23 protein-coding genes (1 of these 23 running past the window's edge) are annotated in these 42,073 nt (G+C 38.5%); 22 read left to right on the plus strand and 1 reads right to left on the minus strand.

From position 1 onward, the window contains the following. From E7276_RS04740 to E7276_RS04820, 17 genes are all read left to right on the plus strand, one after another. Positions 1-308, plus strand: the 3' portion of a protein-coding gene (locus tag E7276_RS04740) for an Mbov_0395 family pilin-like conjugal transfer protein (RefSeq protein ID WP_294214381.1). 16 nt of this gene lie to the left of the window's left edge; the window shows 308 of its 324 coding nt (coding positions 17-324); its start codon lies off the left edge, out of view; it ends in the stop codon at positions 306-308. A 40-nt stretch (positions 309-348) separates the two neighbouring features. Further along, positions 349-2,178, plus strand: a complete 1,830-nt coding sequence (locus E7276_RS04745) for a hypothetical protein (protein WP_294214384.1) — start codon at positions 349-351, stop codon at positions 2,176-2,178. Further along, positions 2,175-4,211, plus strand: a complete 2,037-nt coding sequence (locus E7276_RS04750; RefSeq protein ID WP_294214387.1) for a type IV secretory system conjugative DNA transfer family protein — start codon at positions 2,175-2,177, stop codon at positions 4,209-4,211. Before E7276_RS04745 ends, E7276_RS04750 begins: the two co-directional genes overlap by 4 nt. Positions 4,212-4,226: 15 nt before the next feature. After that, positions 4,227-5,168, plus strand: coding sequence for a hypothetical protein (locus tag E7276_RS04755; protein WP_294214390.1), 942 nt, complete (start codon positions 4,227-4,229; stop codon positions 5,166-5,168). Position 5,169: 1 nt separating this feature from the next. Next, positions 5,170-7,002: an Mbov_0396 family ICE element transmembrane protein gene (locus E7276_RS04760; protein ID WP_294214393.1), complete on the plus strand. Its 1,833-nt coding sequence runs from the start codon at positions 5,170-5,172 to the stop codon at positions 7,000-7,002. Between the two features lie 26 nt (positions 7,003-7,028). Further along, complete coding sequence (locus tag E7276_RS04765) at positions 7,029-10,979, plus strand: VirB4 family type IV secretion system protein (RefSeq protein ID WP_294214395.1); 3,951 nt, start codon at positions 7,029-7,031, stop codon at positions 10,977-10,979. A gap of 3 nt (positions 10,980-10,982) precedes the next feature. After that, positions 10,983-11,282, plus strand: coding sequence for an STAS domain-containing protein (locus E7276_RS04770; RefSeq protein ID WP_294214399.1), 300 nt, complete (start codon positions 10,983-10,985; stop codon positions 11,280-11,282). Positions 11,283-11,317: 35 nt separating this feature from the next. Next, positions 11,318-16,594, plus strand: coding sequence for a hypothetical protein (locus E7276_RS04775; RefSeq protein ID WP_294214402.1), 5,277 nt, complete (start codon positions 11,318-11,320; stop codon positions 16,592-16,594). Positions 16,595-16,612: 18 nt separating this feature from the next. Beyond that, a complete protein-coding gene (locus E7276_RS04780; RefSeq protein WP_294214404.1) occupies positions 16,613-17,359 on the plus strand; it encodes a hypothetical protein in 747 nt (248 codons plus the stop codon). A gap of 2 nt (positions 17,360-17,361) precedes the next feature. Next, positions 17,362-17,931: a hypothetical protein gene (locus tag E7276_RS04785; RefSeq protein ID WP_294214407.1), complete on the plus strand. Its 570-nt coding sequence runs from the start codon at positions 17,362-17,364 to the stop codon at positions 17,929-17,931. A gap of 39 nt (positions 17,932-17,970) precedes the next feature. Beyond that, positions 17,971-19,434: a hypothetical protein gene (locus E7276_RS04790; RefSeq protein ID WP_294214409.1), complete on the plus strand. Its 1,464-nt coding sequence runs from the start codon at positions 17,971-17,973 to the stop codon at positions 19,432-19,434. A gap of 35 nt (positions 19,435-19,469) precedes the next feature. Further along, positions 19,470-22,337 carry a hypothetical protein gene (locus E7276_RS04795; protein ID WP_294214411.1) on the plus strand — a complete coding sequence of 956 codons (2,868 nt, stop codon included), beginning with the start codon at positions 19,470-19,472 and terminating at the stop codon, positions 22,335-22,337. A 79-nt stretch (positions 22,338-22,416) separates the two neighbouring features. Then, the gene (locus E7276_RS04800; RefSeq protein ID WP_294214413.1) at positions 22,417-25,227 is read left to right on the plus strand and encodes a hypothetical protein; all 2,811 of its coding nucleotides are present in this window, start codon (positions 22,417-22,419) and stop codon (positions 25,225-25,227) included. Between the two features lie 12 nt (positions 25,228-25,239). Next, entirely contained in the window at positions 25,240-25,644 is a 405-nt protein-coding gene (locus tag E7276_RS04805; protein ID WP_294214418.1) for an ATP-binding protein, read from the plus strand. A 31-nt stretch (positions 25,645-25,675) separates the two neighbouring features. Then, complete coding sequence (locus tag E7276_RS04810; protein WP_294214420.1) at positions 25,676-28,093, plus strand: hypothetical protein; 2,418 nt, start codon at positions 25,676-25,678, stop codon at positions 28,091-28,093. A 14-nt stretch (positions 28,094-28,107) separates the two neighbouring features. After that, a complete protein-coding gene (locus tag E7276_RS04815) occupies positions 28,108-29,640 on the plus strand; it encodes a PP2C family protein-serine/threonine phosphatase (RefSeq protein WP_294214423.1) in 1,533 nt (510 codons plus the stop codon). A gap of 31 nt (positions 29,641-29,671) precedes the next feature. Continuing rightward, positions 29,672-31,213 carry a PP2C family protein-serine/threonine phosphatase gene (locus E7276_RS04820; protein ID WP_294214425.1) on the plus strand — a complete coding sequence of 514 codons (1,542 nt, stop codon included), beginning with the start codon at positions 29,672-29,674 and terminating at the stop codon, positions 31,211-31,213. Here E7276_RS04820 and E7276_RS04825 read toward each other — a convergent pair. Next, entirely contained in the window at positions 31,210-32,145 is a 936-nt protein-coding gene (locus E7276_RS04825; RefSeq protein ID WP_294214429.1) for a DUF1848 domain-containing protein, read from the minus strand. The two genes, E7276_RS04820 and E7276_RS04825, sit on opposite strands and share 4 nt — an antisense overlap. Before the next feature lie 1,290 nt (positions 32,146-33,435). On the opposite strand from E7276_RS04825, the gene E7276_RS04830 reads away from it, so the two are divergent. From E7276_RS04830 to E7276_RS04850, 5 genes are all read left to right on the plus strand, one after another. Continuing rightward, on the plus strand, positions 33,436-34,476 hold the full coding sequence (locus tag E7276_RS04830; RefSeq protein ID WP_294214431.1) for a S66 family peptidase: 1,041 nt from the start codon (positions 33,436-33,438) through the stop codon (positions 34,474-34,476). Between the two features lie 205 nt (positions 34,477-34,681). After that, positions 34,682-35,110: a DUF4190 domain-containing protein gene (locus E7276_RS04835; RefSeq protein WP_294214432.1), complete on the plus strand. Its 429-nt coding sequence runs from the start codon at positions 34,682-34,684 to the stop codon at positions 35,108-35,110. Positions 35,111-35,155: 45 nt separating this feature from the next. Beyond that, positions 35,156-38,314, plus strand: a complete 3,159-nt coding sequence (ileS, locus tag E7276_RS04840; protein WP_294214434.1) for an isoleucine--tRNA ligase — start codon at positions 35,156-35,158, stop codon at positions 38,312-38,314. A 204-nt stretch (positions 38,315-38,518) separates the two neighbouring features. Next, positions 38,519-40,975 (plus strand): glycogen/starch/alpha-glucan phosphorylase, encoded by a 2,457-nt coding sequence (locus E7276_RS04845; RefSeq protein ID WP_294214435.1) that lies wholly within the window; start codon positions 38,519-38,521, stop codon positions 40,973-40,975. Between the two features lie 15 nt (positions 40,976-40,990). Beyond that, positions 40,991-41,872: a CPBP family intramembrane glutamic endopeptidase gene (locus E7276_RS04850; protein ID WP_294214436.1), complete on the plus strand. Its 882-nt coding sequence runs from the start codon at positions 40,991-40,993 to the stop codon at positions 41,870-41,872. The last annotated feature ends 201 nt before the right edge of the window (positions 41,873-42,073 follow it).

Genomic DNA, 42,073 nt, shown 5'->3' on the forward strand with positions numbered 1-42,073 from the left:
TGAATAATATTATGATACTTGCTGATAAAGCCCCAGATTTAAAAGAAGTAACAGATCCAATTATAGCGTTTATTAATTCAGTGTTAACAGCTGCAATCCCATTAGTATCATCTGTAGGTGCTCTTTATTGCGTGCTTTTGGGCGTTAGATATGCAAGAGCAGAGGAGCCTCAGGATAGAGAAAAGGCAAAGCAGCATTTAAAGGGAGCCATTATTGGCTTCGTATTAATCTTCATACTAATCGTGGCATTAAGAATTGCTACACCTATTATGGTTGAATGGATGAATGCAAATTCTAATGCTAATTAATACTTAATGTTACATTTTGATTAGTACTTGGAGGAGAAAGATGAATTTTAAGTGGGGTTTAAAACGATTTTTAGGAATAACGATAATCCCGATTATGGTGGTGGCTGTATTTAATGGTACAGCCATCACTGTAGTTGCTACAGATTCTAACCAGCCAGCAGAGGAAACGCAGCCGGCAGACGGAACACAGCCGACCGACGGAACTCAGCCAACAGACGGAACTCAGCCAACAGACGGAACACAGCCGGCAGACACTACTCAACCTACAGGTGGAGATACAACCACAGATGCAGATGCTTCAGAGAGTGTGGAACAACCAGAGATTTTAAAGGATGTTTTTGGTGAAGTTGTTTTCTATCGCTGGGACCGAGTAAATGATTCGAATTATCCTCAAGATGCAGAATGGCATCCAGCAATGCTTGTATGGGCTAGAGATGAATTTGAAATTGATGATGGTTATATAGGTTGTCTGGCTCCTGATTGTATTTGGTTGGGACCAGAAGCATCTGCTGTTCCTGGTGCCACACACGTATTTCGTGAAGATGACGAAATTTATGATGATTTGTTTGATGACAGTGACATCATTAGTGAGGGGGAATCTTGTTACTTCCGTTTAACAGACAGAGCTGAAGGCATAGATGTTGGAAGTGATCCTCAAGTTCTAACCCATGAAAAAACCTTTTTCACAACTGATGACAGAGACGTTCTATATATAAAGTACGGAAAGACTGATAGTGATAATCATAATGAGAATGGTAGTGAAGCTCCAATATATATGATTAAATTGGCCAGAACCCCTGATGCACCACAGGATTATATATTAGAACCTGGTGGTCAGGGAAATGATAGCTGGATACATATGCATGGTGATGAGTATGGCTACGAGTGGACATTTGAATCCTTTGAATCAGAATTCCCAGGTGATGGAGACGATGATAGGATGTACAAGGTCAAATATAACAAACCACATGAGGATGACCCAAGACTTTCAGTAGGCGAAGGACAAAGATTTATGCATGTCAGATCAAAGGATTATGACTGGAATAAATATAAATGGTTTTTAGGTAAAAAACTTCGCTATTCTGCAATCAAAGGAGACCCAACAATAGGAGCAGGTCAGATTCTTTCTATTAGTGCAAGCGATTATGTCTCTGCTGAAGGAAGTCCTGAAAGCCAGAATGGTGTAATTCTTCAAGCCGGTCAGACCATTACTATTGAAAAAGGGGGAATCCTTTCTATTAGCGGTGATTTCATCAACAATGGAACTATTATCAATAACGGTGGAGTTATCCTGGTTGAAAATGGTGGCAGCATTTATCCTTTCCTTCAAGGGGATGATGCTAATGCAATGGGATGCGGCTCAATCAAATGTAATGGTGGAGATATTGTTATTGAAAGTGGTGGCGCGATTTATGGTGGCTTGAATTGTTCGTTGACAACAGACAATGTAAAAAGAGTTGCCCCATTCTGGATGGATAACAGTTCAACACTTATTAATTATGGATTGTTATGTTGTGGAGAACTCAGACTAGGGGATGCCGCCACTATTGAAAATCGTACTAATGCTCGTATATACACAGGTTTGATGCAACCACAATGGAAAACTATAGTTGATCAGCTTAGTGATAACAACCAAAAACTAATGTCAGGAGATACGTCTGATTTATTAAGTCTTGGATATTTCAAGAAAGAGGAAGAAGACGGTTATTATGGCGGAATCTTTTTGGTAAATGATGCAACTAATATGCAGAATGTCCCGTCAGTTTATGTAACCAGTGGGCAGGAAGATCATTTAAATAATCCGAGTGTAGATTGGCAGACGACTTATATTGATCAAGGTCTTATTTATTATGGATTGTTAGAATTATGAGAGAATTTTTTAGCAGACTTTTTAGTAAAGATGGAATACATAGGATAGTTTTTTTAAAAGTTGTTTGGTTTACTTTTCTGTTTATCATCATGGCAGAAGTGGTAGGCTTTGGTCTTCGTACGCTTGGGGACTACATTAATTCATACGGTTCTAGAAATCCATTTACTATTAATCTTTTATATCTAATAGATCCTAAAACATGGGTTATTGGAGCCCTGGGTGATGTTATTTTTGCCGTATTGTATTTGCTTTCTGGCAATAACATGAGTCGTTTTTTCAGGATGAACAAGGATTTGCTGGGAAAGGATGGGCATGCAGATGTAGTTAGAGGTTCTCTTGAAAACAGTCGATTCTTAACAGATGAAGAGCGTGATACATTCTTCCCGGGAGCTGACTACAATTCCCTTGGAAAAGTAGAAAAGGATGGAATTCCTGTTCGTGCAGTCTTAGATAAAAAAAATCATCTGCAAGTAAATTTCATGTCAGGTGCGCACTCATTAATCATCGGTGCAACTGGTAGTGGTAAAACAACAACATTCATCAATCCGATGATTCAGCTACTTGCAGCCACTAATTGTGGCAGCTCAATGATTATGACAGACCCTAAGGGAGAGCTATTCTCTCTTCATTCTCAGTATTTAAAGGATAGAGGCTACGAGGTTTTACTTCTTGATTTGAGAGATACATATTCTTCTAGCCGCTGGAATCCACTGGGAGATATATACGACATGTACCAGGATTATCTTCAGGCTGGCGCAGGCGTCATTGGACACCGAGATGATATGGGCGATTACCCAGATTTGAAACAGCCTGATGGTCCTGCAGAAAATGGCGAATTTTGGGTTGAGTGGGACGGCAAAGCATACGCAGACCCATCTCACTGTTTAGATGATGTAGTAGTCAAGAGACAGCAGATATACGATGAAATGTATGAGGATTTAAATGATCTAATATCAGTTATCTGTCCTATTGAAAACCAAAAGGATCCACTTTGGGAAAAGGGCGCTCGTTCTATTATTATGGCTACCTGCCTTGCAATGCTTGAGGATTCAGCAGATGAACGCCTTGGTATGACAAAAGAAAAGTTCAATTTCTTTAATATTAATAAGGCACTCACTAATTCAGATAACAATTTTGCAGCCCTAAAGGACTACTTCGAGGGCAGAAACAAAATGTCTCAGGCATATACATTGTCTAGACAGGTTCTATCCGCAGCTGAGCAGACAATGTCCAGCTACATGTCAATTACTTTTGACAAATTAAATATGTTTAATGATAGAGGTCTTTGTGGACTTACAAGTGCGACAGATGTTAATGCAGCATCATTTGCAGACAAGCCAACAGCACTTTTCATGAAGATACCAGATGAAAAGGATACAAGACATGGTCTTGCAGCAGTATTTATCCTTTGTATATACAAGGCACTTATCAAAGTAGCCTCAGCTAGAGAGGATTTATCCCTTCCTAGAAACGTATATTTCATTCTTGATGAGTTTGGTAATATGCCAAAAATCGAGAAGTTCGACAAGATGATTACCGTAGGTCGAAGCCGTAAAATATGGTTCAACATGGTTGTTCAGTCTTATTCTCAGCTATCCAATGTATATGGAAATGAGGTGGCTGACATTGTTAAATCCAACTGCGGTATGAAAATGTTCATCGGCTCTAATGATATTGGAACCTGTGAGGAATTTTCAAAGCTTTGTGGAAATATGACTGTAAAGACTACATCTACTTCTGCAAGTATAGGTTCTAGAGAAGGCGACATTAACCTGTCAGCCCAGACTCAGGTTAGACCTCTTATTTATCCATCTGAATTGCAGATGCTTAATAACAAGGTATCCACAGGAAATGCGATTATCGTAACCTTTGGTAATTACCCACTTAAAACTACCTATACTCCTAGTTACAAATGTCCATATTACAAAATAGGGCAGATGGATTTAGGAGAAATTAGATCTCATATGTTTAAGGCAGAGGAAGTTTATTACGACCTTGAAGCCAGAAATGAATTAATTCTTGGTCCGGCCTAAAGAAGGAGAGTTAGCATGACTTTTGTTGGATATGTAGCAATGGTTCCCCTAGTGGCATCGTTGTATGTAACACCAGAAGTAGATATGGATTATTCCGGAGAGGTAAACCCATTTAATGGGGCACCAATTGAGGAATCGCAAGCTGCACAGACACAGCTGGTGAAGTTGCCGGATGGCAGTACTTACGATAGGGATGCCCATACTTTTGCCTATACAGTCAGTGATTATCAGGAATCTGTTACCTGTACTGTTGCAAATGGCATGGCTACTACGGGGACTGTTTCCATTGTTATTCCGGATGATATGGCTGCGAAGCTGTACAGCTTTGGAAAAGAAGTCACCGATGTGGACTATTCCAATATCGATACACCAGGTAGCTATTCTCTGGTTGTGACAGGGGTGGAGTCGGAAAAACAGGTGCTATATTTTGATATTGTAAATGATAAAACAGGACGATTAACCTCCTACACTTTGCCAAATGGATTTTCAATTGTAAGCGTATCCATTGATGATGTTACTCAAGCTCCAAACTACAGCAGAATTATCGATATGCAAAAAGAAGGGCGCTACGAAATCTCCTATAAATGCACAGCAACAGGAATTACCTACAACCTGAATGTTGAAGTGGACCATACCCCGCCTGATGTACAGTTTGAGGGAGTAAGTGGCAGTATTGCTAGAGGTCCAGTAAAAATTGTTGGTCTGCAGGACGAGGACACTGTAAAAGTTATATTCAATGGTGAGAGTGTAAGTGCTCCATCTAATGGTGTCATTAGAACTGTTGGCAAATACACCGTGACAGTATTTGACGATGCCGAGAATTCTGTAACCAAGGAATTTACTATTCGAATGTATCTTAATGTACAAGGTGGAATTTTTATAGCATTGGCTGTGATTTTAATTGTTGCAGCAGGTGTTTATATGTATGTTTCAAGAAAGAAATTGAGAGTGAGATAGTATGAGTTTTAACCCACTTGATTGGATTAAAGAAGGAATTAATTATATCCTTTATAATTTCGTATACACACTTTTGTATTATCTGGAGGCGGCTATTTGCAAGGCCTTAGACTGGATGCAGTCGCTGATGGATGTTTTTACTGGTGTTGCACAGGTCACTTACACGCCCGATGGTGGTAAACCAGAGAAGGCATATCTGATTGATATCTTTTTCCATAATAATGCTATTACGGGTGTGTATTTAGGAATGGCTGCAATAGGTATTGCTTTGGCATTTACTTTTGCGCTAATTTCCGTTATTCGTAAGACCTTTGATATTAATGACAAGGTCAAAATGTCATTAGGGCAAATTATAACCAATCTGTTTAAGAGTATTCTTTTTATCATATGTTTGAATGCTGGTATGACGGTTATTATGAGCGGCACCAATACTCTGATGCAGCAGGTTGTATATGTATTTGACCATGCAGAGGATTTAGCAAAAGGTAGTAACCACATTGAGTATACAGATGAACAGTATGCTGCAATGGCAAGAATATTTAATACCATTGGTAACTATTCAATTAATCAATCCTACAAGAACAGATATAACATAAATGCCTGCTATAACGAGATTAGGGGTGATTTAAGCTATCTATCAGACCAGGGAGTATTTAATTTCTACTATGAAACAAAAGATGCAGATGGAAATATTATTAACACCTGGCAGTCCCTGTTACAGGAGGTAGCCAATGCTGCAGATTTTACCAAAGAAGTTCCAGTGGATTCTTATAACGAAGGTATAGCAAATTCCCTTTATCACGTGATGGAGGAAATGCGAAACAATCCTAATATTCCAGTTCTTCAGTCATACGATAGACTTGACGATCAAAAATACGAATCAGTGAACATTGGAACAACAATGTTTGTAATTGGAACTATGGGTAATGGTATTACAGGTGCTGCTAAAAATGACAAGTATAATAAAGAGCCAGCCCTTACAGATGCAGTTCGTGCACCATTCTACAGAGGAACTAAGTCAGTTTATAGTTTATCTGAGGTAAACGATGTATTTGATATATCCTTTGGCAAAACCAATTATATTATCGTTTACGTCGCAGGTACTGTAATAGCCGCAAAAATGGCATTAATCATAGTTTCCTGTGTTGCAAGAATATTTAATCTTTTGTTCCTATATGTCATCGCACCTCCTATTTTTGGAATATTACCGTTGGATGATGGAGGAAAAATTAAACAGTGGATGACAGCCTTTATTGTTCAGGCATTTTCAATTTTTGCCACTGTCATATCCATGAGAATATATTTGATATTCCTTCCAATCATCTTAAGTCCAGCACTTACTCTTTCAGAGAACATAATCATAGACATGGTTGGACGAGTAGTTATGATTTATGCAGGTATCGAGGCTATGTCCAAAGCAAATGGTATTCTTACAGGTATTTTGGCGGACAATGCAGGATGGCAGTCAGTTGCTTCTGGAGATATGCAAAACTACCTCAATCGAAGCTTCGTTGGAAGAATGGCTTCAAGAGTTGGCGGTTATGTAAATACTGTACCTGCTCGAGTAATAGGTGGCCAGAAATTCTCTAATTTCGTCAATGGTAAAGCTAATAATCCAAAAGCCAAAACAGAAGGTGTTGTTGGATTTGGTCTTGGTATGGCGAGAAGCTTGTGGGGACAGGCTAAAAGCGTCCCAGGCGGTCTTGTCAATGGGGCAAAAAACGCCATGAATGGTATAGGTGGTGGCAAAAAACCGCCTTCTAACAAAGGCGGCGGTGGAGGCGGCGGAGACGCTGAGATTCCACCACCAGAGAGAAATATTGGTGGTCAGTAATAGCTAATGAAAAGATAGGTTGAAATATGAGACTAATACCAGGTAGAACCAAAGTTAAAATTGAATTATTCAAGGGTGTTACTTTAGGTGATGTAGTTGTTGTAGTTATCGCCTTAGGTTTAGTAACTTTGGTTTTGATGTCTTCAATTCCAGGAAGACTCTATATAGCCCTTGTGCTTTTGGCTATTGGCGGTATTTTAGTTTTCAGATTGGATGAGGAACCTACCTACAAGCTGGTTATTAATTCACTAAAATATTTGTCTTTCCCTAGGGGATACTTCCGTGTGTACAATGACAAGCATATGATGGCTAGAGCACTGGGTACAGAAAAGGAACTATATTTAGAAGAGCTAGAGGCTAAAAAGGAAGAGGATCCATGGTATGAACTTACCAGAAGAGAGAGACGTAAGGAAGAAAGAAAGCTTTTCAAAGAAGAAAAGAAAATATTAAAAAATAAAAAGTCTACTGATGAAGAAAAAAATGCTGTTTGGCTGGCAAGAGCCAAACGTTCAGAACTAAGAAAAAAGAGAAAGCAGGAAGCCAAAGACGAAAAGGATGAAAACTTTATCGAAGATATTATTCCATTTACAGGTGTAGCTGATGGCTTTATCGAATACGACGGACAGTACTATGGAACAGTTATAGAAATTAGCCCTGTAGAGTTTAGATTTTTTAGCACTCACAGGAGAAATGCGTCCATTGAAAAACACTTTGGTAAAATTCTTCGAACTTTGCGTGGCAACTATGCCTGCAACATAGTCAAAATCGAACGTCCTATTATATATGATGAATATGTAGACAAGGAATACGACAAGCTAGATGCCCTTAGAGCCTCTTATGAGAATGGACTTCTCAGTGAAGAGGAATTGCAGGCTAGAGTAGAGATTCAGTATGACAGAATCAATGCATTAAGAGACATTTGCTACGATCACAAGGTAGTTCAGCCATTTTATTACCTAACACTATTTAATAGTGACAAGCGTCAGCTGACTATTGAGACTGATATGGCTTTGACGGAGCTCAGAGAAGGTGAGCTTCCTGTTCGTAGACTTACAGATGCAAAAGAAATCTGTGTTTTCCTAAAATACACTAATTCCTTGGATTTTGAGGAGCGTGACATTGAAAAGCTTGACCCAGAGGATTATGTTGCCTGGGCAATGCCGGAAAACTTAAAAATAACATCAAGAAATGTTGTTGTAAATCAAATTATTACACATCAGCTAAGAGTTAGCTCTTACCCTACATCGGTGGGAGACGCTTGGCTTGCTGGAGTTATGTCTATTCCTGGAACAAAGGTTGTAGTTAAGTGTACACCAATGGACAGAATAGCCGCAGTCAAGGCAATTGACCGTTCGCTTGTTGAGTTGAGAGGTCAGTATTCTACAACAAGTGTTGACTCTAAATTAATTGAATTAGAAGAGCATATAGACACTTTAAGCGAGCTTCTTGTTACCTTGCAGCAGGACAATGAGGCTCTGCTTACTGTGAATATTTATATTTCCATGTACGACTCAGTAAAGACTGCTGTTGGAACAGATAATCCATATGTACAGGATTCTATTTTGCCAGTTATAGCTGACATGAAAAAGACAGTTACAAGAAGCTGGCAGGAGACTGGAATGAGACTTAATCCTATGGATTTTGTTCAGCTTCAAGCATTTATTGGTTCTCAGGTTTCTGCATATGATCCTTTCCTAAAGGATGGTCGAGGAATTCCTGCAAATACAATAGCAGGTATGTATCCATGGGTATATGCAAATGTATCTGATAAAGGTGGAATACGTCTTGGTGAGCATGACGGCGTACCTGTATTTATGGATTTCTTCAAAAGAGATTCTGAGAGAGTCAATTCTAACATGGTAATCATAGGTAAATCTGGTGCAGGTAAATCCTATGGTACAAAATCAATCCTTGTAAATATGGCATCTGAGGATGCCAAGATATTTATTTTGGATCCTGAAAATGAATATATGGAGCTTGCAGAGAACCTACATGGCAAGATAATCAATGTAGGAAATGCTTCCCAGGGACGACTTAATCCATTCCACATAATTACTGCTTTAGATGATGATGAGGCAGGGGAAGAAAGCTCAGGAAGTACCTTTGCAACTCATTTACAGTTTTTGGAGGAATTCTTCAAGCAGATTCTTCCTGACATAGATAAAGAGTCTCTAGAGTATCTTAATAGTTTAGTGGAGAGAACCTATGCACTAAAAGGAATAATGCCTGAGACTCCACTAGCAGGCTTGGGACCTAGAGAATTCCCGATTTTTGATGATTTATATGACGTGATTTTGGCGGAGTTCCAGCGTACTGATAATCAGTACCTAAGGAGTATGCTTCAGACCTTAATTAATTACATTTCTAAGTTTTCTACAGGTGGTAGAAATGCCAATATTTGGAATGGACCTTCTACCATTACAACAGACGAAAACTTTACTGTATTTAATTTCCAGTCATTGCTGGCAAACAGAAACCAGACTATAGCAAATGGTCAGATGCTTCTGGTACTAAAGTATATTGACAATGAAATTATAAAGAATCGTGATTACAACCGTAAATACGGATTGAACAGAAAAATCGTAGTTGTAATTGATGAGGCGCACGTATTTATTGACGCAAAGTTCCCAATTGCTCTTGATTTCATGTTCCAGTTGGCAAAGCGTATCAGAAAGTACAATGGTATGCAAATTGTTATCACTCAGAACATTAAGGACTTTGTAGGAAGCGAGGAAATTGCACGTAAATCGACCGCTATTATCAATGCTTGCCAGTATAGTTTAATTTTTGGTCTTGCTCCAAATGATATGGGGGATTTGTGCAAGCTTTATGAAAAAGCCGGTGGAATTAATGAGATGGAACAGGAGCGTATACTTACGGCTCCAAGAGGTCATGCATTTACAATTATGGGACCTACAAGCCGTACATTTTTCATGGTTTCTGTGCCGGACACAATGGTCCAGATGTTTGAACAAACAGGATATGTCAGCAGATATTTTACTGGCAATGGTGGCCCAGAAAATTGGGAGAATTTCATTGGCGACAGCCGTGCACTTCACGAGATGAATGCAAAGGAAAGAGAATTTGCTAGTGAAATTGAAGAGATACTAGAAAGTGAGAGAAAAGCAGCCCTTACATTTGAGGAGATTTCTACAGAAGAGGCTGACAGACTTGATATGCTTGAGGATGTTAAGGGGCTTACTTTTGAAGAATTGGATGCTGAGCTTCCTGAAGAAACAGACAGTGGAAAGGCGGATATAGATCAGCCTGAATCTGATTTGGAAGCAAAAATAACAGAAAAATTGCAACCATCTTCAAATACGCAGGGTATTCCTTTAAACATTAATGAAATCATAGAACTGATTCGTTCAGAAGTAAAAAGAGAATTTGAAATGCAAAGAACTATGATAGACATTCCAACTCCATCTGTGGAACCAGCAGCTGTAAAGGCTTCTGTTCCAAGACCTGAGATTCCAGAGCCTGTAATCCCAGAGCCTGTAGATTTAGAGGATGAAGAGGAAATAGAAGAATTAGAGATTCCATTGCCTGAAATTCCAGAACCAGATGAAGAACCGGATGAAGAACCAGACGAAGAGCTAGACGAGGAATTTGATGAGGAATTTGACATTGAAGAGTCTGAGGATGAGGACGAGGAAGATGAATATGAACTAGAGGAAGAAGAACCAGAAGAAGACGAATCAGAAGAAGATGAATCAGAGGAAGAAGAATCCGATGAAGATGAATCAGATGATGACTTCATAGACTTTGACGACGATGATGATGATGACGATGAAGATGAGGATGACGATGATTCATTTAGCTTTGATTTGATGTCACTTTTGGATGAGCAACTTAAGTCATATAGTCAGATGAATATCCTTGAAAGGATGGAAGAAATCGACGTTATGACTATGGAGATTTCAGTAGAAGATTTAGCAGCATATGTTAAAGACAGACTTAGAAACAAAGGAGCATAATCTATGGATGTTAAATTAGTTGATCGCGGAAATGAAGGAGAATTAATTCTCTCAGGGAAATTAGATGCTACCTCTGCTGCGGCAGCTGAGGAATTATTCCTAAAAATGGCAGATAGGTTCACTGACCTGACACTAAATATGAGGGATTTAAAATATATATCCAGTGCAGGACTGCGTGTTTTGAAAAAACTATACCTAAAGGTTAACAAAAACGGGGGAGAGCTTTCTGTAAGCAATGTGTCTGCCTATGTAAATGAAGTATTTGAGATGGTAGGCTTTGCTTCTATTTTGAATTTTAAGTAGTAAGGGCGTATGTTTCATTAGTTAGGAATTAGTGTATGGGTAAAGGGTTATTTACAAAAAATGAAAAACGAATATTGAAAAGACGATTTTTCGCGTTTGTTATAGCGATAATGTTGTCTTTGGGCTCTTTGCCGGTTGAAAGAGTATGGGCTGCAGAGGATTCTGGTCAGACTGTTACTCAGGAAACTCAGCAAACCGAACAACAGGAGACACAACCTGCTGAGCAGCAGGAAACTCAGCAGACCGACCAGCCTGCAGATCAATCATCTGATGACATTACTGACGAAGAAAATGGTGGAGTTGCCAGTGATGGTGAAAATGGTGGCGAAGACAGCGGTGAAGCTGATGGTGAAAATGCTGAAGAAAATGCTGAGGAGGGGGTTATAGAGGCAACTGATTGGGATAGACCTACTATTACTGGTACTTCAGATCCTACACTTCCAGCTTTATCTGTAGAGGAGATGATTGCAGGCACTCAGTCAAATCCTGCTGAAGATAATTTATATGTACTTACAGTAGCAACAGGCATTAAGCCTGGTGATACTGTGCATTATTTTGCAGTACGTTACACAGACGGCAATGGTGCCAACAGAACCAAGTACATTTTCCCTCATGAAGATGCATTTAAGGTCAGCTACGACTATATGAATGCTAAGGGCGGAGAAAATGCCACTGTTAACAAACGACACGAGATTCTTGGTCAACTTGGTTATAAGGTAAATGGACCAACAGAGCCTTCTCCACTACAAGCATGGTCAGTAGATGAATATCTGTTCAAGGCAGATCACGGTCTAACTGGAATTACAAGTGTTGAAGTATTTATGACAAAGGGGGCATGGACTGTACAGGGTATGACAGTCAGCAAAGTAACTTCTATTGCTGGCTATGGTGAGTACGGTTATTATTCAGGAAAATATTTCTTTGGATTGGGCAAAGAAAAAATAGCAGTGTTTGATAAAAAGCAAGATAAGGTAATAACTATTTCAGTTCCTGTTGATAATTTGATAAATCTTGCTGGATCAACTTCAGAATTATTTGGAATAAAAAGCCCAGAAGATGATAAAGAAGAAACAGACACTCCATTTGACGATTTATTCTCTATTCGCATGGATTTTGCAGATACATTAGATGGAGGTCTAGAAAGCTATTTAAAGACATCTGCTAATGATTTAAATATTGCCTCAGCTGATATAGTAGAGGACATTGCTGTAGAAATTGAGTACAAGGACAAAAACAGCTGGACTAGAAAAGTGGCTATGCCTGTGATTTTGTCGGCGGCAGGTCAGTATGTAGAGTCTGGGGATGATGTTAAAACCTATGGTTTATGTCAAAGAGGGGATACTATTGCCTTTACAGGATGCCTTCCTGAGCTTTCAACAGTAGTAAGTACAAAGGTGTATGTAGGAAGTGCGGCACGAACTTTATTAGCTAATGAAGGTGGATTCGATTTTGCCAGTGATGAAGCAAGAAATAATAAAGCTGGCATGGTTGAAGCACTAGACAGCGATAATATCAGTCTGGGTGGCGTGTCTATTTATGAAGGCACCTGCAGGATTTCAAATATTAACGATGGCGCAGATAGCGTTACTGGAGAAACAGTTACTGCTGTTTCTACTGCATATAGCTTCTTGTCACCAACTCCATTTGCATACTTTACCACCTCAAATGAATCAGGTTTTGCTATTAATGCTGGTGGGCAGGAAGATATTGCGATTAAAAAATATGAATCAAAGGATCCGTTATTAGCAGCAGAAAATAATAAACATTTCCTGATTAGATTACACACGGATTCCATGGAACAAGCTGCTACAAAAAATGATATTTATGTTCAGCTTACATATTCTACAAATGCAGCTGCAGACAGAAAATCTGAAAGATTTAGCGCAAAAACAAATGTACAAAATCTCCTTGGTTACTGGCCTAGTACAACAGATAAGAAAGGTGATTTTGCCTATAATTATGAAGCCAGGGCGGATGGAACAATAGAATTTCCTGTTGAGTTGAAGGATTGCACTGGAATTACAGATATAGAAATTTCTCTTGGAAATGGTGATGATGATTGGCAGCTGGCAGGAATATCAGTAGATTATCTTCCTGAAATAGGTGCAAGAAGAGTATATCTTAGAACTACTACAGGACAGGGTGAATCTTCAGCGTTCCAAATTGTTAGAACAATGGATTCTGGACCAATCCCTCCATTACCATTTAAAGTGATTCAATTATTTGGACCAAATACTGACTATCACTGGAATGTTAACACAGGTGAGGGTGCAGCTGCAGATGAGCTGGATTATGAGTCTATGCGTTATTCTATGACCTACGAACAGACTCAGATGAATTTGGGATTTATTAATACTGCGAAAAGATTTGATGTAACCGTTGAAGTAGCTAATGATTCGGATACATCTAATGCCAATGGAGATTCTGGCTCAAGTAACCAGTTTTACTTCCAATTGATGTTTAAAAATGGAGACTCATCAGTAGTTCTTGCCAACCAGCAGTTATCATCCGACGGATTTAGAGCAGGTTATGAAGAAAATTTTACAATCGCAGTAAACAGAGATTATGGAGCCTTAACGGGAGTTCGAATTATCCCAGAGGATGTTTCAGAAGATAGTGAGATCTTTGATAAGTTAAATATTAATAAAATAACAGTTACCGAGCAGTCTAATGGTGGCGCTTCAATGCAGTACATAATCGATTCAGTTGGTTGGATTGGAATCGACTATCACGATAAGGCTGAGGATAACTCAATCAAGGGAAGAAGAGGCAGACTTATGGCTGAGATAGCCAGAAAGTATAATGTTTCTTACCAACGTCATGTAGTAAACCTTCTTTGTGAGGTTACAACCCGTCCTTGGGTAGCAGAGGATTATATCCAGGTTCAGGCATCTATCTGCTGTGACCTTAACTATTTGGATACTGATGGACGTTACCAGACTATATCATTTGATGTTGTTGAGCGAATGTATGAGTATATGGACAAACAGCCTATTTCTTATGAAGCTCCGACAAATCCAGATGATCCTTCGGCTAAGTATTACAAGAATATGACCACTGTTTCTGATCCAGAATGGATGCTTAGACCGAACCATATAGATAGATTTGTATTGCCTGCTATTCCAAATATTCAGACTCTAAAGAGTATTACATTCTATGCCACAAGCCGTAATAATAAGCCAGGTCAGTGGGTAATTGGAGATGTGGCTATATCTCAAATTCTTGATGATGGACCGGCATCACTTACAGCAGACAATGAATACTATAGAGATTTGAGTACTGAAGCACTTTGTAGGATGGATAGTGATAAAGAAGTATCTATGTTGCTTCCTGCAGGTTCAACTCAAAAGCAAGATATTAAATTTACAGATAATCAGCTGGTATGGAACGAAGATGATTCATGGGTATCTCCAGTTACAAGAATGCCTGATAGTACAGACGATACATTGAACATTTATCTATACCCAACTGCTGGAAACACTGCAATAGATGGAGAGGATGTAACTTATGCTGTACAGTACTCTATACCATTCCAGAATCCACAACAGCAGCGTGGTTCATTCACAACATTTGCAAGTGGAACAGAATCAGCTTGCTTCATTGCACAGGGTGTTAATGCAGCCGGCATGGGCACATTAAACAATATGACAATACAATGTATGGACTCTAGAATGATTTTTGACCATGCTATAGTTCAGCAGATTAGAGAGAATGTGGTAGTCAGCACATACTACATTCCATACAATGGTGCTTCTGCAATACTTGGAACAACAGGAACACCTAATTCACTTACGACTATCGACCAACCTAGATTACAAAAACTATATTTGTCATTTGGAACGGATACTGTGGAATCCACATTATTTGCTGAGGAAAACGATATCGCTGTATCCTTCAAATATCGCTCATCATTAGACCAGAGTGGACAGGAATACTATTCTCCATATGTATATCTGACAGATACAGGAATAGGAAAGATTTCACCAGGCTTGATGGCGGAGATTCCATTTGATGTACCTTATGTCAGTGAAGTTACAGGCTACAGAATTGTGAGTTTTGGTGGAATCAGTGCTACTGTTGAGGGCGCTTTCATCACAAATAGTAGCTACTCATCAATAACCACCAATGAAACTACAGGACAGACTGAAGTCAATGATTTGACTGTACTTGGCTCATATAGTATGGCAGACATAACAGACCAGAGCGTAATAGTGCCAGTTCAGGTTGGAAATACAATAGTAGAAAAACCTGTATCAGGTGCTGGAATGGTAGGAGATAACACAGTTAATCCATTAGACCTTGTATTTGCTACTACAGGAGCTGTGGCAACTGGTGAAAGTGGTACATCTGCTGCAGTTCAAATGACCTTTAACTATTACGATCATACAGGTGCACAAAGGAGTAGAGTACTTACTGATGCTAGAACCTACATTCAGGGAGAGAATAAGACATTCCAAACAGGAAATAATGCAGAAATTAGACTTTTCCTTCCAGAATGTAAAGAACTGCTCTCAATTGATATTCAACCATATGATGATAGTGGCACAGCTAATTGGTCAGTAGATTCCATTTCAGGAAATCTTGGCTTAGGTACTACTCAAATAAATCGAATGGTAAATAACACCTTTGTCCAGGGAAAGACTGACTCAATTTACATTAAAGAAGTTGTCATGACTACTTACTATTCTATTAATGGCAATGCATCACAGACAGTAACAAATCATCAGAGTAGTGCAGCCCTTAATAGTGGTGAAAAGATTAGCGTATCGGTTGTTATTGCTGACGGTACAGGATTTACAGCAAAAGCAATCTGGCTTGTAAATGGTGTTGAGACAGATGTTACTTCTTCAACAATTAGTAACCTATCAGGTACTGGATTTAACTTGCTAGTACCAAAGAATACATCAACCTCACCACAGACCTTCCAGATAGTGGTAGCATCAGCAGCTAATCCATCTGTAAAGGATGTTATTAGCATAGCGGTTAGTCCAATGAATACTGGAACTGCAAATGATATCATAAATCAATTACAGAAAAATAGTGAATCCCAGTCTAGCACACCATCTAGTGAGCCAAATCCAACAGAGGATGGTGGAGCAGCCTCAGATGGCGACCAGGGAGATAGTTCTCCAGAAGATGGCGAACCTGCCTCAGGTGGTGGTGAAGGAAACAGTACTCCAACAGATACGGGACCAACTACAGACGCTGGAACCACTACCAATACACCTACTGGAACAGGAACTGACACAACCACTGGTGGGGGAACCACAGATACTAATCCAGGAACAGACACTACTAATACTAATCCATAACATTAATAGGAGAAGAGAATGTTAACGAAAATTGCCGGACTTGGTAAACAAAAATTAATTGCAATTGGAGTCGGAATACTTGCCTTGATTATCATAGTGATTTTGTTAATAACAGATCAGCTAGGGTCAACAGTGAAGTATGACGGACAATACCCGGTATCAGTAAAAAGCCAAAAGGGTGGTTCTTTAAAAATCACCCTTGATGGCTCATTAACTGCGGGGATTCCTTGGGAATACGAAACGCCAGAGGAAGAAAATCCAGTTATTACATATTCTGCAAAAACAAGCGGAGAAAATATTACCTTTGACGTTACTCCAAATAAAGTGGGCTATGGAAAGATCAAGGTAACAAAAAGAAGAACTATCAATGAGATAGATTTTCCTGTTGCAGAGGTTTATTTGGAGGTGGTTGTTTCAGAAAAATCCTATGGCCTACAGGCAGATTTTGTTACCAAGTCAGAAAAGGCAATTGATGGTGAACTTGGAGCTGATGACACAGAGCAACCTTATTACTTAACGGAAAATTGGGTTTATCTGCCGGCTGATGGAGATTGGAGGCTAGTAGAAGCTTCTACTCTAGAACGACCTAAACAGTATGTGAGCGTAGGCATATGTGACAACGGAAGCCGTTACTATAGAGTTGATTACTTGCCTGAAGAACAGCAATTGGATTTGATATTAAAAAGCGAAGGCTTAGGACAAGAAATAAAATTAAAAGCATTATATAACGATAAGAATCAAATCATACTAGAAAAGGCGGAATAATCATGAAAGATTCAAAAGAGAGAAAGCGTGAAATAAAAAAGGTTCTACTTAACAATCTGGTGCTCACAGAAGATAAAAAACTGGCGGTGGGTCCGAATATTAGGATTACATTGTGGGGCGTTGGAGATGGCGCTGGAGAAGCAATGTTTCTAGGCGTTAGGAAAATGACCTTTGTCATGGAATCGGAGTATGGCAACAACACAAAAACAATATATAAAGCCACGGAATTAATGAAGGACATAGGCCGAATGCTAGACCTTGAAAATGCATCTAGCGAGGCCTGTGTCCTCGTTCGTCATATTTTCTTTAAACCTGTAGTCCTTGTTTTAGAAGAGCAGGAGATTGAAGAGCAAGAAATTGAAGAGCAGGGAATTGAAGAACAAGAGGATTCAGAGCAAGAGGATGAAAAAATAAAAAATAAGAATAAGTCTGGGGGCAAAAGCGAGCTAGTACTTACAGCGTATAGCTCTAGGGCTTTGTTATCTGGTTTTTCCATTAGACATGCAGTGAAGGAGCTGGAAAAAGTCTCTGATGGAAAAATTAAACGTTTTGTTGCACCCAAAGCTGAGTAGTCAGGGTGTTATTAGTAACAAAGCAAGGAGGTAATTCATATGTCTGATGTAAATAGATTTGGGTCATTAAGTGAAGAAGAAATGGATATGCTTGAAAATTTTGGTGTAGATGAAGATGAAGATGATTTATTAAGTATGCCTGGTTCTGGCATGCCATTTCAGTCTGATGAAAACAATGCGAATCCAAATGATGAGATTCAGAATAATGAGATTCAAAATGAAGATGAGCATAATGAGAATGAGCAAAATGAGAATAATCAGGCAGAGAAGAATCCAGCGCAAAAGGAAGTAAAATTCCCTGAGGCACAGAAGCAGCCAGCAGAGGCACCTCCTGAAAATGCTCCTAAAGAGGTAAAGGAAGAAGCAAAAGAAGAAGCAAAAGAGCAGGCTGAACAAAAGGTCGAAGATAAAGTAGAAGAAAAAGCTGAAGGAAAGCAAGAAGCTGTAAATAATAAAGAACCTGAGAAAGAGATTAAGTTTGAAGATAAATCTTGGCAGAAATCCGACGAAGACTTGGCACGAGCAGAATTCCAAGACGAGTTGGATAAATTGGTAGCCAGGAGAAAAAAGGATGCAGAGAAACAAGCTGCAGCTCAAAAAAAGGAAGAAGAACGTAAAAAGAAAAGGGAACAGGAAGCAGCAGAAAAAAAGAAAAAGGAAGAGGCTAAAGGAAAGCCTAAATTCTTTGATCGAGGTATAACACCTGCATTAGGATTTGCCGTAGGTGCAGCAGTTGGTTTTGTATTAAAGATTGCCATTCTTGCAATTCCTATGCTAACCCTGGCCCTTGGTTCTGGTATTGCAAAGGTTGCATCATTCGCAGCCAGAAGTGCTAGATACAGAAGAGAAGAAGAACTAAGGAAGATGCTAGGGCAGAAAAAACAAGATGAGAAAGAAAAAGAGGATGCAAAAAAATCTGAAAAAGAATTAGAAAAAGATAGAGAAAAACAAAAAGAAAAAGTAAAAGCCCCTGAGGTAAAGGAAAAAGAGGCAAAACAGAGCCTGCAAAGCCGCGAAATGGAGGCTAAAAAAGCTCAGGTTTCAGGTAAAAGAGCAGAATTTAATAAGTGGGTTAATGAAACACGAAATCAGGAAATGCAGCAGCTGAACAACTTCAAAGTAGATGACAAAATAAAATTCGAGAAACAAAAGAAGGAATTCGTAAAACATTTATATAGAGCCACTGTTTTGACTCAAATGAGTCTCTTTGACAAATCAGGAAAAGATGTTCTTTCACAAAAGGATTATAAGGGCGCATATAACAAAATGGTTAAGAACCAGAAAATGCAATGGCAATTTAAAGAAATGGTAGACGAGATAAAAAACCCGGAAGATATAGAGAAATTCAAAAAGTTGGCTAACAAAGATAATGGATTGGGTATATACAATGAATTAGCTAAACATCATAAGGGAGTTGCTAAGTTCACGGATGAACTGAAGCATCCACAGAGAGTTTCTCAGAAACAAAATCCAAATAAGAACATGGGTGGCCCACATGTGTAAAATGACATTTAGCCTATGTTAGTTAGGAGGAGCGTATGCCAGAAATTAATGCGTGGGAAAGTGAGAGATTTATAGCAAAACAGAAGGCAACAGCTATAAATTTATTAGTAGGTTTTTTGCCAGATGATACTTTTGATGTAGGAGAAGATCATGAAATTAGTTTGGTGGGATCTGGCGGTGATATAGACATTTCAGAAGCAGAGTTGGAGGAAAGAAGACAGGCATTACTCAATATTAAACAGGCCAATGAACAAAGAGAGAAAATATATTTATTAAATTCTGCAGTATCAATAGATAGTATGCCAAGTGAGCAAGCTGTAGCAATAGTAAATTCTGCTATGACCAAAGCCTATGATGCTTTATTATCTCAAAAGGCTCAAAGAGGGGATGCTAGAATAAAAAGATTATATGATGATTTAGCTGATATTTATAATCCTGAATCAGCTGTTAATTATACGAAAATGCATTTTGATTCGCCTTATTTGCCAAATCTATTAGGCTGCAATATAGAACTTATAAATCCAAAGCAGGTAAGTTCTAAAGAATTAAAGTCTCAGCTTACAGTGCCACTTTATAATGCAGCATTTGATTTTAACCATGCTATAGCCGAAGAAGTAAAGGTTGAATATGCATATCTAAATAGCTTGGATACTAATGGTGGAGCACTTAGCGGCGAATTGGAACAAAAGCATTTATTATCTTTATATAATGCTCATAATAATATTTTAACTCAGTATGCAAAGCTAAGAGAATTCCAGGATGATCCACAGGGACAAACTGCCAAATATATGCAGAATGATTTATCACATTTATTTGGTCGTAATCAAAACAATGATAGAAATGTAGACTCTTGCATTGGAATGATACGAGGTGAAAATCAGGCTATTATTAACGGTTGGGGCATGCAGGATGTCTATGTACTTGGTGCACTCGGTGGAATAGAAGCTGAGATTAAGCATCAGGAACAATATGGCTCAGCCGAGGTTAAAGCAGGATTATTAGAGTTCAAGACGAAGTTTTATGAACTTAAAGATTCTTGTTATTACAAGACAGTAAGCAGTGCAGCAGAAAAGAAAATAATTGCAGACAAGGTAAAGGCATTTGCTCAGGCAGCAATGGCAGAGAATGCATCCCCAGCAGCAAGTGTATGTTGCAGAGAAATAACAGGAAATATAAAGAAATTTGATGCAATAGAAGAAGCCATAAATAATAGGATTCAATGGGAGCAAAATCACAAAAGAGAAACAATTGAATTTGCAAAAATCGATAAGCCAGCTAGTTACATGAGAGTAATTTATGAACGCTCAGCAGCCAACAAAGATTTTACCCCATTTATAACAGCGTATCTGGATTTAAAATCTAAAATCGAAAATGAATATGAGCCAAATAATGATAAAAGATTCGATTTTGAAAATACCATGACACGGATACTAAGTCCTGAAAATGATAATGCCCCTGAGATTAGAGAAGCTATTACAAAGCTGTATTTTGAAAAACAAGTACAATATGGTCAACTACTTGAGCAAAAGACTGATGAGGTTCATTCAGGAATAGCTGATATTCATGTGAAATTGCCAGAGTTTGATCAAAATGAAGCACCTTTGGATCAAACAGAAATTGATTTTAATGATAAGTTGAACCATAGCTATGATTTACTAAGGCATGATCATATTTTTGCCAAAAGAATGGCAAATCGATTAATAGAAGGAAGTGAAGTCAATAAAAATCTACTAGCATTAGGTCAATTATATAATGATTGTCAAATAGAAAAGAACTATCCAAATGAATTCAAACAAATTAGAGATAACTTCCTTAAAAATACTAAAGATGGTCTTACAAATGCCCAGAGGCTTTCTTATTGGAAAAATGGAAGAGAACATTTTTCTGATATTGATAAAGCTTTTGGTGTACAAAACTATCTTGGTAATAGAGATGGTTCTTTACCAGAATTAGTTGATACTATTAAGACTATACGGCTAGAAGAGAAAACTTTGAATGATTATACTGAAAAGTTTTATGGCATTCAGGCAGCGGCTACTACTCAATTACAACAATTATCTACGTTAGCTGCAGGAAGAACAAACAATTCCCAAGCCTTTAATAATATGCTTACAGCACTACAGAGGGTTACCCAATTAACGACTAATGATTCTCCTAATAAAATGAGTGAAGCATTTTTGAATCTTGGTGCAGCATCAAAGGCTTATGAGGATAAAATTAATGCACAATACTTTGCGGCTATTAGAGATAATGGACAAATGAGAAAAGCAATGTCCGCAGTTTTGCAGAGATTTGCATCCAAATCATATAAAACAATAATGGCTCTTCCAGAAAATATAGAAATAAATGAGTCGGTTATTGCCCAGCTTAATAAGGTAAATGATGTTAAAAAGGTTCTGCATCAAGAGTTTAAAAATGAAATGGAACAAAAACTTAATAATAAAATACAGCAGGTTTTAGAGACACAATTTGAACCATATGATAATCAGCAGTCCTTAGAGGATAATAAATATGAATTGGCAAGGGGCGTTGCAAGTATTCTGCTCTTAGAGCCATTAAAGTCAGAGTTAAATAGGAAGGATACATTCTTAGTCAGTGACATTGATATTAGTGAAGACAAATTACTTGAAAGTTATGAAAAACTATCAACTGATGATGCCTTTATATCAATGATGTCTAAAGTTGACTGTGAGGAGAGCTACAACAGATTTAGTACTATGGTCAAGGAGAATCCTGGACAGCTCATTGCTGAGTTAAATATTCATCGACAGAATCTTAATGAAAAGAAAAACGATGTTAATGATGCCTATGACAATGAATATATTAGCAAACCAAAAGAAAAATCAAATGAACTCAAGAATCCATCAAAACAGTTAAATGATAATCAGATTATCATGCCATAGGTGACAAGAATAACTTTGCAGTAGTTAATGTATCAGTTAATATCAGTGTTTAATAAATAGTTATTGGGAGGTATGAACTATGCCTGTAATAAATCCGAATGAAAAAAAAGTAAATGTATGGACAATTCCAGAATTTCAAGCTGCATTTGTGGCAAAATTGATTGGTGAAATGGTAAGAGGAGAACTTCCTGATAATGTGTCTGAGCGTCTTTTGCCACCGGAGTATGGGAATGATAGCGAAAAGATAACCGAAGTGCTTTCTGCCACGAATCAGTTTAATCCTGAAAATGGATTTGCCTTTGGACTCGATCCAGGTGTGAAAGGTAATAAAGTAACTGTTTCAGACGAGGAATTTAAAGCAGTAAATAAGCATTTAGATGATGTTAGAAAAGCTGCTCTAAATCAGGCTTCTAAAAGAGGAGACAAAAGAATAAAGCAATATTATGAAGATGCTGCTTATTTACTTGATCCCACAGAAGGAAATATTACCGAAAGCTTGTATACATCTCCTTATATAAATAGTCTTATGGCTCAGAGAATGTCTTTGACTATTCCAACAGATTACAGTTCTGATGAGCAAAAGCGAGGGCTAACTCAGCCCCTTTATGATGCGATATACGATTTTAATCACGCTGTACGAGGTGAAGTTGCAGCTGATTATACCCGCCAGAAATATGAGAAGGAAGGTTGGAACAAGGAGAAAGAAGGAAAATATTTAGCTCAGCTTCACAATTCACACGCTAGGCTGTTATATCAATTCAATATATTATCAAAATTTAGAGATGACCCACAGAATAATACTGCTCATTATACTCAGGACACACTAAGTAGTACTTTTGGTACAGATGAAAGTGGACGTACGGTTACTCATGCAATAGGTATGTTACGTGGTGAGAAAAAGGCAATAGAAAATGGCTGGGGCAAGGATGAACTATTTATTTTAGGCATGCTTGGAGGCATTGAAGAGGCCATGAAAACTAAGTCTGCTGTAAATCATTCTGAAAAATTTAAAGACTCTTATCCACAGTTCAAGGCTGATTTTACTAGACTTAAAAATGAGTGCTTCTATTCTACAGTGTCAACACCTGCAGAAAAGCTTGCCATTGCAGATAAAATTAAAAACTTCCTTGATACTCAAAAATCTGTTGCAGCAGATAGCTGCATTAGTATGATGAATGACGTCAGGGCGAAATTTGACCAGGTATATAACAATATTGCAGCTGGCATAGAAAAGATAGGACCAGAATATGCAAATGTTAATCCTAATAAAAATGGGGATACTGCAGAGTATCTAAAGGGTTTATTCGATGCTGGAATGGAAAGTGGCACATATAGTATTTTTGTCAGAGAATACATAGATACTATTGTAAAGGGAGCAAATGGTCCAAATCCTGCTGAAGCTTCAACAGTCATGAGTAACGTTATTAGGGCTGTGGGAGACGAAAATGAAGGCGCTATAACTGATTTTAGAAAACAGGCATTAATAAGCTATTTTGATTTGACCTTAGCTTGTGCAAGTGAAGAAGAACAATTGGCTGAGGATATTCGAACTGGTAAAAGAGAAGTTGATAAAAATATTTTGCCTTTTGAAACTGCATACAAGGATGAGGCATTTAGTAGGGAATATGCCAAGTTTTTGCTTTTAAATAGTGACCTTAATCAAAAAAGAAGAGCAGCAGAGGAAATCTGCAAGGATATTAGTGCACAAATAGGAAAAACAAATGACCTAGAACAGCAAAAAAACCGCTATATTAAAAATAATACGGAAGGACTGGATGAACGTCAAATCAGTGCTATTCTAAAGAAGGCTTTACCAGATTTTAGTAAGACAAATGAACTACTTTATACCGTGACCAACAATATAAAAATAAATCCGCAAGTATTCGTCTACAATGACGAGAAATTTGCTGAAAATTATAACAAAGCAAATGCTGATTGGCACAAATATGGCGTAAAGCAAATCGAGCTTGGAGAGAGGACATCAAACTTTAGAGAGAGAGCAATGAACTTGGCTAGCTACAAGCCTACAGCTATATACGACAAAGAAAACAAGCGTTATCATCGTCAAGATAATCCTAATGCTGTAATCGACCCTAAGAGTGCCAATTCTCAGACTTTTATGAACCTGTTAAATGCCATGGATAAGGTTGAAAAACTAAATGCTTCTTATACACCAAATCAGGTACTTGAGGCCTACAGAAATTTAAGGGATGCTGCAAAGGCATATAATAAAAAAATTGATTCACATACATTTGCAGGTAGGCGTGAAAATGGAAAACAAAGGCGCATTCTTTCTGGTGAAGTTTATGATTTTGCAAAGGATGCTATTCGACAGTTGGAAGAGATGTCAGACTCCATTGAAATGAATGTTCCTATGTCTAAGTATGATGAACAGTTAACTAATTCAGCTTGGGAGGCAAAGGTAGCTTTCAGACCAGAGGTTTTAAAGCGCTTGGAAAAAGAAAAGAATAATTGCCTTGGTCGACGTTTTGATTATGACAATAGTCATAATTTTGATTACAACAAAAAGAAGATGATATCAGGTATGGCGGAGCTTCTTACTATACGCACATTAACCAATACAGCAAATGACAACTATGGTACGGTTTTTGCTCCAAGTCAAATTACCCATGACTTAATCAGTAAAAAAAGAAATTTACTATCTAAAGATATAGTGTTCAAGGAGATGGCAAATTCATTTTTAAACGAGACTCAAGTAAAAAATATGATGCAGAAGATGAAGGATAATCCTGGTTCTGTTTATGAGGAATACAATAAATTTACACCGGAATATAAAGCTTCAATGGCTGCATTTGAAAAAAGCAAGGCAAAAAATAATCCGAATAAACAAAAAGAGAATAATAACATTATTCAAAATGCACCTCTATAAGGTATTAAATAAGTGGAAGAATTACGAATTGATGCTTCAATGGAAAATGTAGATAGATTGATTTCTATTCTCGATGAGAGATTAGAAGCGGTGGATTGCCCTATGAAGACACAGCTACAGTTGGATGTAGCTGTGGAGGAGGTATTTGGCAATATCTGTCAGTATGCCTATGGGCAGGCTCCTGGTGAAGCGATAGTTCGTATGAATATCACAGAACAAGAGGCTAATATTACCTTTATTGATGAGGGGGCACCATTCAACCCATTAGAAAAAGAAGAACCTGATGTTGAGATGGAAGCCATGAGTGAAAATGTTGGTGGGCTTGGTATCTTTATGGTAAAAGAAAGCATGGATGCTGTTACCTATGAATATAATGACGGGAAGAATCACCTGACAATCGTTAAATATTTGATGTAGATTTTTATGAGATATATTGGGAGGCGTTCATATGTCAAATAAACTTAGTGAGTATTTTAATTTGGATGCGAATCCTCAGCTTTCTGCCAATGTGAAACGAGTTTTTGATATTTTTAACGGAGATCTTACTACTCGTGCTGAAGCTGTAAAAACAGGAGTTGGAAATCTTTCCAATGGCGCAGAGTCCCAAACAGATTTACGAGAGACTGCAAGATTTGCCTGGTTTATGGCCGATGATATTTCTCTTTCCAATATGGGTGAGGACACCAGCCTAAATGAGGCTTTGAACTATCCATTAACTGGGCAGATTGGCCGTGAAAATATACTTGATAAATTCTATGCTCAAGCTCGCGAAATGGACTTTAGAAAGATGGATTATTCATGTCTTTCTGGAAATGATAGAACCCCTCGCTTGGACAATGGTCTGACCAAATCCGAGAATGATTTTATAAAATCAGTTCAATTCACGTTAATGGCTCAGACTCTGTCAACCAAAGGCAAAGAGAATCGTGAGTATTATCTAAATAGAAGAGCCAAGCTCACACCTATTGAGATATACAAAGAAGAACTTAATCATGAGTATGCAACAATAGTTGGAAATGGGTATGAGTTATACGCCTTCTTAAAGAACGGGTACACTGCACGATTTAGTGAAGAAGATAGAGTGGCCAATCTAAGAGAATACGAAAGAGATGTGCGCGATGCAGACATTAGCTCAAAGTCAATGGTGACTACTCAAATAATAGCAATCAATGAGCAAATCTATGCTTATAGGATGGCCATGGTAAACGGAGAGGAACATGTTCCAGAGCCCGTTCTAAAATTTAAGATGAATGACAAATGGAATTTCGAAGCCGTTGATATGTGTATAGAAGCATTTAACAGAGGTGATAGTCCTAATCCAAATGCTATAGATATTGTTAATGCAATAATGGATGCCCATACACGTCATATGACACTCGCACTGGATAGGCCTAAAGATGAAGATTTTTTGTCTCAAATATACATTGATGGTCACAGTGTTAAGGATTATTTCCAGGCACCAGAAGGTATGAACAAAGCAGATAAATATTATTTCTATTCTGCTAATTTTCTAAAGGCTTTGTACAGTGGTGAGCATCATGTAGAAACACCTGTAAGGTATATGGATAGAAATGGCGACATGAAGGTTACATTTATGTCCTATGAGCCAGATTTAACACCTTTGGCGCAGGAGGAGAAAGAAGCAAACCATAGCTGGTTCAGACGTACCTTCTTTGACTGGGGACCATTTAAAATCAAGACCTGCAAGACTAGACAAAAGGCACTTAAGGCAGCAGATACAAAGGCTAATGCCGACGCTCGACACCAAGATATTGAGAATAGATATCGTATTGTTTCAGCGACAACAGATAATCCAAAGAAGATTTTATCTGATGACAACGAGCCTGATCTTGTTAAGTCTATGAAAAATGTAAATAAATATAATAAGAAGGATATTCAGGTATGGAGAGAGGATAATCTAACTAAGTATCAGTCGAAAGTATATCTAGAGAATAATAAATATATGCTTACTGATTTAAGGACAATTCTCTTTAATAATATACAGGCCATTAATGATTCAGCGAATAACTGTTATTTTAGAGACTTCTATGTAGTAGCTGCAGAAAAATATGGTGTGGGAAACGCTATATCTTTGATTTCCCGCCTGGTAAATGCCAGTAATAATCCAGAGTCTTTGATAACACAAGAACAAAAGAAAATGGTGAATGAAATTGGATCAGAAATAACAAACCATGCTTATATAAGTTCAAAATGCCCAGAGATTGTAACTAAGTCTTTAGATTATATCTTTAGAAACGGAGGAATTGAGAATCCAGATGCTGGAGTTACGCTTGATTTTTTAAAAGATATTGCACAGAGAAATCCTCAGAAAAATTTCGTAAATGCGGTAATAAAGCTCAACAAACCAACTGTTGAAATCCAGGAAAAGTGCGGAGAAATAGAACAAGCTTTAAAGGATGATCCTAATGCAAAGGTATCTGCAAAAGACTTGGAATTCTTAAATAACAAGATTTTAGAGCAAAAAATCAATGAGATGCTCTGCAATAAAATGAATCAAGAACTAGCAAACGGACAGTTCACCGAAGCTACCTATAATTCAGAAGGAGCTAAAATAATTAGTCATTATTTCGGTGAAAATAATAATGAGTACAATACTTTGGTGCAAGAGGCAAAGTCCAACCATAAGTCTATATTTGAGAATGATAGTGCTCAATCAGTGCTCACTAGTGTTTATAGAAACATTGGAAAAATATCTGAGGATTTTACAAATTCAGTCCAAAAGGTATTAGATAGAGCTAATAAAAAGGTTGATGAACCTGAGGTTGCAGCTGAAGATGCAAAGCAGGTGGATAAACAACAGAAAATACCTGATAATAAGGTTGTGGCTCCAGTGCCACAGGTATAGTTGGAGGAGCATAAGTGGAGTGGTCAGCAAAAAACATTTTTTGGAATACAGGAGTGCGAACTGTACTGTTTTTATGCTTAGCATTTGTGGTTCCATTCTTTGAGCTAAAACATGGTATTGATGAGGCAAATCCATATTTTGTAATTAGTGTTAGTGTCGACATTGCCGGCATGCTGGTGGCTTATGTCCTAATGGTAGGGCTTTATACAGATAGTAAAATAAGTGGGCGCAACACCTTTTATTTGATCGGACTTGTCATTACCACCTATGTATCTCTTTTTTCTGATGCTATTGGATGGATTGTTCAGGATAAACCAAATTATATTTTAATCAATCATATTAGTAGTCTTGTATACTATGTAGCTGATTTACTCCAGGCATTTTTCTTTTGGAGATATACTCTTACTTACTTAAAAGTAAAAAACAGAAAAATTATTTTGGCGGATAAATGGGGGCAAATTTGTTTTCTTATTTCATTGGCCCTCATTATCCTCAATCTTAAATTTGGTTTTTACTATACAATTAGCAGCGAGGGCGATTATGCCCGCAGTTCCTACAATTGGCTGTCAATTGTATATTCTTTAATAATGCTTATTATGTCACTTAGCGTCGTGGTTATTGAGAGAAAGCAGCTGCGAGGCTTTCAAATAGTGGCATTTTTCTTATATGCATCAGGTCCATTAATAGCTGCTTTTATTTCTACATTTACCTTTGGACTTTCCTTGAATCCAGCTGTATCCATCATTTCTATACTCTTAATGTACTGCGTTTTGAATGTATTAGAAGGTGATGCAAAAGCTGTAGCAGACAACGAGATTTCCATTGCCTCGTCCATCCAGGAAAATGTTCTGCCGAAAACCTTCCCATATTTACCAGACAGAAAAGAGTTTGATATATACGCAATCATGAAGCCTGCCAAGGAGGTTGGTGGAGATTTCTATGATTTCTTTATGGTAGATGAAAAAAGGCTGGCACTTGTTATAGCTGATGTTTCCGGCAAAGGTATTCCTGCAGCACTTTTCATGATGACCAGTCGAACACTTATTAAAAACAGACTTCAGGCGGGAGATGATTTGTCTCATATTATGGAAGATGTTAACAACCAGCTGTGCGAGGGCAATGTGGCTGATTTGTTTATAACTGTTTGGGTTTGCATTATTGATTTGACCACTGGTCACTGCAAGTCAGTAAACGCAGGTCACGAGTATCCAGTACTTAGAAGAGCCGGTGGAAAGTATGAGCTCATTATCAAGAAGCATTCTCTGGCAGTTGCCATGTTTGAAGGCACCAAATTTGACGTTGACGAATTTGATATGCATCCACATGACAGCATATTCGTATATACGGATGGCGTTACCGAGGCAATGAATAGAAAGAACCAGCTGTTTAGCAAGGAGAGATTGGTTGATGTCCTTAATCGCAATCCTGAGAGCAAGCCAAAAGAGGTAATAGAAGGTGTACTTGGAGCGATTTCAGATTATGTAAAGGATGTAGAACAGTTTGATGATACAACAATGCTTTGTATGACCTATTATGGTCCGTATTAGTATTGGGGTTAGCAGTTGTTTGGAGAGCCGTATGTTGAAAAAATCCGTAGTGAAAGATTTCCTGAATATTGCATTTGTCACTATTGTGTTTTTGGGCCTAGCGCTCTTTGCGGCACATTTTGCTAGCAGTGTAGGCTTTGAGCATATTCCTAGGAAACACCTTATTAATGTATCCCTGGATATATTTGGAATGATGTTGGGATACGTTCTACTACTAGGAATATATCTTGATAAGAGAAAAACAGGGGGCACTGCCAAATATTTAGTTGCCCTCATCATAGTGATTTATATTGCTATGTTTACCGATGCGATTGAGTATATTTCAGATTGCGTTGGTGATTTTAGGACTTTTAATGTTTTTGCCAACACTGTATTTTTCATTATGGGACCAGCGGAGGCAATATGCTTCTGGCACTACACAATCCACTATCTTGATGTTAAAAATAGCAGTTTGCCTATTTTTAAGTGGATAGTAAATGTGGGATTTGTTTTATCAGTAATCATTAGAATAGCAAATATAAAATACGGCTTTTATTTTATCGTGGATGCATATGGTGAGTATCACAGAGGACCTTACTACATTGTTTCCAAGATATTCTTCATTATCATGATGCTGTTTTCACTGGCTGTTGTTTTTGTCAAAAGAAGGCAACTTAGGACAATCCAGCTGGTGGCTGTGTTCATGTATGCCATAGCACCAATCACAATTGGAATAACATCAATCTATATTAGAGGTATATCCTTCACACCAATTACCTCTATGATTGTGGCATTATTTATGTACTGCGCTTTGAACGTTACACAGGGACGTGAGATAGCAGTTGCTGAGAATGAAGTGGCAGTGGCTTCATCCATCCAGGAAAACGTCCTGCCAAAGACATTTCCATATTTGCCAAACAGAAAAGAGTTTGACCTGTTTGCTATCATGAAACCAGCCAAAGAGGTTGGTGGAGACTTCTATGACTTTTTCATGGTTGATGACAACCATTTAGCACTTGTCATCGCTGATGTTTCCGGCAAGGGAATCCCAGCAGCACTTTTCATGATGACCAGCCGCACCCTTATTAAAAATAGACTCCAGGCAGGAGATAGTCTGTCGGAGGTTTTGGCTGATGCTAACAATCAATTGTGCGAAGGAAATGTAGCAGATTTATTTGTTACTGTGTGGATAGGAATTATTGATTTGCGCACAGGACACTGTGTAGAAGTGAATGCAGGCCACGAGTACCCAATCCTTGGTAGGGCCGGCGGCCAGTATGAGGTTGTTCTATCTAAACATGACATAGCTGTAGCTATGTTTGAGGACCAGAGCTTTACAGAGCACGAGTTCACCCTGAACCCTGGTGACACTATATTCGTATATACGGATGGAGTTACCGAGGCCATGAATCCCGACGACGAGATATTCACCAAGGAGCGCCTGGTGGCCACCCTCAACAGCCATCCCGACGCCTCACCTAAGGCTGCCATCGAAACCGTCCTCCAGGCCATCGACGACTTCGCCGCCGGCGCAGAGCAGTTCGATGACACCACCATGCTGTGCATGAAGTATAACGGAGCCTATGGGGGTTAGATAAAATCAAAAATGTTTAGCTGATTATCAACCCATGATTTCTGAGGAACATCCTTAATAATATCGTCTATGCGATAATCCCCAATCAGGAATGGTGATTTTGGGTCGTGCATTTTTCTATTCACAGCCACCTGATCAAAATCATTGTTGGCGTAGCAATACTTGCATAAGTGAGCGCAGGTATCATATGCTCCGATGTCACAGTGGAGATAGCAGGCGCATTCTTTTCTGGAGCTTTGAGTTGCAGGCACTATCAGCCTTTTTCCTATGGCTTTTTCATAGGTTTCTACAGTCATGCAGCCCCTGCAATCAGCCCCAAACCGTGACAGATAATCCCCTTCACCACATGGCTTTACAGTCATATTGTGGCTTTTTGCTATTTCAATGATTTCTTTGCCAAGCTTTATTCTCTCATCTCTAGTGACTGGCTTTGCCTCTGGAAAATTTCTTTTTACCTTTGCATATATATCAATAAAGCTGATGACTACAGTATTAGTGTATCCATCTAGTTCTTTTGCGAATTCTTCAAACCTATTCAAATGGAAATCCACAGTGTATTTCTCATCAATAAAAATAGGATCATATCTCCATCCAATTGCGTTGGTACCTACTTTACTAGACAGGTATTTGAAGTCCTCTAGTATTTTGTACTTATCAGGCACATTATGCTCTATATCTTTATCGTATCCCGTTATCGTAACAAACCAATACTGCCCATAGTCCTTCACTAAATCTAAGTATGGAAAGAAAGGCGCTGGATTCTTAGAACAAAAGCCTATTACATCCACCACCTCAGGGTTCAGTTGATACCTGCTTACTTGAATTGGATTATATGGATTCCTTACGCAGACAAATCCCTCTTTTAATCTATTGGCGAACCACTCAGGATAAAATGCCGGGATGTCTGTCCTTTGACCTGTGTTTATTATCATGTGATTAATAATAGCACATTTTTGCCCCCAAAACGGTCAACAAAAAGCCGTTTACTGCCGCACTCATCCAGAAAAGACTATATGAGTGGAGAACGTATTAAATATATAGTCAGTATTGAGCTTGGAAGCGAAGAATTTTCAAGGGATGTACTATATGAGGGGAGATTATATTAAATATATAGTCAGTATTACGCCTAGATATTAAGAATATCCAGGGGAAGTACTATATGAGGGGAGATTATATTAAATATATAGTCAGTATTACGCCTAGAAATTAAGAATATCCAGGAGAAGTACTATATGAGAGGAGATTAGTTTAAATTTATAGTCAAAATCAGAACTGAAAATGAAAAAATGAGATTGGAAATACTATATGAATGGAGAACATTGAAATTATATAGTAAAATCCTCATGAAATTGACTATATATATGGAGAAAAATCAATATATATAGTCAATGAGTATGAAATATGACTATATGAGTGAGAAAAAATGTAAACATATAGTACGCTCATTTGAAATGTGACTATATAACTATGGATAACAGAAATCATATAGTACAGGATAAGGCAAACAGACAATGAATCTGGTAATAGTACAAAGGAAACAGGGATAATACTAGATATCTTATTACAGTAAGTGAACAAACAAGCAGTAAATCTAGATAACGCACTAAGGAAAATGGGGTAGTACAAAATCCCTTAGTGCGGAAAGAAGATAAACAAGCAGTAAATCTAGATAACGCACTAAGAAAACGGAGATAATAGAAATCTCTTAGTGCGGAAAGAAGATAAACAAGCAGTAAATCCAGATAATGTACTAAGAAAATGGAGATAATAGAAATCTCTTAGTGCGGAAAGAAGATAAACTAGCAGTAAATCTAGAGAACGTACTAAGGAAAATGGGGTAGTACAAAATCTCTTAGTACAGAAAGATAATAAATGAGCAGTGAATTAGGCTAATGCACTAAGAAAAACAGGAAAATGTGGTATTTCTTAGTATACTAGATAGAAGAGTGTACTAAGAAATATGATATATTTAAAATATTTTAGTACAAAACAAAAATTAGGTACTAAAAATAATGACATTTCTGTAATATATTAGTACAGGTACAAAAAACGGTACTAAGAAAAGTGGACAGTGCCCCCTGAGTTTAGTACTGTCATTACTGTGGTACTAAGAAAAAGTGTTAAGTGCTCTAAGTTTAGTACACTTGGATAATATTGGAGCCATATTTACAAACAATAAAGAAGACAATATTGGTAGTGGAAAAGAATCTAGGAGGAACACTATGAGATTTCCAGAGTTTATACAGGATAAAGGTACAATAGGCCTGGTGGCGCCATCCTTTGGTTGCGCGGATGAGCCATATAAAACATGTATGAATGCGGCTATTGATAGATTTAAATGGATGGGATACTCAATTGTTGAGGGACCTAATTGCAGGCGTAACGATGGCATAGGAATCAGCTCTACACCTGAGAATTGTGGAAAAGAGCTTACAGAGTTCTATTGCAGTGGGGATAATGATATGCTAATCACCTGCGGTGGAGGAGAGCTAATGTGCGAGACCCTCGATTATGTAGATTTTGATGCGGTAAAGTCAGCAAAGCCCAAATGGTACATGGGTTATTCGGATAATACTAACTTTACTTTCCTATTAAATACCATTTGCGATGTGGCCTCTATTTATGGCCCAAGCATTGGCGCCTTTGGGCAGGAGCATCTCCACCAGGCTCTTACAGACACTATAGACATTTTCACTGGAAAGAAAAAATCAGTTAAAGGCTATGATTCATTCGAACTAGAATCCCTCAAGGACGAGGAACATCCACTTGTTTCCTATAATCTTACAGAGAAAAAGGAGCTTCGTCTTTTTATGGGAGCGGATGAGGTAAATCGTGTGCCTGCATTTGAGGGAATCATAACTGGTGGCTGTTTAGATTGTCTTGCAAATCTAGTTGGAACAAAGTATGACAATGTTAAGGCATTTAATGAGAAGTACAAGGAGACAGGAGTGGTTTGGTTTATCGAGGCCTGTGATTTGAATGTCATGTCAATAAGACGTGCTCTTTGGAATCTAGATAGAGCAGGTTGGTTTGAGAATGCTAAGGGATTTATTATTGGCCGCCCACTTGCTGGATGGAAGCAGGAGATGATGGGGCTTGATCAGTATACTGCCGTTACAGGAATCCTTGGCAAATATAACGTTCCTATTGTAATGGATGCAGATGTAGGACATTTGGCTCCAGCTGTTCCAATTGTTTCTGGTGCTAGGGTAAATGTCACAGCAGATTCCAACTTAACACTAGAATATTCCTATAATGTTTAACAGAAGGCTTGTGGTCTCCACAAGCTTTCTTTATTTTATCAGGCAATCACCTGAAATTTCTTATAAAGTAAACCAAGCATTACTTGTAGTTTTGAAAAATAAAACTCTTTTTTACTTTAAAGTAAGAATGTCAATTTGCTTGTAAAATACCAGTCAAAAGGGTATGATTATTAGGATTGGATAATTATAGGTATTAGGAGATAGTATGAACGAAGATTATATGTTTGAGGATGAGACTATCCACGAGGAAAAAACAGACATTCCTCATTATCCACAGCCTGAACCGGGCATTGGATTGGCGGTGGCATCCTTTATACTAGGCATTATTTCATTGGTATTTTTCATATCATTTATCAATGTATTTTCAGCAATTACCGCTGTTGTGCTGGCAATAATATTTTTAGTTAACCAGAAGGAGCGACAGGGCAGAGTCTTTGCCATTTTTGGCATTATTACAGCAGTAGCAAGCGTTATATGCTTGATAGTCAGTCTGTTTGCTGTTTCTTTAAATATTAATCATGTGATACCTCTATATAATGATTTTATCACGACCTATGGTCTTGAGGATGAATATAATTATATAGAAATGGAAGATGGGGTGTACCACATCCCTGAGGAATTAGAACAACAATAGCAATTTTACGTAGGGAGCTACGTTTAAGAAAGGAATTTAGGTTTTATGTACAACAAAGTCGACGCAAGCCTGAACTTCGTAGAAAGGGAGAAGCAGGTGCTCAAGTTCTGGGAGGAGAATGATATCTTCCAGAAATCAATGGATTCTAGAAAAGAAGGAGAAACATATACATTCTATGATGGCCCACCAACAGCTAACGGAAAGCCACATATTGGACATGTAGAGACACGTGCTATCAAGGATATGATTCCTAGATACCAGACAATGAAGGGCAAATTCGTTCCTCGTAAGGCTGGTTGGGATACACACGGACTTCCAGTAGAACTTGAAGTAGAAAAGCTTCTTGGTCTCAATGGTAAGGAACAAATCGAAGAATACGGTATGGAGCCTTTCATCAAAAAATGTAAGGAATCTGTATGGAAATATAAAGGAATGTGGGAGGATTTCTCTGGCACAGTAGGTTTCTGGGCAGACATGGACAATCCTTACATCACATATGATGACAATTTCATCGAGTCTGAGTGGTGGGCACTTAAAACTATCTGGGACAAGAAGCTCCTTTATAAGGGATTCAAAATCGTTCCTTATTGCCCTCGTTGCGGTACTCCACTTTCAGCACAGGAGGTTGCACAGGGATATAAGACAGTTAAAGAGCGTTCAGCAGTTGTTCGTTTCAAAATCAAGGGCGAGGATGCTTACTTCCTTGCATGGACAACAACACCATGGACACTTCCATCTAACCTTGCACTTTGTGTAAACCCTGATGAGACATACATCAAGGTTAAGGCTGTTGATGGATATACATACATCCTTGCAGAGGCACTTGCAGATAAGGTGCTTTCAAAGGTTGCTACAGAAGAAGGCGCTAAGCCTTACGAAGTACTTGAGACATACAAGGGTACAGATTTAGAGTACAAGGAATATGAGCCACTTTTCGAGTGCGCTGGCGTTGCAGCTGAAAAGCAGCACAAGAAGGCTCATTTCGTTACATGTGATGATTACGTTACTATGTCAGATGGTACTGGTATCGTACATATCGCTCCTGCATTTGGTGAGGACGATGCTAAGGTTGGACGTAAATACGACCTTCCATTCGTTCAGTTCGTAGATGGCAAGGGTGAAATGACCGAGGAAACTCCTTATGCAGGTCTCTTCGTTAAGAAGGCAGACCCAGAGGTTCTTAAGGACCTTGATAAGGAAGGTAAGCTTTTCGATGCTCCTAAGTTCGAGCATGAGTATCCACACTGCTGGAGATGTGATACTCCACTTATCTACTATGCTAGAGAATCATGGTTCATCAAGATGACTGAGGTTAAGGATGACCTGATTAAAAATAACAACACTGTAAACTGGATCCCAGATTCAATCGGTAAGGGACGTTTCGGCGATTGGCTTGAGAATGTTCAGGACTGGGGTATCTCTCGTAACCGTTACTGGGGTACACCACTTAACATCTGGGAGTGTGAGAGCTGTGGCAAGCAGATTTCAATCGGTAGCCGCAAGGAGTTAGCAGAGCTTTCAGGTAGAGCTGATGCAGAATCTATCGAGCTTCACCGTCCATATATCGACGAGGTTACATGCACATGTCCTGAGTGTAAGGGCACAATGAAGCGTGTACCAGAAGTTATCGACTGCTGGTTCGATTCAGGTGCTATGCCATTTGCTCAGCATCATTATCCATTCGAGAACAAGGAAGTATTTGAGCAGCAGTTCCCTGCAAAGTTCATTTCAGAGGCTGTTGACCAGACACGTGGTTGGTTCTACTCACTTATGGCAGAGTCTACCCTTCTTTTCAACAAGGCTCCTTATGAGAACGTTATCGTTCTTGGCCACGTTCAGGATGAGAATGGACAGAAGATGTCAAAGTCAAAGGGCAATGCAGTAGACCCATTTGACGCACTTGAGAAAATGGGCGCAGATGCAATTAGATGGTACTTCTATACATCTTCAGCACCATGGATTCCAAAGAGATTTGGTGAGAATGCAGTTATGGAAGGCCAGAGAAAGTTCCTTGGAACACTTTGGAATACATACGCTTTCTATATTTTATATGCAAACATTGATGAGTTTGATCCTACAAAGTACGAGCTTGATTTTGACAAGCTTGCAGTTATGGATAAATGGATTCTTTCTCGTCTTAATTCAGCAATCAAGGCTGTTGATGAAAACCTTGGTTCATACAAGATTCCAGAAGCAGCACGTGCACTTGATGAGTTCGTAGATGACTTGTCTAACTGGTATGTACGTCGTTGCCGTGATAGATTCTGGGCAAAGGGCATGGAGCAGGATAAAATCAATGCTTACATGACACTTTACACATGCTTAAAGAACATTGCGCTTGCTTCTGCACCAATGATTCCATTCATGACAGAGGAAATCTATCAGAATATGGTTCGTTCAGTTGATAAGACTGCTCCAGAATCAATTCACCTTTGCGATTTCCCAGTTGTTAATGAGTCATTTATCGACAAGAAGCTTGAGGATGACATGGATGAGCTCCTTAAAATCGTAGTTCACGGTCGTGCATGTAGAAATACAGCAAACATCAAGAACCGTCAGCCAATCGGTCAGATGTACATCAAGGCTGAGCATGAGCTTGATGAGATGTATGTATCTATCATCGAGGATGAGCTTAATGTTAAGAAGGCTACATTTACAGAGGATGTTTCAGCATTTACATCTTATTCATTCAAGCCACAGCTTCGTACTGTAGGACCTAAGTATGGCAAGTTCCTTGGTGGTATCCAGAAGGCTCTTGCTTCACTTGATGGAAATGCAGCATATGCAGAGCTTAAGGCAAATGGGGTTATTAAATTGCCTGAGGTTGATGCATCTATCGAGCTTGCAGAAGAAGATTTACTTATCTCTATGGCTCAGACAGAGGGCTTTGTAGCTGATGGAGACAACTACGTAACAGTAGTTCTTGATACAAATCTTACAGAAGAGCTTCTTGAGGAAGGCTTCGTAAGAGAAATTGTTTCAAAGATTCAGACAATGCGTAAGGAAGCAAACTTCGAAGTAATGGATCGAATCACAGTTTCTTACGAAGGCTCTGATAAAATTAAATCTATCTTTGAGGCTAATAAGGCAGTAATCGCTGGTGAAGTTCTTGCCGACGAAATCGCTGTAGGCTCAACTGGAGCATACACCAAAGAGTGGAACATCAACGGTGAGAAGGTAACACTTGCTGTAACACGCCGTTAGACTACGGCTCGTCCGTTACGCTCTCAAGCCTTAGATATTGCCGTCGTCGACTAACATGTCTCCTTTGGCAACACTAAGAGCTTGATAGCTACGAACTATCGTAAGAGTAAAATAGTAAGTATAAGCTGAACATAACCTTGGCAAGCGCGAGCACGGAGTGATTCGACCAGCTTATACGGATTGAGACTAGGAGGGGTTTGAGAAATGAAGAGACAGATGCCAAGTACCAGCGAGATTGAGCGCGAGATTAAAGATCGTGTGAAGTCTATGTTTCGTAAGGATTTTGAGGAGGCCAGCGACGAAGAGATTTACAGAGCTTGCGCCGAAGTAGTTAACGATGTTGTAATTGACAATTGGCTTACTACACAAAAGGAATTTACTAAGCAAGACCCTAAGTGCGTTTATTACATGTCCATGGAGTTTCTTATTGGTCGACTTTTGGGAAACAACATGATTAACATGCGTGGCTACACAGAGGTCATGGATGCACTTGATGACTTAGGCATTGACATCAACAAAATAGAGGATCAGGAGCCAGATCCAGCCCTTGGAAATGGTGGTCTTGGTAGATTAGCATCTTGTTTCTTGGATTCGCTTGCAACCCTTCAATATCCAGCTTATGGCTGCGGTATTAGATATCACTATGGAATGTTCAAGCAAAAGATAGAGGATGGATATCAGATAGAGGTTCCAGATGATTGGCTTCAGACACGTTATCCATTTGAGCTTGAGCGTACAGAGTATCAGTTTGAAGTTAAATTTGGCGGTTGGGTTCGCTATGAGCAGCAGCCTGACGGCTCTACAAAATATATTCATGAGGGCTACAACTCTGTAATTGCCACTCCTTATGATATGCCTATCACAGGCTTTGATAATGGTATGGTTAATACCCTTATGATTTGGGATGCAAAGCCAAAGGAGGTATTCAGACTTGCCTCATTTGAGCGTGGCGATTATGACAAGGCAGTTGAGGACATGAATCTTGCCCGCAACCTTACAGAGGTTTTATATCCAAATGACAATCATGTTCAGGGAAAAGAGCTTAGACTTAAGCAGCAGTATTTCTTTGTATCTGCTTCTTTACAGAGAGCACTTGATAAATATTTGAGATATCATCACGACATCAAGAAGCTTCCTGAAAAGGTTGTATTCCAGATGAATGATACACACCCAACACTTACAGTTGCTGAGCTTATGCGACTTCTTATGGATGAGCATGGCCTTGGTTGGGATGAAGCATGGGAAGTTACAACACACTGTGTTGCATACACAAACCACACAATTATGGCAGAGGCTCTAGAAAAGTGGCCAGAAGACATCTTCAAAGGACTTCTTCCTAGAGTTTACATGATTGTTGAGGAGATTAATCGTCGCTTCTGCGAGGAAATCAGAGCCAAATTCCCTGGTGATGAGGATAGAGTTCATCGTATGGCTATCCTTGCTGATGGTCAGGTTAAAATGGCTCATATGGCTATTGCAGCCAGCTTCTCAGTTAATGGTGTTGCAGCCTTACATACAGAGATTTTGAAGAACGTTTCTCTTCATGATTTCTACGAGATGTATCCAGAAAAGTTCAACAACAAAACAAACGGTATTACCCAGCGTCGATTCCTGATGCATGGTAATTACAAGCTTTCAGATTGGGTTATTTCAAAAATTGGTAGAGGCTGGATTACAGACCTTTCCCAGATGGAGAAACTTGTTAAATTTGCAGATGACAAGCGCTCCCTCAAGGAATTCACTGATATTAAATTAGAAAACAAAAAGCGTCTTGCAAAATATATTTGGGATCACAATGGAATCAACGTTGATCCAAACTCTATATTTGATGTACAGGTAAAGAGATTACATGAGTATAAGCGACAACTGTTGAATATTCTCCATGTTATGTATCTTTACAATCAAATTAAAGAGAATCCAGAGATGGACTTTTATCCAACTACTTTCATTTTTGGCGCAAAGGCATCTGCTGGATATGAAAATGCAAAACTCATTATTAAACTAATCAACAACGTAGGCGCTGTTATCAATAACGACAAATCAATTGATAACAAGCTTAAGGTTGTATTTATTGAAGATTATCGAGTATCAAATGCAGAGTGGATTTTCGCCGCTGCAGATGTTTCTGAGCAGATTTCTACAGCATCAAAGGAAGCATCAGGTACAGGTAACATGAAGTTCATGCTTAATGGTGCCATCACTATTGGTACTATGGACGGTGCTAATGTTGAGATGTATCAGGAGCTTGGCGGAGAGAATATCTTTATTTTTGGTATGAGCTCTGACGAGGTTATTGCTCACGAGAAAAACAGAGATTACAATCCTGTTGACGAGATGAACAATAATCATCACATTCAGAAGGTATTGTCACAGCTTGTTAACGGCTACTATAGCATTGATAATCCAGAGTTGTTTAGACCTATTTACAATTCACTTTTGAATACTCAGTGCACTGATAGAGCAGATACATATTTTGTTCTCAAGGATTTCGCTTCTTATTGTGAGGCTCATGAAAAGATTCAGGAGGCTTACAAGGAAAGAGAGAAATGGGCAAAGATGGCTCTTTTAAATGTAGCTCATGTTGGAAAGTTCTCATCAGATAGAACAATCCAGGAGTATGTTGATGATATTTGGCATCTCGATAAGCTAGAATTAAAGTAATTATTGGAGTTAGAAATGAATCAGAATAATGATAGAAGCAAGTATATAAAGTGGACATTTTTGCCAATCATACTTGTTTTGTGCATTGATGCAGTAGTAGAGACAATTGCTACAGAGGGGATAGCAGTATATGCTCTTGCCACCTTTAAGGGAACGACAGTTGCAGAATTTTATACATCGCTAGTCAGTATCATTATGAGCCCTTTGTATTTAGGATTTGTCTATATTCCTTATGCAGTTATTTCTATAATTGTATTTGGAATCCTCTACAAAAAGCTATTTAAGAGCGATACCAAAATTGGATTTCTTAAAGCATCAGGAAACAAACCAGTTACATTGGTAGGTGCTGTTTTATTTGCTTTGGGTATGCAGTATGTGACAATGTATTTGATTGTTGCAATTGCATCAGCTTTTCCAGCATTGTTTGAATCATATCAGGGATTGATGGAAAGTGCAGGTTTCAACGATTACACATCAATTGTAATTACTGTCTACGCTTTATGTCTTGGACCTATCGCAGAGGAGCTTGTGTTCCGTGGATTGACATTCAATTCAGCTAAGCAGTATATGCCGATCCCAGCAGCTATTGCTCTTCAGGCATTCTTGTTTGGAGTATTCCACAAGAACATGCTTCAGGGAATCTATGCATGTATATTTGGACTTGGACTTGGTTATGTTATGTACCTTTTTGATGACATTTTCCTTTGTATTTTAGTCCATATACTATTTAACATATTTGGTACATACGGCTCTGGTGTTTTACCATTTGGCGGAAATACAATTATTGGATTCTTTGGATGGGTGCTAGGTTCGCTGATTCTTGCATATATAGCACTAATTATTCTGAGAAAAAGCAAAGCAACTGTTAACAATCAGGATTCATTTACCGATATATGATTTGCACGGAAGTTTTTATCATAGGACCAGGAAGGCCTTCGGGTTTTCCTGGTTTTTCTATTATTTAGACCTATGATGCAGGAAAAAGGACTTTCCCTTTATAAATAATGTTTTTTAATTTATAGGAGGAAAGGAACATGGTAATTCAAAACTCTGAGGTTTCCATGACCTCAAAATCTAGCATCGCTAGTGGAATCAAGC

Origin of the sequence: Pseudobutyrivibrio sp. (assembly GCF_015057185.1) — a bacterium.
In the GTDB taxonomy this organism is placed as follows: Bacteria; Bacillota; Clostridia; order Lachnospirales; family Lachnospiraceae; genus Pseudobutyrivibrio.

Excerpts from the sequence above, each read along its gene's own strand:
- E7276_RS04745 (WP_294214384.1), top strand. The coding sequence starts at position 349 with ATGAATTTTAAGTGGGGTTTAAAACGATTTTTAGGAATAACGATAATC.
- E7276_RS04750 (WP_294214387.1), top strand. The coding sequence starts at position 2,175 with ATGAGAGAATTTTTTAGCAGACTTTTTAGTAAAGATGGAATACATAGG.
- E7276_RS04755 (WP_294214390.1), top strand. The coding sequence starts at position 4,227 with ATGACTTTTGTTGGATATGTAGCAATGGTTCCCCTAGTGGCATCGTTG.
- E7276_RS04760 (WP_294214393.1), top strand. The coding sequence starts at position 5,170 with ATGAGTTTTAACCCACTTGATTGGATTAAAGAAGGAATTAATTATATC.
- E7276_RS04765 (WP_294214395.1), top strand. The coding sequence starts at position 7,029 with ATGAGACTAATACCAGGTAGAACCAAAGTTAAAATTGAATTATTCAAG.
- E7276_RS04770 (WP_294214399.1), top strand. The coding sequence starts at position 10,983 with ATGGATGTTAAATTAGTTGATCGCGGAAATGAAGGAGAATTAATTCTC.
- E7276_RS04775 (WP_294214402.1), top strand. The coding sequence starts at position 11,318 with ATGGGTAAAGGGTTATTTACAAAAAATGAAAAACGAATATTGAAAAGA.
- E7276_RS04780 (WP_294214404.1), top strand. The coding sequence starts at position 16,613 with ATGTTAACGAAAATTGCCGGACTTGGTAAACAAAAATTAATTGCAATT.
- E7276_RS04785 (WP_294214407.1), top strand. The coding sequence starts at position 17,362 with ATGAAAGATTCAAAAGAGAGAAAGCGTGAAATAAAAAAGGTTCTACTT.
- E7276_RS04790 (WP_294214409.1), top strand. The coding sequence starts at position 17,971 with ATGTCTGATGTAAATAGATTTGGGTCATTAAGTGAAGAAGAAATGGAT.
- E7276_RS04795 (WP_294214411.1), top strand. The coding sequence starts at position 19,470 with ATGCCAGAAATTAATGCGTGGGAAAGTGAGAGATTTATAGCAAAACAG.
- E7276_RS04800 (WP_294214413.1), top strand. The coding sequence starts at position 22,417 with ATGCCTGTAATAAATCCGAATGAAAAAAAAGTAAATGTATGGACAATT.
- E7276_RS04810 (WP_294214420.1), top strand. The coding sequence starts at position 25,676 with ATGTCAAATAAACTTAGTGAGTATTTTAATTTGGATGCGAATCCTCAG.
- E7276_RS04820 (WP_294214425.1), top strand. The coding sequence starts at position 29,672 with ATGTTGAAAAAATCCGTAGTGAAAGATTTCCTGAATATTGCATTTGTC.
- E7276_RS04825 (WP_294214429.1), bottom strand. The coding sequence starts at position 32,145 with ATGATAATAAACACAGGTCAAAGGACAGACATCCCGGCATTTTATCCT.
- E7276_RS04830 (WP_294214431.1), top strand. The coding sequence starts at position 33,436 with ATGAGATTTCCAGAGTTTATACAGGATAAAGGTACAATAGGCCTGGTG.
- E7276_RS04835 (WP_294214432.1), top strand. The coding sequence starts at position 34,682 with ATGAACGAAGATTATATGTTTGAGGATGAGACTATCCACGAGGAAAAA.
- ileS (WP_294214434.1), top strand. The coding sequence starts at position 35,156 with ATGTACAACAAAGTCGACGCAAGCCTGAACTTCGTAGAAAGGGAGAAG.
- E7276_RS04845 (WP_294214435.1), top strand. The coding sequence starts at position 38,519 with ATGAAGAGACAGATGCCAAGTACCAGCGAGATTGAGCGCGAGATTAAA.
- E7276_RS04850 (WP_294214436.1), top strand. The coding sequence starts at position 40,991 with ATGAATCAGAATAATGATAGAAGCAAGTATATAAAGTGGACATTTTTG.